This is a genomic window from Stenotrophomonas sp. YJH_SMC_138 (assembly GCF_059369855.1).
This window is the reverse complement of record NZ_JCAFTB010000001.1, coordinates 1,014,289-1,069,520: the sequence shown is the minus strand read 5'-3', so window position 1 is coordinate 1,069,520 and position 55,232 is coordinate 1,014,289. Positions and strand designations below refer to the sequence as shown.

The following is a 55,232-nucleotide window of genomic DNA, read 5'->3' as shown; positions in this document are numbered from 1 at the left end:
CAAGGTGGAAAGCCGCCTGGCGCTGGCCGATGTCGAGTGGCCGGTCATGCCCGATCCCGCCGCGTTGGCCGGGCAGGGCCGCGAGATGCAGGTCAGCACGCTGGCCGATGGGCAACGACAGGTACAGATCCGCACGCCGGACAGCAGCGACCAGCAGACCTACACCTTCGCGCAGTCGCCCTGCTGGACGCTGGTCAAGCGCGAGGATGAGTCGATCTGATGCCTGTCCCGGCACAGGCGCGGCCGGGCGGGGGCTGCTAGGCTCGGAGCCTGATCCAGGCAGGGAGACGCCGATGCGGGTTCGCAGGATGTGCACCATCACCGCCACCATGACTGTCATGCTGGCAATGGCACCCTTCACCGGCGTCCAGGCGCAGTCGCTGCCGGCCGACGATAGCGCCTACTTCGCCAGTGCGGCAGCCGAACAGGCCGCGCGCGGCGAGCTGGGCAAGCGTGTCGAGGCCCTGCAGCAGGCTTCCGCGCTTGCACCTGCGCAACGCTTCCATCAGGCCGAGGCATTGCAGGCGCAGTGCCTGCGCCATCACAGCTATCTGCATCTGCAGGCCGCACGCAATGCCCGTGACCATCGCCCGACGCAGGCGCTGGACCAGGTGATGGGGCTGTGCAGCCGCATCGCCCACACCGGCCGCGCGGCGCTGCGCGAAGCGCCCGCAGACGCGGCGTGGGCAGCACCGTATGCCTTCCTGCGCGCGCGTGCGCTGAAGGACGCTGCAGCACCGGCCAGTACCGCACTGGATGAGGCCGTGGAGGCCCTGGCCGATCCGGCGCTGGACAGTTTCGCACGGCTGCGTGGGCAGATCCTGCGCAGTGCCGAGTACCCGCAGATCGAGCGTGATGGTCGGCACTGGGACACCGGGCACGACAAGCAGGCACTGGCCCAGCAGCAGGACCGCGCGTTGCGGGAAGCGGGCTGGAAGGGTTACTGGCAGGGCCTGCACTCGCGCCGCGAGCCGATGGCCTCGGTGCTGCTGGGCCTGGTGCAGGTGAACGATGCCGCCGCGCGCCTGCAGGGCGATGGTTCTGCACCGGCGCGGGGCTACCAGCGCATGGGCCTGGATGCATCGGCGGTGGATGCTACGCTGCAGGCGATCGGACGCCATGCAGGGGACCGTCGCGCCTACCAGGACATGCTGCTGCGCCACGCCGCACGCTCAGGCATCGATGCGCCGCAGCTCTGGGATACCACGTTGCCCGATGCCGGCTATATGCCGCCGGTACTGACGCTGGCGCAGCTGCGCGACAATGCCGCCGATGCCATGCAGCACCTGGGGCCGGCATACGTCAGTGAGCTGCGTGCGCTGCTCGATCCGGCCAACCGGCGCATGGATCTGGCCACCGAACGTGGTGACCGCAGCCAGGACGCGTTCTCGGTAAGCGCTCCCGGCGTGCCGGCAATGCTGTTCGTTGGCGTGCGCCGTGGTGATCTGGAAAGCGATGTCGAGATCGCCCATGAAGCCGGTCATGCCATGCACGGTGAGTGGATGCAGCGCGGCCATGCCTCGCCGCTGCAGCGCAATGGCAGCCAGTGGCTGACCGAGGCCTTTGCCATCTACAACGAACTGCGCTTCCGCGACCAGCTGTACCAGCAGGCAGAGGACCCGCGGGCCAAGGCCTATTACCTGAAGTCACTGCTGGACGATATGGTGCTGCAGCTGTTCACGTCTTCCGAAGAGGCGCAGCTGGAGCAGTCGATCTACGAGGGCGTGGCGGACAACACGCTGGGTACCGCCGATGACCTGGACGCGTTGACCGGCCGGGTGCTGGCGCGCTTCGGTCAGGACCCGGAGCGCTATCCGCAGCTGTGCAACGGCTGGATCGGCAAGCGCCTGATGTATGACGACCCCAACTATCTGGTGAACTACCTCTATGCAGGGCTGCTGGCCGTGCAGCTGTTCGTGCAGGATCAACGCGACCCGGCAGGGTTCCGTGAACGCTATCTCGCGGTGCTGGGTGAAGGCTTTGATCGTGCGCCGACCGAGCAGGTGGCGCAGTTGCTGGGGCACGCGCCCGATTGGCCGGCGCTGGTTGATGCTGATCTGCAGGTGTTCAACCAGACGGTCGCGCAGCTGCAGGCGCTGCATGCGCGGATCGAGGCAGGGCAGGGCACGTGAAGATGCTGCGCAGGATGACGTGCACCCGGGTCACGGCATGGCTGTTGATGCTGTTGTGCCTGTTGCCGATGGTGGTGATGGCCGGTGCTGCGGTCCCTGCGCTGGATGACCCGGTGGTGGACGCCGCCAACGCACTTTCGGCGGATACCCGCGACATACTGCGCACGCAGGCCCTCAAGTTGCAGGCGCGCACCGGCGCGCAGCTGCAGGTGCTGGTGGTCGACCATGCTGGCGACGAGGGCATCGAGGCCTACGCGCAGCGGGTGTTCGACCAGTGGCAGTTGGGCCGCGAAGGCGTTGACGATGGCGTGCTGCTGCTCGTGGCCGTGCAGGACCGCCGTGTACGCATCCAGACCGGTTACGGTCTGGAGGGCGCGATTCCAGATGCCTATGCCGCCCGCATCATCGACAAGGCGATCGTGCCGCGTTTCCGCGATGGCGACCTTGACCAGGGCCTGCTGGATGGAACGAAGGTCGTGGTCGCGCTGATCGATGGCGAGGACCTGCCGGCCTGGGAAGCGCCATCGATGCGCGACGTGCTGCCGGCCGGTTGGCGCAGCGCGGACTCCGTGGTTGCACTGACGCTGCTGGCCGGCTTCCTTGCGGGTCTGTGGCGCTCACCGCCCTCGGCGCCCGCGGCCAGGATGCCGGACGACCTCGCACGCAGGCATCGCGAGCGCCAGCGTGGAGCGCCACGCGAGGTCACCACGCCGCAGGCGCGCCCGAAGCGATTGCCGGCCTGGGGTCGCCCGCTGCTGGTGACGGCTGTGGTAGCCGCGGGTCTGCTGTCGGCGGCTATGTGGGCGCCACGCCAGGCATTGGCAGCGGTCTGCCTCGTATTGGCGTTGTGCGTACCGGTGGCGAGCCTGCTTGGCTGGTGCTGGCGCCGCAGCCGAGGTGTGCGCGTGGTGCTGCTCGGCATGCTCGGGGTCAGTTCGGGGTTCTTGGTGGTGATGATGCTGCGTGGCCAGTTGCCGCCCAGTCTGGCCCTGCACACGTTGCTGGACCTGGCGGCAGGCATCGTAGCCATGCTGCTGTTCTTCCTCGTGCAGGCGTGCCGCGCGCGCTGGCACAAGGACCGCAGCAGCTTCGGGGTGAGGTTCGCAGTGCTCTTGCTGCTGACCGCTGGCTACGCGCTCTTCGCACTGCTGGCCATTGATCGCGCCGACCCGGTGGCACGCCTTGCCGCGACGATCGGGTGGAGTGCCGGCACGGTCGTGCTGTACTTCGCCTGGATTTTCACCATGCTGCCCGGTGAGAAGGCACGCGGCAGCCGCAGATCATCCGTCGGCCACCGCAGTGCGTCCAGCAGCCCGTCGTCAAGTTCGTCTGCGAGCAGCTCCAGCAGCTGGTCCGGAGGCGGCGGCCGCAGCGGCGGAGGTGGTGCGTCGGGCAGCTGGTAGTTCAGGCTGCCTGTACCCGCCAGCCGAGCACAACGTCCTCCACGACACCGGGGCCAGCCACGTCGCCGACCTGCAGCAACAGCCCCTGCGCATTGGGCAGGTCCTTCTGCTCGGGAAACCACCGTCGATCGGCCGCGACCACGATCAGCAGGCCCTCGTCGTCGCCCATCGGTGCGAACTGCGGCGAAGCCGGGCTGATCGGCTGCAGGCCGAAACGTTGGTTGGACAGTTCGCGTACGGCCTCGACATCGCGGCTGGGCAGGCCGACTTCGCTCAGGCAGGTCAGCTCGCTGCCATGGAACACGCCTTCGCGAGCGCTGGCCGGCAGGCGGCGGCGGCCGATCAGTTCAAGGATCAGGCCGTCCGGGCCGGTGAAGTACACCGACTGCGACTGCCAGCTGCTCTCCAGCGCGAAGTAGTCCAGCCCCGCCGGATTGCGCTGCAGCGGCGTGCGCTCACGCAACCACGTCATTGCCTCGCTGAAGCGGTTGTCCGGCACGTTGAAGGCCAGATGCACGCCACCCACCGGACGCCCCGCCGCAGGCTGAAGTTCGAGGGTGCTCCAGCCGATGTGCACATGGTTGCCGACCACGCGCTGCTGCAGCACATCGTGGAAATATGTGGCCACGGAAGCGACGTCGGATACCGGCAGAGTGAGGTGCAGCAGGCGCATGATCGATTCTCCGTGGACGCGCCCACTGTAGCGCCGGGCGATGCCCGGCGGCCACTAGCGCAGCGAATGGTTGAAGAACCGTATTGCCGCGTCCGCTGCCTGCGCGTGGGTCTGCGCCTTCGGCACCGATGTGCTGCACAGGTCCTGCAGCCTCTGTTGTCCGGCCGGGGTGCATGCGGCGAGGAAATCGTAATGGCCGACACCTGGCAGCACCTGCAGTGCAGCGGCCGCAATCACCGCACGCGCAGCCTCGCCATTGGTCTGTGGTGGCGCGATCGTGTCCGCCTGGCCCAGTACGATCGACACCGGCTGTTTCAGCGAGGAGAGCTGCTCGGGCGCAAAGGCCTGCACGATTGCCGGCGCCAGCAGGAACACCGCGCGCACGCCGGGAATGGCGCGTGCGTCGTTGGCGTGGGACATCCATGGTGACAGCTCGGGCGACGCCGCAGCGGCAACGCGCGCCTCCATCGTGTGCGTTGCCGCCTCCTGTTGGGGCCGGCAGACGCCGTCATCCGGATGTGCGGTGCAGAAGTCCCGCAATCGCTGCAGGTCCGGTCGCGCACCGGCTGCCAGCAGCGCGGTGTAGCCACCGGCCGAGAAGCCGGCGACCCCCAGGCGCTCAGGATCGACATGCGGGCCCAGCACCGGATCAGCTTGCACGGCCGCCAGTGCGGCACGCAGGTCATCGGCGCGCAACCAGGTCAGAAGGCTGCCGGGCAGGGTCATGGTGTCAACGCCGTTGTTGCCTGGATGATCCACCGCAATCACCAGATATCCGGCCCGCGCCAGCGCCGTGCCCAGCCAACCCATCATGCGCGCGCTGCCGCCGTTGCCATGCGAGAGCAGCAGGGTCGGCAGGCGATCACCCGCGACCGGCGCATCCTTGGCCGACCGGCCGGCGTCGAACAGCGGCGCGTCGGGTGGACCGATGGTCAGCGCGTTTTCGCGGCTGCCGGCCTGTGCCGGATACCAGACCGTGTAGCGCAGCGCGTCGCGGTGCCCTGCGTCGCGCACGGCGGCGCTGGCCAGCGTCGTCGTGCCGTGGCGCTCGCCGGCGACGCCGCTTTCGCGCGCGGCGCCGACGCTCGCGAACGCCAGCAGCATTCCTCCCAGCACAGCAGCGGTCATGCGCATCTTCAACTCCTTGTCAGTGGGGACGTTCTTCCACCGGCAGCCAGATCTCCACGCCGCCGTTGCCGCTGTGCTCGTCGAACCGGGCGTCGTAGCGCTCCAGGTCCGGCGCATCGGCAAGGCTCAGGTTGGACGCAGGGAGATAATGATCCAGCAACCAGAACCAGGTCGAGCGGATGGCCGAGATGTGTCCGCCGTGCCAAGCCACCAGGTAGCGGCGCGCCGGGATGTCCACGCGTCGCCAGTGCGCAGGCACGCTCGGCACCGTGCTTGCCGGTAGTGCCGCAATGTAGTCGAAGCCACCATCGTCATCACTGTTGCAGCACACGCCGAAGCTGACCGGTGCCGGCGTCGGCCACTCGCGGTTGAGCTGGGCCCATTGGCCCGGAATCGCGCCGCTGCTGTCGCGGGTGTGCCGCATGCCGACGCCTGCCAGCTGGAACGCGGGCGTATCGAGCAGCCGGGGGGCTTCAATGCAGGCTGACGGGGCCTCGTCCAGGCGGATCGCCTGCACCAGCGTCAGCCCATCGGTGCCCTGTTCGCGTACCCGTTCCGGTGTCTGCCCGAACTGTTCGCTGAAGGCGCGGGTGAAGGCAGCATGGGTGGTGTAGCCGGCCCCCAGCGCCACCTGCAGGATGTCGCCCGCGCCGTTGGCCAACCGCTGCGCGGCAGCGGTCAGGCGGCGCCCGCGCAGGTAGCGCACCACCGAGGTGCCGGTGCGGGCCTGGAACAGGCGTGACAGATGAAACGGCGACAGGCCGGCCGCAGCGGCGATATCGGCCAGCGCCAATGGCTGGTCCGCATGGGTTTCGATGTACCACAACGCCTTGCCTGCCGCGCTCATCCTGCCGTTCCCCGCATCCAATGCCGGCACAGTAGCGGATCGGCAGGCGCGGCGTTTAGCAGTTCTTGCGCTGCCGGGCTTTGCGTCTGCCTGCGTACCGGCAACAATGCGTGCTTCATGGACGTGATGGGGGGCAGGGGAGATGCGATCGACGACGGGGGATGCCAGGCCAGCGGAGCCCGGCCGATGATCGAGATGATCGAAATGCTGCTTGCCCTCTGGGTACTTCCCAGTCTGTTGACCCTGGCGCTGATGCTGCTGATGTTGTTCGGCGCGCCACGGTGGCGCGGCAACCCCTGGGTGTACCGTGTCGGCTTCGCGTTGCTGGGCGGGTTTCTGACACCGACGTTGTTGGGGGCCGGTCACGGTGGGTTGCCGTGCGCGACTATCGGCGGGCTGGTGATGATACTGACGCAGCTGCAATGGATCGGCGATCTGCAGGTCGACTTCATGGGGATCGGGATTCGCAACAGGGGCATCTGGATCATGTCCACCCCCGCCTTGGTGGTGTTCGCCGCCATGATGTTCGTTCCGCTGCGAACGGCACGGCCGGCCCGTTTCGGCTTTGGCGACGACGCCAACGGCTAGCCGCTGTGTGCGGGGATGGGGCGTGGGTCTGCATTGCCACCCATGCATGGCGTGGATCTACGGATGAGCCCTGGCAGGGGCCAACCTTGGTTGGCGCATCAAGCTGTCGTACTGACGTCATGCCTCCTTCACACATCGCGCCGAGACTGCGCGCCTTGTCCAGGCCTGTTGTGTGCGCACAGGTGCTGGCCCTGTCGCGTCCTCCCGGAGCCCTGCCGTGCATCGTTCGAAGCTTTCGCGTTCCATCCTCCTTGCCCTTTCCATGGCCAGCGCAGGAGGCGCGATCGCAGCGGAGGCCGATGCGGTCGATGCCGCCGGCGGCAGCCGCGCCGCGCCCACCCAGCTCGACGCGATGCTGGTCACCGGTACCCGCGCGTCCAACCGCACCCAGTTCGAAACGCTGGTGCCGGTGGACGTGTTCAGCAAGGAAGACATCAGGTCCGTCGAATCCACCGACCTGAAGGACGTGCTGGCCCAGCTGGTGCCGTCGTTCGTGGTGCAGCGCCTGCCGATGGCGGACGGCCAGGTGTTCGTGCGTCCGGCGACGCTGCGTGGCCTGTCGCCGGACCAGACCCTGGTGCTGGTCAACGGCCGCCGCTTCCACCGCAGCGCGCTGCTCGGCAACCGTGGTGCACAGGCCGCTGACCTGGCACAGATTCCAACCAGCGCGATCAAGCGCATCGAGGTGCTGCGTGATGGCGCGTCGGCGCAGTACGGCTCGGACGCCATCGCCGGCGTCATCAACATCATCCTGGAGGATGGGCCGGGTAGCGAGATCACCGCCGGCTACTCGCAGTACGCGCAGGGCGACGGTGCTTCGCGCGATTTCAGTGCACGCACCGGCTGGTCGCTGGGCGACTATGGCAGCCTGGTGCTGTTCGCCGAATCGTCCACCTCCGACGCCACCTCGCGCACCCGCCAGCGCCCCGATGCCATCGCCTTCCAGGCCGCGCATCCGGAGCTGGAGGTGCCCAACCCGGTGCAGCGCTGGGGCCAGCCGGAACTGGAAAGCCGCCGCGTCGGCTTCAACGTAAAGGCCAACGCCAGCGATACGCTGGAGCTCTATACCTTTGGCCTGTACAGCCACAGCGATGGCGTCAGCGATTTCAACTGGCGCAACCCGGACACCACCACCGGCGCGTACCGCACCACCGCCATCTTCCCGGGCTGGAACCTGCGCTCGCTGTATCCGGTCGGCTTCAGCCCGCAGTACGGCAACGTGCAGAACGACCTGCAGCTGGTCGGTGGCCTGCGCGGCGAGATCACGCCGAAGCTGCGCTGGGATGTCAGCGCCTCGTATGGCCGCAACGCCATCGACTATCGCCTGAAGAACTCGATCAATGCCTCGCTCGGTCCGGCCAGCCCGACCGACTTCGATCTCGGCCGCCTCACCCAGACCGAGAAGAACGCCAACGCCGACTTCAACTACGAATGGGACGTGGCTGCGCTGTCCAAGCCGATCAACGTCGCCTTCGGTGGCGAGTTCCGCCAGGAAACCTACCAGGTGCGCGCCGGTGATCCGGCCTCGTACGCGGTGGGTCCGGGCGCGGCCGCGGGCCTGGAGGCCAACTCCAATGGCGCGCCGGGCTTCTCGGCCAGCCAGGCCGGGCAGTGGAGCCAGCGCAGCAAGGCCGCCTACGTGGACATGGAAGTGCCGCTGGGCGAGCGCTGGAGCATCGGTGCAGCCAGCCGCTATGAGGACTTCTCCAGCTTCGGCAGCACACTGGACGGCAAACTGTCGGCGCGCTTCGCGATCACCCCGGACGTCGCCCTGCGCGGCACCGTGTCCACCGGCTTCCGCGCGCCGACGCCGGCGCAGCTCAACACCACCAGCACCACCCAGGGGTTGGATACGCGCACGCTGCAGATCTTCACCAGCGGCCGCCTGTCGCCGAACGATCCGCTGGCGCAGCTGCTCGGTGCCAGGCCGTTGAAGCCGGAAGAATCGCGTACCGCATCGCTGGGCCTGACCTGGCGCACCGACCTGGGCCTGTCCGGCTCGGTGGATGTCTACCAGATCAAGCTCACCGACCGCTTCAGCCAGTCGGCCAGTTTCGCCATTCCGGCCGGTACGCCCAATCCGCTGGGCTATACCTCGGTGAACTACTTCACCAACGACTTCGACACCACCACCACCGGCGTGGACGTGGTCGGCAACTACCTGCGCGACCTCGGCGCGGGCCGCATGACGCTGACCCTGGCCTACAACTACAACCGCACCCGCGTGGACAACGGCAGCACCTCGGTGGCCACCAACGAGACCCAGCGCGTGCTGTTCGAAGATCGCCTGCCCGAGCACAAGGGCAGCTTGACCGGCAGCTGGGACATCGGTGCCTGGTCGCTGATGGCGCGCATGCGCTACTACGGTGCCTGGACCGATTCCAGCGGCAATGCGGTGGGCGATATCTACCAGCGCTTTGGTGCGATGAGCTTCCTCGACCTGGCCGTCGGCTATCGCATCAACGAACATCACAGCCTGCGCGTGGGTGCCGACAACGTGTTCGACCGCTATCCGGACGAAGCCACCTTCCAGGCCAGTCGCGGCCTGGTCTACTCGCGCAACGCGCCGTACGACACCGACGGTGCCAACCTGTACGCACAGTACCGGCTGAGCTTCTGATGGACCGCAACCGCCGCGTCCTGTTGCGTGCCGGTGCACTGCTGCCGGCTGCAGCTGCGCTGTCTTCACTGCCCGCCATGGCTGCCGCGGGTTACGCTGCGTCCATGCAGATTCCCGCAACGACCGTAGCGCCGGACGCGCTGGCCCGCGATGAAGGCTACTGGGCCGCCGTGGCCAGCCACTTCGACATCACCGATGAAGTGAACCACCTGGAGAACGGCTACTGGGGCGCGATGGGCCGCGAGACGCTGGCCAGCTACCAGCGCCACACCGCCGAGGTGAACCGTGGTAACGCCTGGTACGGCCGTCATGAGTTCCCGGTGCAGTACATGGCGGTGCAGCGGCAGGTGGCCGAACTGCTGGGCGTGGGCGCCGACGAGATCGCACTGACCCGTGGCGCCACCGAAGCGATGCTGGCGCTGATCGGTGGCTACAACCGCCTGCGGCCCGGCGACCAGGTGCTGTACGCCGACATCGACTACGACAGCATGATCGGTGCGATGCGTTGGCTGCAGCAGCGCCGTGGCGTGCAGGTCGAGCGCATCACGCTGCCGGTGGTGCCCGACCATGCGCAGATCCTGCAGGCCTACGAGGCCGCGTTCGCGCGGCTGCCACGCCTGAAGCTGGTGCTGCTGACCCAGGTCAGCCATCGCCATGGGCTGGTGCTGCCGGTGGCCGAGATCGCCGAGCGTGCACGCGCACGCGGTATCGACGTGATCGTCGATGCGGCGCACGGGTTCGGCCAGATCGACTACGCGGTGCCGCAGCTCAAGGCCGATTTCGTCGGCATCAACCTGCACAAGTGGATCGGCGCACCGGTCGGTGTCGGCGCGATGTACGTGCGCAGGGGCCGCGTTGCGGACCTCGACCCGTACATGGGCGAGACCGACGACGGCCGCGTGGGCAGCCGCGTACATACCGGCACGGTCAACTTCGCCGCTTACCTGGCACTTCCGGAGGCGATTGCCCTGCACCAGCGCATCGGTGCGGACAACAAGCAGGCGCGCCTGCGTTACCTGCGCGAGCGCTGGACGCTGCCGGCGCGGCAGATGGCGCACATCGAAGTGCTGTCTTCGCCGGATCCGGCGTTGGCGAGTGCATTGGCCAGCTTCCGCCTGCGCGGGCGCACCAGCGTGGCTGACAACATCGCGCTGCAGAAGCGCCTGTTGGATGAGCATCGCGTGTTCACCACCCATCGCGACGGCTTGGACTCCGGCGCCTGCGTGCGGGTGACGCCGTCGGTGTTCACCCGGCCGCAGCAGATGGATGCGCTGGTGAAGGCGCTCTCCGCCTTGGCCTGACCCTGCTTTGGTGGGTGCCAACCTTGGTTGGCACATTCCAACCGTGCCGGGGAATCTTCCGCCGGCCAGCGGCCGGCGCTACCGATCGGGTGGGTGCCAACCTTGGTTGGCACATTCCAACCGTACCGGGGAATCTTCCGCCGGCCAGCGGCCGGCACTACCGGTCGGGTGGGTGCCAACTGTTGGTTGGCACATTCCAACCGTGCTGAGGAATCTTCCGCCGGCCAGCGGCCGGCACTATCGGTCGGGTGGGTGCCGACCGTTGGTCGGCACATTCCAACCGTGCTGAGGAATCTTCCGCCGGCCAGCGGCCGGCACTACCGGTCGGGTGGGTGCCGACCGTTGGTCGGCACATCCCATTCCAGGGCTACCGCTCGATCGCCGGCAACGCGTCCGACAACAACAACCGGTCAATCCGTTGCAGCGCACTTTCCAGCTGCCGGCGATCGGCCGCCAGCCCCAGCGACAGCCGCACGCCGTTCTGATGCTGCACCCCCGGCGGGCAGAACGCCGATGAGGGCGCGATCGCCAGCCCCTGCAGCTGTGCGGTACGCACCAGGGTGGCGTCAGTCCATGGCGCTGGTACCCGGCACCAGGCATGCAGGCCTTCGGCGCGCAGCAGCAGCGAAGGCGCCAGCAGGTAGCGCGCCATGCGCATGCGCTCGTGCGCTTCGCTGCGCACCTGCGCCAGCAGCGATTGCGCCGAACCATCCAGCAGCAGCTGGCTGGCCAGCGCCGCCACCAGCGGATGCCCCATCAACCGGGTGGCGCGCAAGGCCGAAGCCATCGCCTCGGCGTGCGCAGCGCTTGGGCACTGCACGAACGCAGTGCGCAGGCCGGGGCTGATCACCTTCGACAGCGTCGCCACGTAGAACACATGGCGCGGTGCCAGCGCCGCCAGCGGTGTCTGTGCATCCTCGGCGAGGTGCCAGTAAGGATCGTCTTCGATCGCCAGCAGGCCTTCCCTCTCCAGAACACGCGCCAGCGCTTCGCGCCGCTGCAGCGGCAGGCTCAGCGCGGTCGGGTTCTGGCAGGTGGGGTTGAGATAGACCAACCGCGCGCCGCTTTCGCGTGCCAGCCGGGCCAGCGCATCGGGGCACATGCCGTGTTCGTCGCTGTCCACCGGCAGCAGCCGCCGGCCCAGTGCGGCGGCGGCCTGCAGCAGGCCCGGATAGACCAGCGCATCGCAGAGGATCGCATCATCGTCGCGGCCCTGGCTGACCAGGATCGCGGCAAGCGCCACCTGCGCGCCTTCGGTCAGCAACAGGCTGGCATCCTCCACCGCGCCCAGCATCGGTTGCAGCCAGCGCGCTGCCGCGTGGCGGTCGGTGGGATTGCCGCCGCCCAGGTGGTAGGTCATCAGGTTCGGCGCGTTGCTGCGCGCAAGCACGGCGGCGGCACCGCGGCGCAGGGTTTCGGCCAGCGCATCGGCATCGGGCACCGGCGGCACGTTCATGCTCAGGTCCACCACCTGGTCGAAGCCGGCCTTGGGTGGTGCGATGAAACTGCCTTGTGGCCCGCGCGCCTCGATCAGGCCGCGCTTGCGCGCTTCGTCGAACGCCCGCGTTACCGTGGTCAGGTCGACGCCGAGCTGCTGCGCCAACGCACGCTGCGAGGGCAGGCGTTGTCCTGGTGCAAGCCCACCGCGACGCACCGTGCGCTCCAGCGAATTGACGATGCGCAGGTAGATCGGCCCGTTGTGCGCGAGCACGTCCTGCACCCATTCGCGGGCTGCGACATCCGGTCGCGGCATGTACGGAGCATGTCGGGGCGTATCGTTGCTTCCAACGGCGGGAGCCTGTCCATAACCATCGGTCGGTTCGGACAGGTGACCGCCGTTGTTGCTTGTGGCGGCCACAGCGGCCAGCGTCAGTGGTGTCATTGCGCGTCCTCAGCGCTTGGCCTGCCAGGGGCAGTAGCAGCCCACGGCAAGCAGTCCTTTCGGGCGCACGGTTTCGCCGCGCACCAGTCTGTCCAGCAGTGGTTCGACGAAGCTGTTGGCCGAGTTGCAGACCATGCCGATGCTGTACGGGCCGGCATAGGCGAGGTGGCCCTGCCGGTCCCAGATCGCCACGGCAGGGCTGGCCGGGATGTGTTCGATGCCGTCGATGGTCGGCAGGTTGATCACCTTGTTGCGCAGCGGCTCAGGCAGTTCGCCCTGGGTACCGGGGCGGCGGATCGCATAGAAGTCGATGCCGGCGCGGCGGTACATGCTGATCAGGTAGCTCAGGTGTGCGCCGGTTTCGCGGTTGCAGACGGCACACGCCGGGTCCCAGAAGTGCACCACGCGGATGCGGCCGGTATCACCGGCCAGATCGGACGGCAGGCGCAGCTGCGAGTCGTCGAAGACGATGGCCTGTTCGGTGAACGTCGACTGCGCGCTGTAGCCGAAGTACTGCCACAGCGCAGCCGCCACGCCGGCCATGAACAGGCAGGCGAGGGCGATCATCGTCGGCAGCAGCCAGCGGCGGCGTGGCGCGGCTGCGCCCATCAGGACGCGTCCCCGCCGAACTTGTGCACGTACTGCTTGCGCATCTCGCGGCAGGAGTCGGCCTGCGCGCGACGCTGGATCTCGCTACGCGACGGATCCTCGCTGCGCTGCACGCATTGCTCGATGGCGTGGCGCTCGGCGGCCTGCACATCCACGGTCTGCGGCTGCAGGCAGACCCAGGCCAGCGCGGCCAGCATCAACACCACAAAGCCACCACAGCCGGCCATTACCAGGTGGAACTTCAGTCTCTCGGCGCGCATCGACGCACGTCCCTTCATCCATACATTGCATACAAAATATCATCTTGTATGGATGAGGCGCCATGCGCCCGGTTCAGACGATGGCGTTGTGCCGGGCCCCGGGGGCCTCAGACAGGATCTCGTTCAGTTTGGCCAGCGCCCCGGCCAGCGCATCCTGGTCAACTGCGCCGCCCAGCGACAGGCGGATGGCGTTGCCCGGTGGCGGTTCCTCCACGCTGAAGGCGTCCGAGCTGGCGATGCCCAGACCCTGTTCCTGTGCGGCCTGGATCAGCCGGTACTGGTCCAGCCGCGGCGGTAGCGGCAGCCATACGTGCAGGCCGGCCGGGTGCGCCCGCGCGCGGGACGGCAGGTACTGCGCGGCAATCGCCTGGCGCTCGCGCAGCTCCTGCTGGAAGCGCTGCACCATGTCCTGGGCCTGGCCGCTGCGGATCCACTGCGACGCCACCGCCACCATCGACTGGGTCGGCATCAGCGCGATCGCACGCAGGGCGTCCAGCACCGGTTCCATCGGTTCGCCGCCCGGCACCACCAGGTAGGCGGTGCGCAGGCCCGGTGCCAGGCACTTGGACAGGGTGGAGATGTAATACACCGGGCAGCCGGCGTCGCGGTGGGCGGCCAGCGGCGGTGCGGCGTCCCCGGCCAGCAACCAGTAGGGATCGTCTTCGATCACGGTCAGATCGTGGCGCTTGGCAACCGCCAGCAGGGCCTGCCGGCGTTGTGCCGACATCGTCGCCGTGGTCGGGTTCTGGATGGTCGGTACCAGGTACAGCAGGCGCGGGCGGCGCAGCTGGCAGGCCTCTTCCAGCGCTTCGGGCAGCATGCCTTCGGCGTCCATCGCCACCGGCACCACACCCCGCTGCAGCACGCGCGCGGCGGCCAGCAGGCCCGGGTAGGTCAGCTGCTCGGCAGCGATCAGCTCGCCCGGCTGGGTGCGGGCCAGGATCAGTGCGCACAGTGCGGTCTGCGCGCCGGGGCAGATCACCACCTGGTCGGCACCCACCGTGCCCAGCACCGGTGACAGCCACTGCACGGCGGCGGCGCGGTCCTCGCGGGTGCCGGCGCCGACGTGGTAGCTCATCAGTTCGCCCTGGCCCAGCTGCTGGCCCACGTGCTGGAAACCGGCCTCCATGCACTGTGCGAACGGCGCGCTGCCCAGCAGCGGCGGGATGTTCATGCTCAGGTCCACCGAGGTGCTGCGGTTGCCGGCCGACAGCGCGATGAAGGTGCCGCCGGCGCCCTGCGCATCCAGCAGGCCAGCCTGGCGCAGCTCGGCAAAGGCCCGGGTGACCGTGGTCAGGTCCACGCCCACCTGCTGGGCCAGGTCGCGCTGCGGCGGCAGCCGGTCGCCCGGACGCAGCACGCCGTCATCCACTGCCTCGCGCACCTGCTGGGCGATCTGCAGGTACAGCGGGCCAGCGCCCTCGCGGAAGGGGCGAACCCAGGTGCGATTGGGGTGTTTCAGGCGGCGGCCGGCGGCAGGTGGCGTCATCGGTCAGTTTTTCCATACGTGCAGATGCACAAGTCCATACAATGATGTATCTTGTATGGGCTTGATTGGAGTGGATCGCTCTCTTGTAGGCGATCTCGTACCCACAGTGTAGCCGCTCCACGCCCGGGCGCTGCGCGCAGGCGAGCCGGTCAAGCGCGCTTCTTCAACAGGGTTGACCTCCAATGAATATCTGCTGGAACCGCATCCGCCTGGCGCTGGTCGCCCTGGCCTGCGTCGGCCTGTCGGGCTGTGACTGGGTGCTGCTGGATTCGAAGGGCATGGTCGGGCTCGCCCAGCGCGACCTGATCCTGATCTGCATCGGCCTGATGCTGATCGTGGTGATACCGGCCATCGTGCTGACCTTCGTATTCGCCTGGCGCTTCCGCGCCGGCAACACCAAGGCGAAATACACGCCGGACTGGTCGCATTCCACCAAGGTGGAGATCGTGGTCTGGGGCGTGCCGCTGCTGATCATTGCCGGCCTGGCCGTGATCGTGTGGAAGTCGACCCACGAACTGGACCCGTACAAGCCGCTGGACGTGGCCGGTGAGCCGCTGCACGTGGACGTGATCGCCACCGACTGGAAATGGGTGTTCGTCTATCCGGACCTGGGCATCGCCACGGTCAACCAGCTCAACTTCCCGGCCAACCGCCCGCTGGCGTTCAACATCACCTCCAACTCGACGATGAATACCTTCTTCATCCCGCAGCTGGGTGGGCAGATCTACGCGATGGCCGGCATGCGCACGCAGCTGCACCTGATCGCCAACGAGCCCGGCCAGTTCCGTGGCATGTCCGGCAACTACAGCGGGCATGGCTTCTCGAACATGAAGTTCATTGCCACCGCCAGCAGCAACGAGGAGTTCGAGCGCTGGGTGGCCGAGGTACGCAGCGCACCACAGGCGCTGGACTTCAACCAGTTCAAGGCGCTGGCCGCACCGTCGAAGAACGCGCCGGTGCAGCACTTCTCCAGCGTCGAACCGCTGCTGTTCAAGAAGGTCATCGACCAGTTCATCGGCGTCGGTGAGAACACCGCTGCTGCGTCCCCGGCGGGTGCTGCCGGTGGTGCCCAGGTTTCCCAGGAGTAACGAACATGTTGGGTAAATTGACGTGGGAGGCCGTGCCGCTGCACGAGCCGATCGTCGTGGTCACGCTGGCGGCCATGGTGCTGGGTGGCCTCGCGCTGCTTGGCGCGGTGACGTACTTCAAGCTATGGGGCGTGCTCTGGCGCGACTGGTTCACCACCGTGGACCACAAGAAGATCGGCATCATGTACGTGGTAGTGGCGCTGGTCATGCTGGTGCGTGGCTTCGCCGACGCGCTGATGATGCGCGCGCAGTTGGCCGCGGCCGGGCCAGGCAGTGATGGCTTCCTGCCACCGGAGCACTACGACCAGATCTTCACCGCGCATGGCGTGATCATGATCTTCTTCGTGGCCACCCCGTTCGTGGTCGGCCTGATGAACATCATCGTGCCGCTGCAGATCGGCGCACGCGACATGGCGTTCCCGTTCCTCAACGCCTTCAGCTTCTGGATCTTCGTGGTTGGCGCTGCGCTGATGATGATCTCGCTGGGCGTTGGCGAGTTCGCCATGACCGGCTGGGTGGCCTATCCGCCGCTGTCGGGCATCGAGTTCAGTCCGGGCGTAGGCGTGGACTACTACATCTGGGCGTTGCAGGCCTCGGGCATCGGCACATTGCTGACCGGCGTCAACCTGTTCATCACCATCCTGCGCATGCGTGCGCCGGGCATGACCCTGATGAAGATGCCGGTGTTCACCTGGACGGTGCTGGTCACCAGCGTGATCATCATCGCCGCCTTCCCGATCCTGACCGTGGCGCTGGGTGCGCTCACCCTGGACCGCTACCTGGACTTCAACTTCTACACCAACACGTTGGGTGGCAACCCGATGATGTACGTGAACCTGGTGTGGGCCTGGGGCCACCCGGAGGTGTACATCCTGGTGCTGCCGGCGTTCGGCATCTTCTCTGAAGTCACCGCCACGTTCGCGCGCAAGAAGCTGTTCGGCTACAAGTCGATGGTGGGCGCCACGCTGGCGATCGGCATCCTGTCGTTCATCGTCTGGCTGCACCACTTCTTCACCATGGGCTCGGGTGCCAGCGTCAATGCCTTCTTCGGCATCATGACGATGATCATCGCCATCCCCACCGGGGTGAAGATCTTTACCTGGCTGTTCACCATGTACGGCGGCCGCGTCGAGTTCAGCGTACCGATGCTGTGGACCATCGCCTTCCTGGTCACCTTCACCATCGGTGGCATGACCGGCGTGCTGCTGGCCATCCCGGGCGCGGACTTCCTGCTGCACAACAGCCTGTTCCTGGTCGCCCACTTCCATAACACCATCATCGGCGGCGCGCTGTTCGGCTACCTGGCCGGCTTCGCCTACTGGTTCCCGAAGGTGTTCGGCTTCACCCTCAACGAGCGCCTGGGCAAGTGGTCGTTCGCCTGCTGGGTGATCGGCTTCTACCTGGCCTTCATGCCGCTGTACATGCTGGGCTTCATGGGCATGACCCGCCGCATGAACCAGTACGACAACCCGGCGTGGACGCCGTACCTGATCGCCGCCTTCATCGGTGCACTGTTCGTGTTCGCGGGCATCATCCTGATGCTGGTGCAGATCTACGTGAGCGTGCGCGACCGCAAGCGCAACCTGGACCTGACCGGCGACCCGTGGAACGCACGCACGCTGGAATGGGCCACGCCGTCGCCGCCGCCGTTCTACAACTTCGCCGTGGTGCCCAAGGCCGATGAGCTGGATGCCTTCCACGAAGCGAAGAAGCGCGGCCTGCCGCCGCCGCCGAAGACGTACGCCCCGATCCACATGCCGAAGAACACCGGCGTGCCGCTGATCCTCAACATCTGGATCCTGGTGCTGTGCTTCGCCCTGGTCTGGCACATCTGGTGGATGGCCGCAGCCAGCTTCATCGCGATGATCGTGACCCTGATCGTGCGGTCCTACGATGAGGACGTGGATTACTACGTCAGTTCCGAAGAGGTGGCGCGCACCGAAGCGGCCAACCTTGCCAAGCTGAAGGAGGTACGCGCATGAACCTGTTGACCCGCCCGGAGCTGGCCAGCGACACGCAGGCGCACGAGGACCACCACGAGCACGACCATGGCCACGAACAGGGCGGCATGAAGGTGTTCGGCATGTGGGTCTATCTCATGTCCGACCTGGTGCTGTTCGGTTCCCTGTTCGCCTCGTACGCGGTGCTCAGCACCGCCTACGCCGGCGGCCCCACCGGCAAGGACCTGTTCTCGTTGCCGTTCGTGATGGCCGAGACCTTCCTGCTGCTGGTCTCCAGCATCACCTACGGCCAGGCCGTTCTGGCCATGCATCGCCACGATGCCTCGGCGGTGCTGCGCTGGCTGGGCGTGACTTTCGTGCTCGGTGCCTCGTTCATCGGCATGGAGATCTACGAGTTCTCGCACCTGATCCACGAAGGCGCGGGCCCGAGCACCAGTGCCTACCTGTCGGCGTTCTTCGCGCTGGTCGCCACCCACGGCCTGCACGTGGCCAGCGGCCTGATCTGGATGGCGGTGGTCATGCACCAGGTCTACCGCCGTGGCCTGACCCCGACCAACATCACCCGCGTGTCGTGCCTGAGCCTGTTCTGGCACTTCCTGGACCTGGTGTGGATCTGCGTCTTCACCTTCGTCTACCTGATCGGAGCCTTCTGACATGGCCCACGTCGAAACCTCGCGCGCCGGCAATGCGCACGGCTCCACCAAGTCCTACCTGATCGGTTTCGTGCTGTGCGCGCTGCTGACCGTGGTGCCGTTCGCACTGGTGATGAATCCGGTGCTGTCGCGGCCGCTCACGCTGTTCCTGCTGGTCGGCTTCGCAGTGGCGCAGATCCTGGTGCAGCTGGTCTATTTCCTGCACATGGACCGCAAGTCCGAAGGTGGCTGGAACCTGGCCAGCTTCGTGTTCACCCTGGTGATCCTGTTCATCGTCGTCGCGTTGTCGGTCTGGATCATCTGGAGCATGCACTACCACATGATGATCAACTGAGCTGGCGAACCGTGAAAGGCATTGCGTTCCCCCATCGTGGCCTGCGCCTGGCCGCAGGCCTGCTGCTCGGCCTGCTGGCCGGCTGCAGCGCGCAGTCGCGCATGGACTTCTATGCGAAGGACATCGCCTGCGAAGAACTTGGCCAGCATTGGTCGATGCCCGACAGCCACGGCACCGTGCGCGGCCCGAAGGACCTGCAGGGGCAGGTGACCTACCTGTTCTTCGGCTTCACCAGCTGCCCGGACGTGTGCCCGACCACGATGGTCGAGCTGAGCCAGGTCAAGCACCTGATGGGCAAGGATGCCGATCAGCTGCAGGTGGTGTTCGTCAGCGTCGACCCGGCCCGCGACACGCCCGAGGTCGCGCGCACCTATGTGGAAGCGTTCGATCCTAAGGCAATCGCGCTGGTTGGCAACGATGCGCAGCTGGCCGCGATGGCCAGCGACTTCAAGGCGTTCTACGAAAAGGAACCCGGTCAGGTACCGGATACCTACACCATGAGCCACATTGCCGGCGGCTACGTGTTCGACCGCCAGGGCCGCCTGCGCCTGTTCGCGCCGTACGGCATGCCGGTGGAAAAGCTGTTCTCGGACGTGCAGCGCCTGCTGCTCGAGCCCGGCCACCCGGCCGCCGGCAACGACGCGCTGGCCAGCTGCCACCTCAAGCACAGCGGCACACTGGCCGCGCGGTAACGCCGGTGGGTGCCAACCTTGGTTGGCACGTCCGAATCTGCTCCTGGTAGATGCCAACCTTGGTTGGCACAGCTGTAGAGCCGAGCCCATGCTCGGCGCCGCGCGCACCGCGCCTGCGGCACCCCGTAGACAGCAGCCGAGCATCGGCTCGGCTCTACACGCGCGCGGCCCCGGCAGGTGCCGACCGTTGGTCGGCACACCCCCACACCAATCCCCGGCCGGCCAGGAGAGCCAGCCGGCCGGGGTACCGCTCAACGCCTTACTTGGTCTCTTCCCACTGCACCACGTCCGGCTCTGTGGCGCGGATACCGGCGGTGGACAGCAACCTGGTGGTCGCATCCAGTGCCGCGTCCACCGACGGGTACTCCACGATGGCCTGGCCCGAAGCCTTCGACACCTTCACCACGGTGCCACCGGTGGCCGTAGCCGCGCGCTGGGCCGATGCTGCATCGGTGAAGAACACCTTGACCCGCGAGGTCGCCACCACCGGCGCTCCGTCACGGGAGACCGCCGCCGCGAACTTGCCGGCACCGGCATCAGCAGGCGCCGCCGCGGCGCCATCCAGCGAACGCTTGGTACGCGAGCTGGTGGTCGCCGCCGCCTGCGGGGTGATCGTGAACTGGCCGCCGCTGGCCTGCTTTACCGTTGCCGAGGGCGACAGCTGGAAACGCGTGCCGCCCACATCGAACGAGCGGCCGGTAGCGGACGCCTTCAGTTCCTGAGCATCCACGGTCGACAGGGTCTTGGCCGGAGGGGTCTGTCCCGAGCTCTGTGCCCAGGCAGGGGAGGTCATCGCCGCGAAGGCGAGCGTGCTCAACAGAATGGTGGTCTTCATCATCAGTGCCCCAGAACGCGGATCTTGAAGAATTCGAGGTTGCCACGCGATGCAGCGGTCGCGGCCTGCCCCATGTCGGTCACTTCCAGCGTCCAGGTGCCCGTGGCGTTCTCATCCAGGAAGGCATTGCTGGACAGCAGGTCCCAGCTGGTGAAGTTGCTCTGCGCGCCACCCGTGCCCGAACCGATCGCGGTGAACGCCGGTTGCACCACGCTGCGGGTACCGCTGGGTGACACCAGCACGAACTGCAGCTGGCGCGTATTGCGGTGGTTGACCCGGAAGCCCAGCTGCACGCTTTCGATGTTGCGCGCGCCGTTGGCCAACTGGAAGGTCAGGCGTGCGGCGGCGGCCGAGGTGTTGCCGATGGCCACGGTACGCGTGGTGTTGCGCCAGCCGCTGTCGACCAGCGCACCGAGCGACTGGAAGTTCTCGGCCACCTGCACCGCGCGTGCAGCGTTGACCACGCCGAAGCCATACCAGTTGCTGTAGGCACGGCCGGCAGCATTCACCGTCCAGCCTGGCACCAGCGTGCGCCCGTCGGCCAGCGTCACCGCCGGCTGGTTCGGGTGGTTGCGGGTGGCGGTGGTGGCCAGGATGTACTTCACATCGCGATAGGACAGGTTCGGATTGGCTTCCAGCACCAGTGCCGCCACGCCCGAGACCATCGGCGCTGACGCCGAGGTGCCGTTCATCTTGGCGGTGTAGTTGCAGGTGCTGTCGATGGCCGACAGGTTGCTGTCCAGCGTGTTCTGGCGGTTGGTGTTCTTGTTGCTGCCCTGCGCGCACCCGGTCACGTCGGTGGTGACGATGGCCGGGTCGTAGGCGCGTGCCACCAGGCCGGGGGCGTACTGGGCCTGCAGGCCGTATTCGCCGCCGAAGGCCGACACCCACAGCGCCGAGCCGGTGGAGGAATACGACGAGCGCACGCCATCGGCACGCACCGCGCCTACCGTGATCACGTTGAACAGGTTGTTGCGCGGATCGCGTCCGGCCGGCACGCAGCCGGTGTTGCGGTTCTTGGTGTCGGTGGTGCAGACATCCTGGGTCTGGCTGATCGAGGCATTGTTGAAGTTGTTGCCCGCCGACTTCACGTAGATGCCGCCGCGGCCACCGCGCGTACCCGACAGTGCCTGCTCGTACGAACGAATCGTGTTTTCGCTGTACGCCAGCGGCAGGTTCGGATTGCCCGGGCCGGCGCCCCAGCTGTTGTTGAACACCTGCACGTCGGCCGACTCCGCGCCGTCCCACCAGGCGTACTCGATGTTGCTCTGCTGGTTGCCCAGGGCTGAGCGCGAAATCGGGTTGAAGCCCTTCAGCGTCGCCGCCGGCGCCACACCACGTACGCCCAGGTTGTTGGCGCCCACCGCGCCAGCAATGCCGCCGACCATGGTGCCGTGGTTGTCGACATCCGGGTTGGTCGGGGTGGGGTTGTTCGAGCCGTTGATGAAGTTCTTGCCGGCCACCGCGGCCACGTTGGCGGCCAGGTCCGGGTGCGCGATCTGCAGGCCATCGTCGACGATGGCGATGGTGACGCCCTGGCCGCGGATGCCGTTGCGGAACAGGCCATCCACGTTCAGGTCGTTGCCGGCCACCGGCAGGGTGTCAGCCGGGACGGTCTGCCCGGTGTTGAGCAGGTGCCACTGGATACCCGCCAGCGGATCGGCCTGTTGGGCCTGCGCGGTGACGGCCAGGCTGCCCAGTACCAGCGCAGTGGCGAGGGCCAGGCGCGCGGAGCGCGGTGGCGCGGAGCGTTGCGTGTGTCGCTTCATACACGAATCCTTCTGTTGTGAATCGGCATGGCAGGACGGCGGGGCGGAACTGCCCCATCGCAACGAGCCAAACGCGACACAACGGAGAACCCCCTACCTCTTCACATCCGCAATGTACGAATATGCAAATTGCGTCACAAACACTTAGTACGTCAGGTTATGACAGGGCGCGCGAATGCCTTCACGCCATCTTCGCGCGCTTGCTTCGGGTGCGGGAAACTCGGGTAACCACATGCAGGTGAAGACACATGAAGAAGGAACGCCAGCGTGCACGTGCGCGCGCAGACCAGACCCCGCTCTCGGTTGCCGCCATCCGCAAGGTGGTGCTGTCGATGTACCACCGTCGCCATGATTACTGGACCGATGCGGATATCGCCGAGCTGCTGCCGGCGCTCGCCACATTCAATATCACGACGATCAAACAGTTGCGCTTGCTGATGAAGCGGCACCGACGCGCGCTGCTGCAGGAGGAAAGAGTGAAGATGCGTAGGGCGCAGACACTGCACCTGCTGGCTGAGGATGGTCCCTGTGGCATCGATGTACACGCCAATACCAGCTACTACGCCATCGGCGGCCTGGTCCGCACCAGCATGGAACACGAATTCGGCTTCGAGACGATGCTGCCCTTCCACGAGGTGCGCGAGGACGAACCCACGTAGTGCGGTGCCTGCCCGGTGGGTGTGGCAGCGCCGCCGGGGCATCATCGCGCGCCCTCACATCGCGCTGTGCTACTACAGTCCGTGCACCCTTCCGCACGGAGCACGATGATGGTCAATCCGCTCGCCCAGGCCCATCGCGGCCTCGGCACCACGCTGTTCAGCCTGTTGAACCCGATACCCTTCGGCTTCTTCGTCGGTGCACTGATCTTCGACGCGATCTATCTCAACAGCGCCGAGGTGATGTGGGGCAAGGCCGCCGCTTGGCTGATCACGTTCGGCCTGCTGATCGCCATCGTGCCGCGCCTGATCAACCTGTTCGCGGTCTGGCGCCGCAACGGCACGGCCACCCGCATCGACCGCATCGACTTCTTCCTCAACCTGGTCGCGGTGGTGCTGGCCATCTGGAACGCCTTCGTGCACAGCCGCGATGCGTATGCCGTTGCTGTGCCGGGCACGATCCTGTCGGCGCTGACCGTGGCCCTGATCGCCCTGGGCCTGATCCTGTTGTCATTGCAGCCGCCGGTGCTGCAGGGAGGTCGTCATGGCTAAGCACATCCTGCCCACCGTGGCCGCGCTGGCACTGGCCGTCACCCTGTCGGCCTGCGCCGGCAAGGCCGAATACCATCCGGCCGACCAGTCGGGACCGCAGCCGCCACTGCCCAAGCCGGCCAACTTCCTGATGCCGCCGATGCAGGTGCCCAAGGGCGTGGGCTGGGCCGACGGCCAGGCCCCCACGGTGGCCGAAGGCCTGAAGATCGAGCGCATCGCCGCCAACCTGCAGCACCCGCGCCGGCTGCTGACCCTGCCCAACGGCGATGTACTGGTGGTGGAAGGCAATGGCCCCGGCGAAGAGCCGGTCACCACACCCAAGCAGTGGATCGCCGGCAAGGTGAAGGCGCGCTCGGGCAAGGCCGGCAAGGGCGGCAACCGCGTCACCCTGCTGCGCCGCTCGCCGGGCACCAACACCTGGACCCAGCACGTCTACATCGAGGGCCTGCATTCGCCGTTCGGCATCCAGCTGATCGGTGAGACGCTGTATGTGGCCAACACCGGCAACATCATGCAGTACCACTACGTGCCCGGCGAAACCCGCATGTCCGACAAGGGCCGCGAGTTCACCGACCTGCCCAGCACCATCAACCACCACTGGACCAAGGAACTGCTGGCCAGCCGCGATGGCAGCAAGCTGTACGTGGGCGTCGGCTCCAACAGCAACATTACTGAAAATGGCCTGGCCGTCGAATACCGCCGCGCGGTCGTGCTGGAGGTGGACGTAGCCACCCGTGGCAGCCGCATCTTTGCGTCGGGCATCCGCAACCCGACCGGGCTGGACTGGGAGCCGAGCACTGGCCAGCTGTGGGCCGTGGCCAACGAGCGTGATGAGATCGGTGCCGACCTGGTGCCGGATTACCTCACCTCGGTGAAGGAAGATGGCTTCTACGGCTGGCCCTACAGCTACTACGGCCAGCACGTGGACGAGCGCGTGCAGCCGCAGCGGCCGGACCTGGTGGCCAAGGCGATCGTGCCGGACTATGCCATCGGCTCGCACGTGGCACCGCTGGGCCTGCTGTTCTACACCGGCCAGGCACTGCCGGCGCAGTACCACGGCGGCGCCTTCATCGGCGAGCACGGCAGCTGGGACCGCTCGCCACTGAGTGGCTACGAAGTGGTCTACGTACCGTTCAAGGACGGCAAGCCGACCGGGCGGCCGCAGACCGTGGTCAGTGGCTTCACCTCGAAGGACGAGAAGACCCTGATGGGTGCGCCGGTGGGCATGGCGATGGATGCCGAGGGCGCACTGCTGGTGGCCGACGACGTGGGCGACGTAGTGTGGCGGGTGTCGGCGAAATAGCTGTGTAGCGTCGAGCCACGCTCGACTGCTGTGGATCCGGCCTTTGTAGAGCCGAGCCCATGCTCGGCTTACGCGCGCAGCGCGCGGGTTTCCGTGCACGGAGCGAACAGCAGCCGAGCATGGGCTCGGCTCTACAGTTCGGCGGTACTGCTGCGGAACCCGCTGAACACCGATTCCGCAGCAAACCCCACGCCACCCAGCAGCACGCCGAAGTACACCACCGTGGCCACCACGAAGCCGTAGCCGGCTGCCACCGCCGCACCATCGCGCTGGATGAAGCCAATCGCAAACGACATCAGCGCCAGCGCCGGCAGCGTGTTGCTGAAGGGAATCGGCCCGGCCGGCGCCATCAGCAGCAGGGTCGCAAACACCAGCATCAGGTTGTTCAGGCGCATCATCTTCTTTGAGCGCACCATCACCGCCAGCCGCATCGGCCGCGACAGCCGCTCCATGCGGTGCACCCATTTCAGCGCACGGCCCAGGTTGGCCTTCAGCCTTTCGGTGGCGATCCCGCGGCGCGCCAGCTTCTGCGGCACCCACAGCGGGCGGTTGCGCACCCGGCTCAGGCCGATCAGCAGGATCGAGGCGCCAAACACCGTGCTCAGCCCGGGAATCGACACCGGAATGATGAAGATGGCCGAGAGCAGGATCACGATCAGCAGCAGGCCCTCATCGCCCAGCGCGCTGAGCAGGGTGCCGACGCTCACCTGGTCGCCGGGCAGCTCGTCGATCATCTGCTCGATCTGCTGGGCCAGGGGCGCACTGTCGTTGGTTTCGGGGGCACGGTAGGTCATGCGTCGCAAGGTTCTCCAGGGAAGGGCGGTCAGCGGGCCGTCCTGCGGTGGGGGACGCACAGGCTCCTGCAGTATCCCGGCCAACGTGGGCAAAGAGGTGAACCGGGCATGAGGGGGTAAACTGGCGTGCCCCGCACGAGTTGAACGCAATGGACATGGGCCGCAGGCAATCGACCATCGAACTGGTCGCCATCGACATGGATGGCACGCTGCTGGACCCGTCGCACCAGCTCACCCCCCGCGCCAGGAAGGCCATCGCGCAGGCGCGCGCACTGGGCGTGCACATCGTGCTGACCAGTGGCCGCCCGGTTCCCGGCCTGGCGCCGTACCTGCACGAGCTCGGCATCACCGGCAACGACGACTACTGCATCGCCTGCAATGGCGGCCTGGTGCAGCGCATCGGCACGCGCGAAACCGTGGTCGAGTATCCGCTCAGCTTCGACGACTTCCTGTTCTGCGAGCAGGTCGCCCGCGACCTGGGCGTGCACTTCCAGGCGCTGGACAGCCAGCGCATGTACACGCCCAACCAGGACATCAGCTACTACACCGTGGCCGACTCGCATCTTTCGCGGATGCCGCTGTCGTATCGCCGCGTGGAAGACATGGACCCATCGATGTCCTTCATCAAGCTGATGATGATCGACGAACCCGAGGTGCTGGACGCTGCCATCGCGCGCCTGCCCGGCGCGCTGACCGAGCGCTTCGCGGTATTGAAAAGCGCACCGTTCTTCCTGGAAGTGTTCGACCACCGCGCGGGCAAGGGGCCGAGCCTGCAAAGACTGGCCGAGCACCTGGGCATCGACCGCGCCAACGTGATGGCCATCGGCGACCAGGAGAACGACCTGACCATGCTGCAGTATGCCGGCACCAGCGTGGCGATGGGCAATGCCATCGACGCGGTGAAGGCGGTGGCGCGGTTTGAGACCAGCAGCAATGCCGACGAAGGCGTGGCGCGCGCGATCGAGCGTTTCGTCCTGCAGTAACCGCGCGTCCCTACGCTCTGGTAGCTGCCAACCTTGGTTGGCACACACAATCGGCAAGCGCCGACCAAGGTCGGCCTCTACCAGGCCCCATTCGCCCCGGCAGGTGCCAACCTTGGTTGGCACACGCAGGCGGCCAGCGCCGACCAAGGTCGGCCTCTACCAGGCCCCATTCGCCCCGGCAGGTGCCAACCTTGGTTGGCACACGCAGGCGGCCAGCGCCGACCAGGGTTGGCCTCTACCAAGCCCCATTCGCCCCGGTAGGTGCCAACCTTGGTTGGCACACGAGCACCGACCAAGGTCGGCCCCCACCACGCCGGGGCTATACCCACGTATAGCCCACCCATCCCCACCGCCATCGGCGCTGTACCACCGCGCAATGGCGGATGCGGCAGCGCGATGCAAGAATTCCGCACGTCGAAATCACGCCATCGAATCCTGCGGCAGATGATCGTCTGCCTCTGCTGACCGGCGCGCACCCCGCCGTCACCCCTCAACGCAATCGCACCGCCAGCCAGGGCGCCGACACCGGCGCTGCAACGCGCTGGGCGTGCGCCTGCGCGGCTCTCTCCCTGCACCCTGGATCTACTGCCATGAACACCCCACCCACGACGCGCCTCGCCCTGGCCATCATCGCGGCCATCACCGCACCTGCGTACGCTGCAGAAACGCAGGACGCCGCGCTCGACACGCCCACCACGCTCAACGCCCTGCAGGTCATCGCCACGCCGCGCGGTGCGGCCGTGGCACCGACCCAGGTGGTCGGTCCCAACCGCTACATCATCAAGGCCGAAGACCTCGACGCGATGGTCACCGGCAACAATGGCCTGGCCATGCTGAAGCAGGTGCCGGGCGCGAGCTATACCGCCACCGATGGGCTGGGCCTGGATATCTCCGCCACCAGCCTGTTCGTGCGCGGCTTCCGCATGAACGAAATGGGCATCACCTTCGAAGGCGTGCCGCTGAACGACAACGGCTTCCTCTCGCTCACCGGCACCAGCGTGGTGAACGTGGGCGTGCCCGATGGCATCGGCGCGATCACGGTCAGCCCCGGTGGCGCACCGGTCAGCGTGTTCTCCAGCAGCGTCAACGGCGGCAGCCTGGAATACCGCCTGCGCGACCTGCACGACACGCCCAGCCTGCGCGTGAAGCAGGGCGTGGGCAGCAACAGCACGCTGGTCACCACCGTATCCGGGCAGACCGGCCAGCTCGGTGAGCATGGCCCGAAAGTGCTGGTCGACCTGCAGCGCGTGTCCGCCGACAAGTACCAGGGCGAGGGCACGCAGAACTTCCTGCGCGGCGACCTGAAGCTGCAGCAGGACGTCGCCTGGGGCGATGTCACCGTGTTCCTGTCCGACAGCAAGGCCAAGGTCTGGGGTTACAACAACATTTCCTTCGACATGATCAGCAAGCTGGGCTGGAAGGCCGACATCTTCTACCCGGACTACGCCTGGGCGTACTACGTGGCCTCGCCGGAGAACGCAGACAAATCCTGCGGCGCCTATACCTGTGGTGAACTGTCCGGGCTGATTCCCTACGACACCGGCCAGAGCACGCGTGACCGCGTGTCCTCGATCAACCACCGCTTCCAGATCAGTCCGGCGCTGAGCGGCAACGTGCAGCTGTACAACGCCAACAGCCACACCCAGGCCACGCTGACCGACCCGAACGTGCCGTCGCCCAACGGCGCGCCGTTCTCCGAACAGGTGCAGACCCCGCGCCTCAACCGGCTGGGCGGCATGCTCAATCTGCAGTTCGAGACCGGCGCGCACACCGTCACCGCCGGTTTCTGGCAGGAGAAGAGCAAGGCCGCCGCCAAGACCGAGTGGTACCAGCAGCCGCTGCTGGGGGAGGGTCCGCCGCTGAAGGCCACCGGCCCGTTCGATGTGTACGGCCCCGCGTTCAAGACCGACAACGCATCGAGCTGGGTGACCCGCTCGCGTCAGTTCTACCTGCAGGACGACATCGTGCTGAACGACACACTGAAGCTGGGTGTCGGCTTCAAGGCCGTGGACTTCCGCACCAGCGGCGGCGGCCTCGGTGACGCCAAGGACCGGCCGGTGAACGGCACGCTGCGCGCGAAGAGCAACTTCCTGCCGCATGTCTCGCTGTTCTGGAGCCCGACCGAATCCACCGATGCCTTCATCGACCTGGCCAATACCATGAACGGCTACCGCGTGGCCCAGCGCGGCAACATCGGCTACACCGCCTCGGCGTGGACCATCACCGACCAGGAGGAGTTCGACCGCGTGGCGGGTACGCTGCGGCCGGAGAAGAACTGGAACCTCACCGTGGGCGCATCGCATCGTTTCGACCGGCTGACGATCACCGGCGACGTGTTCTACAACGACATCCGCAACCGCTTGCTGTCGGCCGCCATCGGTACCCAGTTCGCGCAGATCAACACCGTGCGGCTGATGCCGAAGATGCACGTGATCGGCGCCGACCTTGGCATCACCGCCGACCTGAGCGACCACCTGCAGTTCTACCAGGGCGTGGCCGTGGCCCGTTCGTACTACGACAGCGATTTCGTGGTGGGCGACACGGTGTACCCGATCAAGGGCAACGCGCAGCCGGGCTACCCGCAGATCTCGCTGGTCAGCGACCTGTCAGCGCATTTCGGTGACTGGCGTTTTGGCGCCACCAGCACCTCCTACCTGCGCCAGCCCTTCACCTACGAGAACGACATCCGCGTGCCGACGTTCTGGCAGTTCAACACCTATGCCGCCTACCGCTTCGGTGCCGACAGCGCGGTGCCCGGCCTGGAGCTGCGGCTGGACGTGAGCAACCTGTTCAACCGCCACAACATCGGCACCGCCACCATTGCCGGCTCGTCGTTCTCGGGGGATTACCAGACCCTGCAGCGCAGCGCGCCACGGCAGCTGATGTTCAGTACCTCGATGGCGTTCTGAGGCGATGAGGGTGGGGTCAGAGCCCTTTGCTGCGCAAAGGGATCCGACCCCGCAGCCACCCCGTGATCGGGGCCAGACCCCTTTGCGCAGCAAAGGGCTCTGACCCCCAAAACCCGCCTAGAAACCCGCCTTGCGCAAACAACAGGGGTTTTCTGGCGGCGACGCAAGGTTCCCACAATGTTGCTGGGTCATCCTGTTGGCATGGCACAGCACAACCCGCGAACCCCGTTGTTCGGCATCCGGGGCCCAGGACGGCCCCGGCAGGCGCTGTCCGTGGCGCCGGCGATCGATCTGCAGGGCGAGTACCAGTTCTGGCAGGTCTACGAACGCGTGGTCCGCCCGCTGCCCGGCGGTGGGCTGCGCCGGGCCTGGCTGGTGTGCCAGAAGGTGTACCGGGACCGCCTGCGGTTCCCGCATGACACCCGTGAAGCCGCGCTGGCGCGTGTGCTTTTCGGCAGCAACAGCACGCCCGAGCGCGCAGCCGAACTGCAGGACCTCTTCGGCCTTGTCAGCCGCCGCATGGCGTCCGTTGCCGTCCGGCGACAGGCGCCCATCCCGGGAAAGTGAATCACTGGCCAGGAATCGACACGCGTTGATGGCTTTCTCTTGGTCCGCCTGCTTTTGGCCTATTCTGGGGCGGGCTGGTAAGGACGGGAAACGATGGAAATCAGACGATCTGCACGCCTTGTGATCGTTGCTGAGGATGCGGTGTTGCTGTTCCGGTATCACGATGAACACCACGCTCCCTTCTGGGCTACACCGGGCGGGGAGCTTCTGCCCGGGGAGGGATATGCGGACGCCGCACGGCGTGAGCTCAGGGAGGAGACCGGATTGGATCTGCCGATAGGCGTGCGGCTGGAAAAGCGCGATGCCATCTACGCGGTCGCCCGATCAACGCCCGCGCGATGGCTGGAAGAATATTTTCTGGTCCGCAGCCCCAACCAGCCCGACATCCAGCGTGACGGGTGGACGGAGGAGGAAAATGCCACGATCAGGGCGTGGAAATGGTGGCGCGTAGAAGAGATGAGAGAACAGCCTGCTTCCCTGTTCAAGCCGGAATGGCTGCCGGATCTTTTTGAACGTGTGCCCGCATGACGCGGCCTGATTCTGCCCGCTGCGATTACGTGCTCGCCTTCCCCCGGTCCAGCTGCCGGTAGCCAATGGCCTCGGCCAGATGCGCCGTCTGGATCGTTTCGCAACCCGCCAGATCGGCAATCGTGCGCGCCACCCGCAGAATCCGGTGCATCGCCCGCGCCGACAGCTGCAGGCGCTCGATGGCCTGTTCCAGCATGTCCTGATCTGCCTCGCTCAGTCGGGTACAGGCCCGCAGTGCCGCCGGCGGCAGATGCGCGTTGAGCCCGCCACGCACCTGCTGCTTGGCATGGGCGGCTTCCACCCGTGCACGTACCGCCGCACTGGGCTCCCCCAGCGGCGTGCTCTCCCGCAACTCCACTGCGTCCATACGGGCCACACTGATATGCAGGTCGATACGGTCCAGCAACGGGCCGGACACGCGCGCACGGTAGCGGTTGATGCGCTCATCACTGCACAGGCAGCGGTTGCTGCGGTCGCCAGCCCAGCCGCAGGGGCAGGGATTCATGTGTTCCGGGTGGGTCCTAACAGTTATGAGTGATTTTACGCTGCTGTTTCAATGGGTTGCCGCAACTAACTGTTTCCTGACCCGCAGGAGCGGCTATGTAGCGCCCTTGGGCCTGATATCGACGACCTTCGAATCGCGCTGCTTGGCTTCAAGGACGCGGTTCTCCGCCTGCAGGACCTCATTGATGGACGCCAACCGAGCCAACTGGGATCGAAGCGCCTGATTCTCTGCCCGGAGGGCCCGGTTCCTCTCACGTTCGGCCAGCAACTGCTCATGCTTCACATCCCGCTGCGCCCGGCTCGACCGGCCTTGGGCCTCGCGGATCGCTTCGGCGATGTCTGGATAATGGTTGTGGATCAAAGCGGGGGTGACGCCAGCCTCATGCGCCACGGAGGTTATGCTGAGCTTCTTAGCTTCTGTTCGTGCTCGCCCCCTTTGAATTCGCGAGACTGCAAGCTCAAGTTCCTTGCGCCTGGCATCGCCGGGCTTTCGTTTCGTAGTCATTGGGCGTGAGCATCCGGATCGTGTCCCAGGGAAAGCAATACGTTGCGACAGCGCTCAAGGTCGCGAAGTACACGCAATCGCCCACCTTGTCCAATGTCTTCGCACTTGGCGACATCCTTGAGATCGCTATAGAGACGCTGGTAGAGATGAGCATGAACGCTACCAATGACCGCATTGTCGCAACCACTGCAGCGCGTCTTCTCGAAAGTGTTTCCAATACACCGATTGTCGTCTGCAGTACACCATGCGTGCCCGTTGCTACGGATTGCATGGCTCTCCGCCACTGACCGAACCATTGTTGCCCGATCCTTGAAAAGAACGATGTTCTCGTTCTGGCTCCGCCAGAAGGTGAGTCTGCCCCCATAGCCGCCGGCTAGTGGTTCAGCAGGACTCAACCATTGGTCGGCAACCCCTTGCTTGATCGCAGCTAGCTCTTCCAGGATCTCCCCATACAACTCAATCTCCTGCGACTCATTGAGTGCATACGCATCATTGGTCATGTCCTGCGACCAGTGCTTGAAATGCTCGCGCAAATACCGCAGGTCACCGAAACGGCTGCGTGCAGCGTAGTTGGCAAACTTCCGACGGAACTGATGCGTACTAAGAACCCAGTTCAGACCGATACCCCGTGCGAAAGACGTGAGAGCGATGTTCCACGCGCTGTCGGTCAGTATCCGTACCCGGCCCGATCGATCTTTGTCAGCGCCGATGAACACCGCGCCGACATGTCGTTGTGCCTCGGCAATTTCGGGATCAAGTGGATTCGCCTCAGTCATCCGTTGGATTTCTAACACCAACTCTTCCTGTAGCGGTATCGCCCACCGGTCCATGACCGCTAGTGCCTGCACCGCAGCCGTTGGTATCATCCATTCGGTGTCGCCGACTGCGGTCTTATCGCTCCGCCCCCGCATCCACCAATAGACCTCACCTTCTTCGCCTCGCGTGCTGTAGCAGGCCGAGGACCGGAGATGCGCCAACTCATGGTTCCGACACCCAGAGAGGCTGGCGACCACAATGTAGCAAGCCGTGCGAAGCCTATTCAGCTCTACTCCGAAGCTTCGAACGCCTCTATCCCAGCCTAGCAATTTGAGCTGACGGTTCTTGGCTCGATTGGCACCAGAGCTGGATAAGGCTACTGAGGTATCCGGAAATCCCTCAAGAGTGTCACGTAGGTCAAGTAGGGCAGAACCTCTCTGAACAAGCGACCATGCCTCATGAAACAATGCACTGAAGACATCGTCAGGAATTAGTGGTGTTTTGCTTCGCTTACTCGAACCGGTGAGCCCTGCGAGATGCTTGGCCGAGCTTTCTGGCCACGGGTGCGAGGGCATCGGGTCGTTCGTAAGCAAGCTCATCTCGTACAGAACTTCGACGGCAGAGAACCGCCCTCCCAAGGCCTCCGCAGACAGAGGCTTGCCGTCACCCTTGCGAACTATACGCTCTGCCTTGCAGGCGGCGACATACGTAGCGCATACCATTGGACTGACATCGCAGAGCGCCTCTACCTTGATCGACACAAGATAGCGGAAGAACTGCACGGACTGATCGAACACTCCCACAAGCGTGGTGGCCGCGGCCTTACCGGACCCCTCTCGACCACGAAAATGGTACAGGTACATCAGCTCCTTGGCTGCGGCACGAAACTCCTCGGGCACCCTTGAGAAGTCAATCCTTGCATGGCCCTTCGCCACGTTGGGCGGGGCACCATTCAGCAACCAGGTGCCATCCCCATACAAGCTTCTGGTGACCAAGGTGCCATTGACCTTGGCCGAGCTAATGACAAGGCGATCTCGCTCATTCGCGTTCAGTGAAACGGAACTGAAGGTCTGAGATGGAACATCTGAGTCCACCTGGTGCAACGCTGTTGCGTTCATGCAGTCTCTTCCAATGGCTGGCGGAAATCGTCAAGTGACGCAATAGAATCAAACCTCCAGAAGGCGTGAGGGTCGTGGCGAGCACGCTCACGAGCTGCATCGACGTCCGCCGGCTTGAAGACCTTCCTCTGTAACCCCGTCGCGATGACATCACGCTCTATAAGTCGAGGAATGTGGGCATAGTGTCTCTCCCAAATGCGGGCATCCATTCGATCCCGCTCACGGAGAACTCGCCAGTAGAAGCTGAAGAGTCGATAGAGATCCTCACCAGTCACCACATAGTTGCGGCAGCGCAGGCAGTCGAGAAAGGAAAAGCACACGGCGCCGTCGGCTGTCGTGGAGGAATACGTGGTATTGCTTGGATCGGTGCAGCGGCCGGTTGGCGTCCGCTCAGTCGCCCCGATCGTTCGGCTGAGAAGTTCTTGGGTAAGCACCTCGCCCATGAACTGCCAGTTGCGACTGGACCGTTCTCCCGGCCTCATGTAGTTGCGTCCGGCTACCCTCGGTGTGCTGCCAAGTGCGACAGCAGTGCTGCCTAGGTCACCATCAAGCAACTCGAAGATGCGATTGGCGAACGTCTTCCGCAGGCGGGAGACGTTTATCCTCAGTGGCTTTCCATCCGCGCCGACTAGCTCCGCATCAGCGACGAGGGTCTGAATCGCGTTGGAGACCGTGGAGTCGTTCAGCGCAGTGACATACCCACTTCTGCCTCGCTGGCGGCTGCGATAGAGCCAGATCCTACCGGCATGATGTGCTTCTGCTTCGGCCTGCAGGGGCTTGGAAAGTTCTATCACTCGCCGGATCAGGCGAACGATAGGCACCTTGACGCCCGGCATTGACTCAATCGTGCGATCGTCTTGTCCATCTGCACGAAGTGCTACTTTGCTGGAGTTGTAGCCCCTTCTCTTCCAGAGGACGAGGAACTCTGTGTTCTCTTTGGGGTGGGGGCGTAGGCAATCAGCACCCATTTCAAGAAGAGGAGTGGTGTTGCGTCCAGTGTGGAGTGCAATGATCAGAAGTGCGTATGACAGCAGTTCACTAGTAACACTTACGTCCTCCCGGAAGATCGGCATCACTGCCGTCTTAACTGCCGCGGCGAACGCTTGGCGCTCTTTTCGCAGTAGTGGCGTCTCGCCCTTGACCTGTCTAGCACTGTTCGGAAAGGGGTTCGCCGGAAAGGTTCGCTCAGTCCCTGCATCGAATAAATGGATAAGCCCGCGGCGACCAAGCGCTTGGATCACCGCCTTCGTTTTGTCGTATCGCATCTTCTGCGCTGAGCGGGTGGCACCTGAATCCGCAAGATGTCGGAGGTAGCCATCTATCACGTCGCGATCTATGTCGGCTAGGGTCAAGGCGCGCCGGAGAGCGGCTGCGCGCAGAGCCAGGTAGGGAAGAAAGGTGTCTAGCCCAGAGCGTGCATAGCCGGCGATCGTGCTTACCTCTAACTCTGCGTCCTGCTTGCACAGGAAGCGCTCTATTTGACGCTGACAGGCGCTGGTGATTTCGTCTATTCCCACCGCGTAGTGTCTGGCGAAGTCGTAGGTCCGCGCACCGACGGCATTAAAACCGAAGTTCACCAGCGTCGCCGCAGGCGGCTTCCTGTCATCATCGCCCGATTTCAGGAGACCACCTTCGTGGTGCTGTGCTATCCGAGGCTGATGAAGATCAGTCCTGATGTGGACCTTGCGCTTTCCTGTCATGAGAGCGTATCAACCAGGTCATTCAGCTCTTCGTCGTAAGCAAGGACGGCATCATCGACCAGGGAGTTGACAAGGTGAAGGTAGATCATGGTTGTCTCGATGGAGACATGCCCAAGCTGGCGCTGAACAAACACGAGCGGCTCTACCGCTTGTGCTGCTCTGTCCCTCTGAAGAGCTAAAAGCATATGAGTGGCGTAGGTGTGCCGCAACATGTGCGGATGCGTTCGGAACCCTGCCTTCAGCCCGTTCTTCCGTACGATGACTTCGATGTGCTTTCCATGATTCGCATAAGGTCTACCATCCTGCGTCAGGAAGAGTGTGGGATGGGCCTTATCGCTCAGGGACGCTAGTTCGCCGCGGACAAGGACGCTGTAGCGATAGAGATCGCTCATAAGACGCCTCGAAATCCAAATATCTCGAGGCTTGCCGCCCTTGGTCATCATGCCCTCTCCGTCGGAGGGATCGAGGGCCACCATGACGTTCCTCGCACTACCGTGCCTGGCGTCTGGGTTGAAGACATAGGCTAGCGGGAACGTAGCGATCTCCTCACGACGCAAGCCGGTCTGGAGTCCCAGCCGGGTCATCATCCTGTGATGCGGATTCTCAGTGCATGCGAGTAGTGCGTGAGCCTGTTCTCGGGTCAGGAATTTGGGCAACTGCCTGTGGTTTCGAGGCATCACATCGCGAACCTTAATTGTGTTCCCAGACTTATCGGTGTGCGCCAAGAAGCCTGCGTTCTCGCGACGGACAGTGCGATCTTCGATACCAAACGGAAGTCGGTCAATCCAGGTCTGCTTCTGGGAGTACTCGTAGAAGTCGCAAACGTAGTGCAGCCGCTGGCGAACCGTACGTCGGGCAAGCTTCACTTGCTCCAGGCAATAGTCCCGATAAGCGGCAACAAGCGATTTCTCCTCGCCACGGTCTACATCAGCCCAATGCAGGTCATGAGCCTCGAGGAAGCCAAAGTAGTCATAGAGCGCTCGACCTGTGCTTGGCCAGGACCCTCGTGAACCAATCACTCCGCGTAGAAGATAGTGTCGGAGGAATTGATTTACCTCCACGGCTGACTCCATCGAGTCATAGAGCACGATGGGGAAGCCTGGGTAAGGCTGCCCGCGAATCGTGAAGTCGGAGGTGGCCCATATTAGGTGCACGAGCGAGTTCCCGGTTGGCTCCGAGTGCGCTCAGTGTTTGCTGAGGCGCCATCAGGTAGCTGATTTGCTTATTCTTGATATGACTTTTCACTTAGGCATCCCCCGCGGTCGGCGTGGCCACCTTCCCGGCGAGCCGGATGAGTGAAGGCCGGCACTTCGGGATGCGCAAGTACGATCGTGGAAATTGGTGCGCGGCCCTCGAGCAGAACCTCAAGTGTTGCCATAGGTTTCACCTAACGCACCAAGCTCCACTGCCGTTCCCCGTGCTGTGCCTGAGCAGGCCCAAGATCAATCAAGACCACACCATTTCGGCTGCTAGTCAGGGATCCGGCAGGGGACACCCTGCACATCGTTGATAGTTCTAACCCAATGATCTCAGTGTACTGAACTTCTAACGATCGCACAGACCCGGATCATCGCCGCCACCAGCTGGAATCGCGCTGGATACTGCACGCTGCGTGCCGCGCGGGCGATGCGGATGTGGCCGGATTCCAGCGGCTCTCGCAGGGTCTCCAACGCACTGCGGTTCCACTCCGGAAGCTCATCCAGGAACAGCACGCCGTGATGGGCCAGCGAGATTTCGCCAGGGCAGGGCGGGTTGCCGCCGCCCACCAGCGCCGCCGCGCTCGCACTGTGGTGCGGCGCCCGGAAGGGACGCTGCCGCCAACGGCTTGGGTCCAGCCCTTCACCGCTCACGGAGGCAATCGCGGCCAGCTGCAACGCCTCGGCTTCCTCGGTGTCCGGCAACAGGCTGGGCAGGCGCGAAGCCAAGAGCGTCTTGCCGCAGCCAGGGCTGCCGATCAGCAACAGATGGTGCCCACCGGCGGCCGCCACTTCCAACGCGCGCCGTGCATGCGCCTGCCCCCGCACGTCGGCCAGATCGGGCAGGGGCAACGGTGTCGTGTCCACGCGCTCCACGGGCGGCAGCAGGCGCGGATTGCCCAGACCGGCACAGCACTCCAGTAGCGTGCGCGCCACGCGCACATCCGCGTGCTCGGCCAGCGCCGCCTCGGCGGCATTGCCGGGCGGCACCACCAGGATGCGGCCGGCATCAGCCGCCGCGATCGCCGCCGGCAGCGCTCCGGCCACCGGCCGCAGCTCGCCAGTCAGCCCCAGCTCGCCCAGGAACTCATACTGCAGCAGCGACTGCGGATCGACCTGGCCACTGGCTGCCAGAATGCCCAGCGCGATGGCCAGGTCGTAGCGCCCACCTTCCTTGGGCAGGTCGGCAGGCGCGAGGTTGAGCGTGATGCGCCGCTGCGGAAAGTCGAAGCGTGCACAGAGCAGCGCGGCACGCACGCGCTCGCGGGATTCGCGCACGCTGGTCTCGGCCAGGCCGACAATCTGGGTGGCGGGCAGGCCGCCAGAGAGGTGCACTTCCACCCGCACCAGCGGGGCATCGACCCCGGCGCGGGCACGGCTGTGGACCAGCGCCAGGCTCATGTGTGGATTCCTGCAGAGGGACGCTTGATGGTGCTGCAGGTGTGTTGTGGCGAACCATCGGGAATTGTGGGTGAAGCGGCTAGGGGGATTCCCAATGGGGTCTTTGACGGTGTCCTTCCGGCTGGCGATCTGGGTCCATCCCGAGGCTGCGGGAACTGCATTTGCTCGAGCTGTCGGTGGAAAGTGATAGAGTGCCGGAAGGCGGATGAGGGGATGAGTATCCATCCCCTCGCCCTGGTACGATAGCCACGTAGTCAGATGACGATGATGCAACGCCTAGCGGTCGCTTGCGGTAACCCCACACCGCTTCAGCTCATCGTATGTCGACCGATCCAGCACCAGGTTGAACCCGGCGGTTGTCGGCACCAGCACACGCGTGGCGCCAGAAGATATTGCAAAAGTCTTCCGCCCGCTTGGATCCTGGAACCAGCCTGCATTGATTCCTTGCGAGCTCATGCCGTTGGTGCGTTTGCGCAAGGAAGCACCAATCTGGTCGGTTGCCTGGATATCAATCAGTGAGCCACGTTGGAGATGAGCGCTCCAGAAGCCTGCATGCAGGTTGACACCACTTCTGTCGACCACCACCTTCGAGCGCACGGCCAGCATGACCGTCGAGGCTGACATCGCCAAGCCGATAGCGCAAAGGACGGCAATTCCGAATGCCTTCTTCCTGGGTTCCAGGCCGCCGTAGAATGCCAAGCCTACTGCGCAGATAAAGAGGAAAGCGGCGGGAACAAGTTCCTGAAAGAGCACGCCGCGGGTGAACAATGAGATGGGAATCGTACATTGCATCGGTTCGGATCTCCTAGCTAACGCCCCACTGACTTTTCGGTATGGAGCAGCGTTGCTTCAACCAGATCAGGCAATTCTCCGTCGTCGTAGTCGAGCAGATGCTGTTCCTTCATCGCGGCAAAGAACGCACTAAGTTCGGCTCTGGCCAAGTCGTCCTTGGTCAATTCGTATATCCCTGCCGAACCAGTAAGCCGCGCCAAGCGGCCGCGACCTCGAGGTTCTGCCGGGCTCCCGGATCCGTGCGTTGCAGGAGCTCGCCGTACGGGCGAGCCGTCCTGCTCTCCTCGTTATCCTCGCCGCCACCGTTGACCAACACGCTGGATACGATGGCCGCAAGCGTGAACGCCACAACAGCTGAATGGACACCCACGGCGGCGACGACGGCAGCGACGACCACGGCGAAAGCGCCGAGAACCTCGGGCGTGCTGCTGCTGTCACTGAGAGAGGCCAGCGCAGCAGTGTCCAATGGCGTGGCGCCGCCTCCCGAGGTGGCCAGCAACGTCCTGTAGGTCTTCAGATCCAGCTTGGCGCCTGGTGTCAGTTCCAGCTCGTTTGCAATCGAATCCCTATTCCGCTGAATGATCTGACCGACCCTCTGTGTCAGTGCATCAGTGGACACAGGGGAGAACGTCCCGGCTGCCTGAAGATAGGAAACTACTGCGCGATAGTCCCTATCTTGGACCGCTTGCTTGACTTCAGATTGAGACATCGCGACCAACAGCGCCACGTTGACATCACTCTTCACCAGCTCTGAGCCATCCATTCCTCGAGTCTTCAGGAACGCAGAAGGATCTCGGTTGAAGTCGGCACTGGCCGTGCGATCCAGAAGCAGATCTTCAATGAGCGCGCTGAATCGAGCGTACTCAAGCCAACCCTCAGCTGGAACTCCAGCCCGCGAAATGGGCAGCAAAAGCCGGGCCGCTCCGTGGGACCCACCTGTCAGGCTCCCGGGTTTTCCATAGAGCCGCTTGCCGGCGCTGGACACAGTTGCTCCGGCTGTAGCGGGTGCCACTGTCGCGGCAACGAGGGCGGACTGGATGAAACGACGACGCTTCATTGCAATGCCTCCTTGGCAGGTTCGCTTGTGGTGAGTTTCAGGCCGGCCGCATCAACGGCTTTGGCCAGGAAGAAGCGGGTCATCACTGAGGACATGAATTTCCTGTGCCCTTCCCGCAGACATGCGCGCACGTTCTCGTTCTTGTGGAGGATCACGCAGGCCTGGCAGATATGTACAACATCCTTCAGAAGATTCCCTACGGTGTCGCCGGGAAGAAGCTGCTCGACAATCCGGTACGGACCGTCCACATGAATCCAGTACTTGAGAAAATCGCCTGTCTGTCGCCGATAGATCTCCGAGGCCGACGCGTGCTGGACGTTGCCAAGCTTCATTTCGGGAATGTGCTCCAGTGCCAGACCACAGCATGCAGAGACCTCTCCATAGGGCGTAACAACGATGTTGTCGAAGATCTGATCGCATCCTTTGCGCAGCGCTTGCTTCGCGACTGTGCCGACGCGTACGTCACTGTTTTCCTGGAATGGCATCCATGAGTTGGACTGAATGACGATCCTCCTGTCCCGAACCAGCGCTTGAACCTCCTTCTGCTCCACCACCGCGCGGAAGTGTGGGTTCCCCTCAACATCTGCTTCGATAGTGATCAGGCAGAACAGTCCATGCTCGGCGGCGGCAACGGCGCGATGCATGATGCTCTTGGCTGAAACCCACTCCTGGTGGTCCTTGCCCGTGCTCAGATTCAGCTCTCTAAGCCCAGCACGTGCCAGTTCGGCGATCATTCTGCGTGCGCCTGCGAGCGTCTTTCCCCACGAACCGTTACTGACGATTCTGGTGGAGAGGCCCTCCTGGGTTGCATGCGCGATGGCGGCCGTCAGATCCGCTTTGAGCATCGTAGCCTCGCCGCCGCTGAACACAGCCATGAGCAGGGATGGAAAGCTCCGTTTGGCGTCAGATATGGCCTGCGTCATCGCCTCAAGAGATAGGCGGCCTTTGACTCGTGGGCTGGACTCGAAGCAGCATTGGCGACACTCAGCGGTGCAGCCATAGGTCGTGATCATCGTGATGGTGCGGGGAGAAAGATGCTGATCGAGTAACACGTCATAGCCTCCTTTTCGGACAGAAAGTACGCAGTTCAAGGGAGTGCAGAAGCATTGGTTCGTCTCTACTACGGTCGACTACTTCAGCACCGTCAGCGCGGCGTTCTGCACGATCCAGGTGCCTGTTCCATAGAGGGGTGCAGGAGAGGGGGACAGGTCTGACCGGCCTACGGATCGGATGGCTTGATCGGGAAAGGCTTGACCGTTCGCGCTGGACGGGGCGTGGCTCGAAGACTAGACAAAGCCGGCGGGCATGAGGCCCCCACGCCGCGCCCGCCATAGCCGCCTGGCAAGCGCAAACTTACGTCTAGCAATCCGGTTTTTGAGTTCCAACCACCGATGCACGGTGGCCCAGTAACGATTACCTGCTGTTATGCGGAATGCCAAGGGGTAGGGGTCAATGCCGCCAAAACCCAAGACGTTCTCGGTATTGGCGCATCGCACTGGAAGAGGCGAGAGCCTTGGCATGCCTGGCGGAACGGCACTTCTGGAACGGATTCGTCAGAACGTTTAGTCAGAGATGTAAGGCGCGGCAAATGCGACAGCACTCGCCCATCGGGCATGCGTGATCGCTCATGCAACCGAACCGCTGCGACACCCGCTGGATGGTTTAAATGACTTCTTGCCTATTGAACCTACCGAGTGCCGCGCGCAATCTGACTACTGTTGTAGTCACTCACGATCGTCCTGCCCGCAGTAGGAAGGTTCTGCAGCGTTCGTCTGGATTCCACCCACTGGCGCAGGCCAAACAAGGACCACTGTACGTGTCACGCCGCAGCCGACTGCTTCTCTGCGCGGGTCTGCTCCCGCTTCCGTGGTTCCTGTTCTGGACCAGCGTTGCTGCCCTGTTCGCGCCGGGCTACAACCCGCTTGCGCAGCACGCCAGCGAGCTGCTGCAGGCGCCCACGCTTGCAAGCATCTGCGGCAGGATCGCCGCCCTCGGCTCCGGCGTGGGCTTCGTGGCGTTTGCCATCGGGATATGGCGGGAGTCCGGCCGGCGGATTGCCGTAGGTGCAGTCTGCTGGTTGGTCTTTGGCATTTCCATGCTGAGCAACGGGCTCTGGCCCATGGGCCATCCGATGCACGGCTTCTACACCATCGGTATCGCAAACATCATTGCACCGGCGATGTCGCACATCGAATTGAGCGCATGGTCTGCCAACCGAAGGGCTTATGCTGTGACCGCGTTGGTGAGCATCGCGAGCATCGTCTATCTCTGGTTGAACGTGGTGGGCGTGGACCCGGAGGGCTACCGGGGGCTGACACAGCGCGTGTTCTCGTCGATCAACTCGCTGTGGCCGTTCCTGGTTGGGCTGTACCTGCTGCGCAGGGATTCAAGCGCGCTGAAGGCGCAGGCTGCGCATTGATGGGGGCGCGCGACAGGAACATAGAGGGCCGAACAAGGACTTCTCGATTCTCCGGCCCCAGCTCAAGGTGATCTTCTCGGGATTCATGCCAGTGTGCTCGCTGTTCAAGCCGTGGGTGCTCTTCAACCATCTGTTCCTTGATGCTGGCACCACGGGTGGCAAGAGGGGGAAGGTCGTGCGCGCCTTCTGCTATAAGTAGCGCAACCGCGCCCAGTGAAGGCTCTTGCGATTGATGCCCGCTCTTGGCTGAATGCAAACGTGCCGGCGCCAGACAACGCGACCCGGAATGCTAGAGGCCGCTCTCGATCCGAAGCGGACGTTCGTCCCCTTCAGCCCTACGCGACACCTGCCAGTCCAGTGATTCGTCTACCTGAGGTTCTTGGTTCTCAATGATCGATCTGCCTTGTCCATCGTGTGGCTTCCTGACCCTGGAAGACGTCTACGGGTCCCATGCCATATGTCCGATCTGCAACTGGGAGGATGACGGAGTGCAACTTGCCAACCCCACATCCACCGGCGGAGCCAACGGCGAGTCTCTGGCGCAAGCGCAGCAGAATGCTCTTTCCAGTTTCCCCCTTGGCGTCGAGGTCGCAAGCGGCTTTCGCCGCGGATCTGGCTGGCGCCCTTTGTCCAGCACGGAGATCGGGCACTACGAAGCTCTAAGGGGCGGCAATCACTGGCACAGCAAGAGTGTCTCGTACGAGAAGGAGGCTTACTGGTCGATGCTGGGCGTTCTTTCGATCTGAAGCACTTCGCGGCTCAACTCATGGCGTTCGCGAATGTCCACCACTGGCCGAGAGCGGACATTGGCTCGCGCAGGGTATTTCCTGTGGATCACTGACCAGCCAGCGACCCGTAGCGGACATGGCCCAGGTGTCTTGAACGTGGATTTGGCGGGGCTTCTGATCCTATGCCTGGATCTGGCCATGCGCCGGCTTGATGGCCGAACCCAGCCGCCCTAGGATCGCGCTGTATCAGGGGAAAGTACGCCACATGGTGCTTTGTGGGCAGGTCGTATGACCGGACCCAAGTGTCCATCCATCCACCAGGGAGTCAGGTCCCATGAGAAACATGGCAGTGCTCCTACTCGTGCTTGCGCTTGCCAGTCCAGCTGCAGTCGCAGCGGATAGCCCTTCGGCACAGGCCGTGCTCAATCGCGTTGCCAACGAAGGGGGGCGCAAGGTGCTTTGGGACCTGTGGCAGCACGAGCGGGAGTTTGGGCAGGTCACCGCTGGCATCGAGTCAGGCGATCCTGCATGGCTTGAGGTTGCGGCTGCGCTAAAGCCGTTTTCAGATGCGGGCGCCTCGCTATCCATCAATTACGCGGTAGCCCGTGCATTGCCCAAAGCGCCTGAGCGGGTCTTGGCATTGACCACCCAGGGATTCAAGCTCGAGGACATCTGCACATCGCCGTTCATCGAGCCAGATCCGGGAGTCGCGGAGGCGTATGAACGACGTACGCTTGCGGCACTTTCACGACTGAAGGGCACATCGGTTGCGTCCGTTGCGGCAGAATGCGCGGCGCAGGTCCGCCTTCCGGATGGGGCTTGATGATTTTTACGGCTGGGCTTTTTGGACATGTTCAAGTAGGGACCGGCCAGCTCTCCGTTTGAGCCCAAGCCGATTCCCCCGGTTCGGCCTATTCTGAAGCTGCTGTCGTTCGGTTCCGGCCGGAATCTGACATCAACGAGGCCTACGCACTGGAATACGTTCCGAAAAGGACAACTGAATTCCGATGGCAGCATTCGATCATTCCCTGGTGACCCTCCGATTCTTCGGCGACGACCTCCTGCCCGAAGAAGTCAGTGCCTTGCTCGGAGCGACTCCAACCGCATCGCATCACAAGGGGCAGGAACTCAGAGGCAACCAATCAGGCACCGTGCGTATCGCCAGGACTGGAAGCTGGCAACTTGATGCGGCGCGTCGTGAGCCTGAAGATCTGGAAGCGCAGATCTTCGAGATCCTCGATCAACTCACCGGCGATCTCGCCGTATGGCAGGCTCTGGCACGCTTCCGACCTGATCTGTTCTGTGGCCTTTTCATGGGCAGCAGCAATGATGGTGTCTCGCTTTCGCCTCGCGCGCTGCTCGCCTTGGGTGAGCGCGGCATTGAGCTCGGGCTGGACATCTATGAAGCCGATGAAGAAGTGCGCAACGCCCAGCGCCAGCAGGCCATCAGTTGATGATCTCCCCACTCCCCGAAGCAACAAACGCCTTCAACTGCCGAACGAACTCCGCGTCATAGGCTTCCCACTCCACAATCTCCCCAACCACCCGCAACGGCTGCGCACTCCGATACGACCGCGTCGGGTTCCCGGGAAACTTCTTGTTGGTCACGTTCGGGTCGTCTTCAAACGGCCCGGTCGGCTCCACCACATACACGCGCGGCCGCCCTTCACCCCGGGCCATCTCCGCAGCCAGCCCGGCGCCCTTGGCAATGGTGGTGAAGTAGATGTGGTTCATCACCACGCTGTCGCGATAGTTGGAGCGGAAGCCTGCGCTCAGCAACTCGCCCACCGCCAGGTCAGCGCGGGTGCCGTGATAGAACGGCCCAGCCACCTGGTCGCAGGTGTCATGCGAAACGGGTGTCCATTCGGTGTCCTGTGCCATTGCTGCTGCCCCTCTCTGTGCTGCCGGATCGACAGGCCGGCGAGTCTAGGGCGCCCGGTGGGTCTTGCTGCAAGGCCCCATCCGGGAAATAATCTGTAAACGGGAGGCGCAGTGCGCCTCCTTTTCTCATTCTGCGCCGCCGCGCCCTTCCAGCTCGCGCACGGCGGTTTCCAGCGCGTCCAGCTTCTGGCGGGTCTTCAGCAGCACGGCGCGCTGCACTTCGAACTCCTCGCGGGTGACCAGGTCGAGCTTGGCCAGGCCGGCCTGCAGCGCGCTCTTGAAGGTGGCCTGCAGTTCCTCGCGCGATTCGCGCAGGCCCGGCGGCACCAGGTCGCTGAGGCGACGGGCGAGGTCATCGATTTGATTCAGGTCGATCATGGGGTGCTCCGTGGGGGTGGGCCCGTGCATCCGGCGCGGGCAGGCCATTCGGGCACAAGGATACTGCTGGCACCCACTGCCCGGACAGGCGGCAGCGGCTTCGCACGGGCCGCGTTCAGGCGCTATCCTCCACGCCGGAAGACAGGAGATAGACGATGAAGATGGTCATGGCGGTGATCAAGCCGTTCAAGCTCGACGACGTGCGCGAAGCGCTGGCCGAGCGTGGGGTTACCGGCATCACGGTGACGGAAGTGAAGGGCTTTGGTCGCCAGAAGGGCCACACCGAGCTGTACCGTGGCGCGGAGTATGTGGTCGATTTCCTGCCGAAGGTGAAGCTGGAAGTGGCGGTGACCGATGACCAGGTGGAGGCGGTGGTTGAGGCCATCGTGAAGGCCGCCGGCACCGGCAAGATTGGTGACGGCAAGGTGTTCGTGTACGACCTGGGCAGCGTGGTGCGTATCCGTACCGGCGAGTTGGACGCGGACGCGTTGTAACCCGCTCGGCGGGATGTTGTAGAGCCGAGCCCATGCTCGGCTGCATTTCGCGCGATGCAGGAACAGCAGCCGAGCGCGCGCTCGGCTCTACAAAGAGCGGTAAAGCGGTCGAGCGAGCTCGACCCCTACCGGCGCTTGGCCCACTTGTAGAACCGCTTCCAGCCCTGGCGCACGGCGGCGACCCAGCCCGGGTCGGCCACCAGTGCGGCCTGCGCGGCACTCGGCGCCTGGCCGGTCACGCGCTGCCGGATCTTCAGCAGGTTCTTCATGTCGCTGCGGCGCATCTGCCGGCTCAGCGGGCCGCGGCGCAGCCAGCGGGGTACGCGCCAGGCGGAGGTGAAATCCAGTAGCACCGGCACGCCGCCACTGACCACCACGTTGGTGCCATGCAGGTCGTTGTGGGTAATGCCGGCGGCATGCAGGCGGCTGAGCGCGTGTTGCAGCTGCTCGAACACGTCATTGCCGACGGCCTGCGCGGTGCTCAGGGTCTGGCCGGGGATGAACTCCATGCCCAGCGCCAGGCCGCCCAGGGTGCCGAGCAGCGCGGGGGCATGCTTCCAGCCGCCGAGGCGCTGCAGCATGCGTGCTTCACGGCGCACCATCAGCCGCGCGATCAGCGAAACGGGGGTGCCGCGGTAGCGGGAGTAGTCCTTGATGACTGCCTCGCGCCCGTCCAGGCAGGTGCGGTAGACATCGGGGGCCAGGAAGCGCTCGCCGCGCTTGAGCAGCAGCGGGGAGGCGGCATCATTGCCGCAGGAGGAGGGGGGAAGAGCAGGAAGATGCATGTCGGGGTCTCGGACGACCCGGTGGGTGGCGCAAAGCGTCAAGCGAACCGGTGTTACAGGGAGTTACTAAGTTTTCGTTAATTTTAGTACTCGCCAGTTCGCTATTCCACGATTTGTCGGAGAAATGTCGGGGTCGTGGCTGGAACAGTTCGTCACGCAGAATCGGACAATTCCGTCTCACTTATAAGGATTGCCCCGCTGGATCAATGAGTTGGGCGCGCTTCCAGCCCATTCATCGGCGGCGCGCTGAACGCCACGCACGTCCAGCTTGACCCCGGCGCACGCCCTGCCGACCATAAGCTGTTAACCCGCGACATCGGCGGCCGCCCCCCTCCGGCACGTCCCCGTCCCCTGCCGCGTTCCGAACCGGTGCTGGCCGCCTGGCCGTGCATCGCCCCGTTTCCCGTTCCGGCCGCGGCTGGAGGAAAGTGCTTTGATCATCAAAATCGTCATTGCAGCGCTGTTCGTGGCCTGCGTGCTGTACATCCACTTCCGTGGCAAGGTCCGCGCGCGCTGGTCGCGCCAGCTGCTGGACCACTCCAGTTTCATGGCCCCGATCAACGTGGTCATGTACATGTTCTCGAAGGTGCCGACCACGCCGTTCCTGGACCCGGGCAAGGAGTTCCCGCAGCTGGAGCCGCTGCGCCAGAACTGGCAGATGATCCGCGACGAGGCGCTGGCGCTGCGCGACGCGCAGAAGATCGCTGCCTCCAGCACGTTCAACGATGCCGGCTTCAATTCGTTCTTCCGTCGTGGCTGGAAGCGCTTCTACCTGAAGTGGTACGGCCCGTCGCACCCGTCGGCGAAGACGCTGTGCCCGAAGACCACGGCGCTGATCGAGTCGATCCCGGACGTGCGTGCGGCGATGTTCGCGCAGCTGCCACCGGGCAGTGAGCTGCGCCCGCACCGCGACCCGTTCGCTGGCTCGCTGCGCCTGCACCTGGGCCTGAGCACGCCCAACGACGATGCCTGCTACATCGAAGTGGACGGCATCAAGAAGAGCTGGCGCGACGGCGAGTGGATGATGTTCGACGAGACCTACATCCACCATGCGCACAACGAGACGCAGCAGGACCGGGTGATCCTGTTCTGCGACATCGCCCGCCCGCTGCGCTTCGGCCTGCCGGGCCTGTTCAACCGCGCGGTGGCGGCCACGCTGCTGGCCGGTGGTGCATCGCCGAACCTGCCGGGTGACCCGACCGGTGGCGTCAACAAGGCGTTCGGCAGTGTCTACAAGGTGCGCCTGAAGGCCAAGGCGCTGCGCGAGCGCAGCGTGGTGGCCTACCAGCTGATCAAGTGGGGCCTGGTGGTGGCGGTGATCGCCGGTATCTGGGCGCTTTGACTGTAGAGCCGAGCCCATGCTCGGCTGGGTTTACCGCAACCTGTCCGAAGAGCAGCCGAGCGTGGGCTCGGCTCTACAGAAAGCAGAAAACCCGCGCTGTCGCCAGCGCGGGTTTTTGTTTGGATCAACCCTTCAGTGCCGCCTGCACGAACGGCGGGGTCACCAGCACGCCGGTGTGCAGCGCGGCGGTGTAGTACAGGGTGTTGAAGGTCTTGGCGGCCGAGTCGGCCTGGCGGAAGTCGAAGCTGCTGTCGCCCTTGCGCGCCATGGTCACGCTCCACCAGCCGGTGGGGTAGCACGGCTGCGGGAACGGCAGGGTCTTGAACGAACCGAAGCCGGCCTTGCCCATCTCGGTGCGCATTTCGTTGATCAGGTCCAGCTGCATCAGCGGCGATTCGGACTGCTGCACCAGGATGCCGTCGTCCTTCAGGGCCTTGAAGCAGCTCTCGTAGAAGGCCTTGTTGAACAGGCCTTCGCCGGGGCCGACCGGGTCGGTCGAATCGACGATCACCACGTCCACGCTGCCGGCCGGGCAGTTGGCCATGTAGGCCACGCCGTCGTCGAACAGCAGCTCGGCGCGGGCGTCGTCGTTGGAGTCGCACAGTTCCGGGAAGTGCTTGCGCGCCATCACGGTGACCTGCTCGTCGATGTCGCACTGGGTCACGCTCTCCACGCCCTTGTGCTTGAGCACTTCGCGCAGGGTGCCGCAGTCGCCGCCACCGATGATCACCACGCGCTTGGGCGCAGCGTGGGTGAACAGCACCGGGTGGCTGATCATCTCGTGGTAGAAGAAGTTGTCCTTGCTGGTCAGCATGATGGCCCCGTCGATGGTCATCAGGTTGCCCCAGTCGGTGGTCTGGAAGATCTCGATCTTCTGGAACGGCGACTGCACCTCGTCCAGCTTGCCGGTGATGCGGTAGCCGATGGCCGAGCCGGTGCGCTCGAAGTGTTCGATGTACCAGTTGTTGCTGTCAGTCATTGGAAAACAGTCCTGTTCGGAGGGGTGGAGCCGGGCTGGCGGGCGGGGCCGCGTGGCACAGATGCCACATCCGGACGGATCGGCCCGTTCAGGTTGGAACCTGTCACGGGCGCGGGCGCGCATGATAACGAACCTGTGGGCATATAGGCGTTATCATGCCCCCCCTTTTATTGCCAACAAGGCCGACTGAAATGACCGATTGGTCCCTCGACCAAGCCCGCAAGACCTACTCGATCCCGCATTGGGCGGACGGTTACTTCGACGTGGATCAGGCCGGGCACATGGTGGTGAGACCGACCGGGGCGGACGGCCCGGTGGTATCGCTGCCCAAGGTGGTGGACGCTGCGCGCGCGGCCGGTGCCAAGCTGCCGCTGCTGGTGCGCTTCCCGGACATCCTCGGCCAGCGCCTGGGCAAGCTGCAGGCGGCCTTCGCCCAGGCCCAGCAGGACTGGGAGTACAGCGGCGGTTACACCGCCGTGTACCCGATCAAGGTCAACCAGACCCGCGGCGTGGCCGGCACCCTGGCCAGCCACCACGGCGAAGGCTTCGGCCTGGAAGCGGGCAGCAAGCCCGAGCTGATGGCCGTGCTGGCGCTGTCCCGCCCGGGTGGCCTGATCGTCTGCAACGGCTACAAGGACCGCGAGTACATCCGCCTGGCCCTGATCGGCCGCAAGCTGGGCCTGCAGACCTTCATCGTCATCGAGAAGCCGTCCGAGCTGAAGCTGGTGCTGGAAGAGTCCAAGGCGCTGGACGTGAAGCCGGGCCTGGGCGTGCGCATGCGCCTGGCCTCGCTGGGCGCCGGCAAGTGGCAGAACAGCGGTGGCGACAAGGCCAAGTTCGGCCTGTCGCCGCGCCAGCTGCTGGACCTGTGGAAGTCGCTGCGTGACACCGAGTACGCCGACTGCCTGAACCTGCTGCACTTCCACATGGGCTCGCAGATCTCCAACGTGCGCGACATCGCCAACGGCATGCGCGAAGCCACCCGCTACTTCGTGGAGCTGTCGCGCCTGGGCGCGAAGATCACCCACGTCGACGTGGGGGGTGGCCTGGGCGTGGATTACGAAGGCACCCGTTCGCGCAGCTTCTGCTCGATCAACTACGGCCTGCATTCCTACGCCAGCAACATCGTGCAGCCGCTGGCCAATGCCTGCGAAGAGTTCGGCCTGACCCCGCCGCGCATCGTCACCGAGTGCGGCCGCGCAATGACCGCGCACCACGCGGTGCTGATCGCCAACGTCTCGGAAGTGGAAGAGGCACAGGAAGGCCGCGTGCCGGACCAGCACGACGACGAGCCGGCAGCGATCCGCCACCTGCGCGAGATCCACGACGAGCTGGACGTGCGCCCGGCGGTGGAACTGTTCCAGGAAGCGCAGCATTTCCATGCCGAAGGCCTGGCCAGCTACGCGCTGGGCCAGATCGATCTGCCGCAGCGTGCGCGCATCGACGACCTGTTCTACGCCATCGCCCACGGCGTGCGCGCGCGCCTGAGCTACGACGAGAAGAGCCATCGCCCGGTGCTGGACGAACTGAACGAGCGCCTGGTCGACAAGTACTTCGTCAACTTCAGCGTGTTCGAATCGATCCCGGACGTGTGGGCGATCGACCAGGTGTTCCCGATCGTGCCGATCGAGCGCCTGGATGAAACCCCGGACCGCCGCGGCATCATCGCCGACATGACCTGCGACTCGGACGGCATGGTGGAAACCTATGTCGAGAACGAGAGCCTGGACAGCTCGCTGCCGCTGCACAAGATGAGGCCGGGCGAGAGCTATCGCATCGGCTTCTTCATGGTCGGCGCCTACCAGGAAATCCTGGGCGACATCCACAACCTGTTCGGCGATACCGACGCGGTGGAAGTGCTGGCCGATGCCGATGGCTACGCCATCACCCAGCAGCGCCGCGGCGACACCACCGACGTGATGCTGGATTACGTGGGTTACCGCCTGGACGAACTGCGTGCGACCTATGCGCAGCGCGTGGCTGCGGCGCAGCTGTCGCCGGAACGCGCGCAGGAACTGTCGGACGCGCTGGAAGCCGGCCTGACCGGTTACACCTACCTGTCCGACGAGCCGCTGGTGTGATGGACGGCACCGGGCCCGCCCGGTGCCACCGTTGCCGATGAGCGCGCGCGCGATCTTCCACCTGTTCCTGCATGCCGCCGTGCCAGCGTTGCTGGCATGGCTGTTCTGGCGCAAGCGCTTTGCCTCGGCGTGGCTGCTGATGCTGCTGGGCTGGATCATCGACCTGGACCATCTGCTGGCCGACCCGATCTATGCACCGAACCGCTGCAGCATCGGGTTCCACCCGCTGCACACCGCACCGGCCATCGCAGTCTATGCCGGGCTGTGCGTGCCGAAGAAAACGCGGTTGTTCGGCATCGGTTTGATCATCCACATATTGCTGGACGCGATTGATTGCTGGTGGATGCATCACCGTTGATGCTTGGTGCGTGTCGACCAAGGTCGACACCTACCGGGTGCACGGCGACCGGTCGGATTGGCGCTCGGTAGAGCCGGCCGCTGGCCGGCTTCCGCTGGGTGTGCCCGGTGATCACGTGGCTGCCGGCCAGCGGCCGGCACTACCCACCGTTGGGTTGGCCGCGTCACGCCACCGGCAACCACAACGTCGCACGAAGGCCCGGCTGCGCATTCTCCAGCTGCAACCGCCCGCCATAGCTGGCAGCGATATCGCCCACGATCGCCAGGCCCAACCCGCTGCTGCCTTCGCGCTCGTCCAGCCGCACACCACGCTGGGTGACCCGTTCCAGCGCGTCTGCGGCCAGGCCGGGGCCATCGTCGCGCACTTCGACGCGTAGCTGCCCTTCGCTGGTTTCCGCTTCGACAGTGACCTGCTGTTGCGCCCAGCGCCCGGCGTTGTCCAGCAGGTTGCCCAGCATCTCCTCCAGATCCGCACTGGCGCCGGCGAACTGCAGCGCCGGATCGATGCCTGCCGCCGTGAACGCAATGCCACGTTCGCCATGCACGCGTGCCATCAGCCGGCACATCGCCTGTGCGACGGCCGCCACGTCGGTGCGCTGGCGATGGTCGGCAGCCAGTCCTGCAGCCAGGTAACGGTCAACACTGGCCTGCATGCGCGCACTCTGCTCGCGCACGGTGGCACGCCAATGCGTGCCGTCGCTGTCAGCTTCGGTGGCCAATACGCTCAGTGGAGTCTTCAGCGCGTGCGCCAGATCCTGTGCACTGGTGCGCGCGCGCGCGACCATGCGTTGCTGGTGGTCCAGCAGCGCGTTGAGTTCCTCACCCAGTGGTGCGACTTCCGCGCCCAGTCCCTGTGTGTCGATGCGCTGCGCATCGCCGCGACGTACCCGTTCCAGCTGCGCACCGAGGCGATGCAGCGGGCGCAGGCCGAAGTGCACCTGGCTGGCCAGCACCGCCAGCCACGCCGCGACCAGCACGCCCAGTGCGATGGCGGTGCGCTTGCGGAACGCGGCAACATCGGCATCCAGCGCGCTGCGGTCGGTGGCGACCACGGCCACGAACGGTTCGCTGGCGCGTGGCAGGCGCACCTGCTGCACGCGTGCACGCAGGAATTGTTGCAGCGGCCCGGGCAGATTGCGCGTGGCCGGCCCGGCGGCCTTCGCCGGCAGGGTTTCATCCCACAGCGAGCGCGACTGCAGCAGCACGCGGCCATCGGCACCGGCGATCTGCCAATAGGCACCGGAAAACACGCGCTGGAAGCGCGCATCATTGGGTTCCTGGCGCAGGCGCAACTGCCCGTCCGGGTCCACTTCGGCCTGTGACAGCAGGGTCAGCATGTCCTGCTGCAGTTCGTGGTCGAGGCGGTCGCGCGCGCTGCGCTTGAACAGCTCGCCCAGCAGCGCGCTGGCCAGCAGCGAGACCAGCAGCAGCCCGACGCCGCCGGCCAGCAGCAGGCGCCGCCGCAGCGACGGTTGCCGGTTCATGGCTCGGCCAGCCGCCAGCCCTGGCCGCGCACGGTCTGGATCAGGTCGATGCCGAGCTTGCGGCGCACGCGTCCGAGCAGCACGTCCAGTGCGTTGGAGTCCGGGTCGTGGCCGCCGTCGAACACCTGTTCGCCCAACCGGTCGCGGCTGATCACCTGTCCGCTGTGGTGGATGAAGTAGCTGAGGAGGCGGAATTCCTGCGGACTCAGTGGCAGCGCCTGTCCATCCAGCTCGAAGCGGCCGGCATTGACGTCCAGCTGCAGCGGGCCGCAGTGCAGGCGCGGGCTGGCGTGGCCATGGCTGCGACGGATCAGGGCGCGCAGGCGCAGCACCAGTTCGTCGGCCTGGAACGGTTTGGTCAGGTAATCGTCGGCGCCGGCATCGAAGCCGGCCAGCTTGTCGTGCCAGCGCCCGCGCGCGGTCAGCACCAGCACCGGAAACCCCCGGCCGTTGCCGCGCCAGCGCTCGATCACGCTCAGTCCATCCAGCCCGGGCAGGCCGAGGTCGACGATGGCGGCCTGCAGGTCTTCGATCTGGCCGATTTCTTCGGCCTGGCGACCGTCGGCGACCACCGCCACCACATAGCCGGCCTGTTCCAGCAGGGGCACCAGGCGCTGTGCCAGTGCGGCATCGTCTTCGGCCAACAGGATGCGCATCAGTCGTCGAGCTCCGTCTTCAGCAGCTTTCCGCTGCGCGCATCATAGTCCAGCTCCACCACCACGCCGTCGCCGCGCAGGATCTCCACTTCGTAGACGCCGTCGTCCAGCTCCACTTCCAGCAGCTGGCCGGGGTAGCGCTTGAGCGCATCGCGCACCACGCTCTCCAGCGGCATGTAGCGGCCCTGCTGCACGGCGCGACGCGCGACCTGCTGCGCCGGGTCCTGCAGGGGCGCGGCGGCGGTCGGGGCGTTGGCCAGGGCCAGCAGCAGGGGCAGGGTGGCGAGCATGCGGGTAAGGAAAGAGAGAGGGGTACAGGTGCGAGTGTGGCGGGGATGACTAACAGCCGGCTAACAGCCACGGCTAAGGCGCTGTTAACCGGGCCATGCATCGTGGCGTTGCCGGGATGGTCCGGCCACGAACAGGAGAACCCCCATGTTGAAGTCGCTCACCCTCGCCACTGTTGCCCTGCTTGCCGTCGCGCCGGCCGTACAGGCCGCGCCGCTGGGCATGGCCCAGGTTGAACAGACCCTGCGCAAGGCCGGCTACACCCAGATCCACGAGATCGAACGCGATGATGGCCTGTGGGAGGCTGACGTGAGCCGCGCCGATGGCCGCTTCAGCGAGGTCTACGTGGACCCGAAGACCGGCGAGATCTTCGATGAGCACAGCGGCCGCGCGCTGCTGACTACCGAGCAGGTGCTGGCACGGGCGCAGTCGCATGGCCTGCGCGAGATCCATTCGCTGGAACGCGATGGTGCGACCTGGTCGCTGGAAGCCCGCAATGCCCGCAACCAGAAGGTAGAGGTGCGCCTGAGCGGCTATGACGGCCGCATCCTGCACAGCGAGCGCGATGGCTGGCTGGATTGACGTTGGCCTCTGTAGAGCCGAGCCCATGCTCGGCTTTGCGGCCAACCGTAGCCGAGCATGGGCTCGGCTCTACAGGGGCTGGCTTACCAGCCGTACGGCGGCGGGTAATCCCAGCCCGGCCCGCGGCCGTAGTAGCCGCCATACGGGCCGAAGAAGCCCGGGCCCTTGCCCTCACTCACGTGGATGTTGAGGTTGACCCCATGGGTCTTGCCTTCATCGGTGGTGTAGTTCTTGCTCAGGTTCAGCGTGGCCGCGTTGTAGTGGCTGTTGCCGCCGTTCTTCGAATAGCCGATGCCGGTGGTGAAGCTGCCGGACACCTTGACCTTGTCGTCGGTCACGTCGGCGATCTTCGCATCGTCGTGCACGCGCGGGCCGCTCTTGTCACCGTAATAGGTGCCGGGCGGGTCCTGCTGCAGGGCCGGGTCGTTGAGGTAGCGCATCGGCGCCTGCGGCAGGGTCAAGTCCAGGCCGGCAGCCTGCGGCGCAGTGGCGCCAGCGGCGGACTGGGCCAGCACGGTTCCCGGCAGGGCCAGGCACAGCAGCAGGGTCAGGGGGCGGATCATGACGGCGCTCCAGCGGACAGGTGGCCGCGCAACTCGCGGCGGTACAGGCCGACGCTAGCAGGGGTTGCTTGAATGATGCCTGTCGGCGCCCGCTTGCGGTAGAGCCAGGTCATGCCTGGCTGCACGCTACAACCGTTCGAACCCGAACAGCCTTTCCAGCGCATGCCTGCGGCGCTCGATCCGGGCCCGCAGCAGCTGGGCGCCGATCATCGAATAAGTGATGCCGTTGCCGCCGTAGGCCATGGCGAAATGGACCCGCGGCCCCCACTGCGCGTGCGGGCCGAAGAAGGGCAGGCCGTCGGCGGTTTCGGCGAAGGTGCCGGCCCAGGAAAAGGCGGGTATCGGATCCAGTCGCGGGAACCAGTGCCGCAGCTGCTTCATCAGCTTGCCGGCCTTGCCATCAACGCGCCGGTCGCGCCGGGCGGGGATATCGATGGCGTCGTCCAGCCCACCCACCAGCAGGCGGCGGTCGCCGGTGGCGCGCAGGTACAGGTACGGGCGGGCGCTTTCCCACACCATCGTGTTGCGCAGCCTGCCGAGCACGTCCGCTTCGATGGGATCGGTGATGAAGGCATAGCTGCTGCGGTTGCGCGCAACCCGCTGTTCCAGCCACGTCTGGTTGGCATAGCC

The 55,232-nt window shown here is 65.1% G+C and carries 54 protein-coding genes and 2 pseudogenes (2 of these 56 only partly in view); 27 read left to right on the top strand and 29 right to left on the bottom strand.

Features of this window, described 5'->3' with window-relative positions:
• The 3 genes from AC5P7I_RS04800 to AC5P7I_RS04790 all read left to right on the top strand — a co-directional run.
• Positions 1 to 220, top strand: the final stretch of a protein-coding gene (locus tag AC5P7I_RS04800; protein WP_032958753.1) for a hypothetical protein. 293 nt of this gene lie to the left of the window's left edge; only the last 220 of its 513 coding nucleotides appear in the window; its start codon lies beyond the left edge, outside the window; the stop codon is at positions 218 to 220.
• 88 nt (positions 221 to 308) lie between these two features.
• The gene (locus AC5P7I_RS04795; protein WP_425604955.1) at positions 309 to 2,132 is read left to right on the top strand and encodes a M3 family metallopeptidase; all 1,824 of its coding nucleotides are present in this window, start codon (positions 309 to 311) and stop codon (positions 2,130 to 2,132) included.
• A gap of 2 nt (positions 2,133 to 2,134) precedes the next feature.
• Entirely contained in the window at positions 2,135 to 3,535 is a 1,401-nt protein-coding gene (locus AC5P7I_RS04790) for a TPM domain-containing protein (protein WP_321212201.1), read from the top strand.
• Between the two features lies 1 nt (position 3,536).
• Here AC5P7I_RS04790 and AC5P7I_RS04785 read toward each other — a convergent pair whose 3' ends face one another.
• Genes AC5P7I_RS04785 through AC5P7I_RS04775 form a run of 3 tightly spaced genes read right to left on the bottom strand, consistent with a single transcriptional unit; the run spans position 3,537 to position 6,183 of the window.
• Complete coding sequence (locus AC5P7I_RS04785) at positions 3,537 to 4,208, bottom strand: VOC family protein (protein WP_197556612.1); 672 nt, start codon at positions 4,206 to 4,208, stop codon at positions 3,537 to 3,539.
• A gap of 54 nt (positions 4,209 to 4,262) precedes the next feature.
• Positions 4,263 to 5,342, bottom strand: a complete 1,080-nt coding sequence (locus AC5P7I_RS04780) for an alpha/beta hydrolase family protein (RefSeq protein ID WP_075076236.1) — start codon at positions 5,340 to 5,342, stop codon at positions 4,263 to 4,265.
• A 13-nt stretch (positions 5,343 to 5,355) separates the two neighbouring features.
• Positions 5,356 to 6,183 carry an AraC family transcriptional regulator gene (locus AC5P7I_RS04775; protein ID WP_069117691.1) on the bottom strand — a complete coding sequence of 276 codons (828 nt, stop codon included), beginning with the start codon at positions 6,181 to 6,183 and terminating at the stop codon, positions 5,356 to 5,358.
• 186 nt (positions 6,184 to 6,369) lie between these two features.
• On the opposite strand from AC5P7I_RS04775, the gene AC5P7I_RS04770 reads away from it, so the two are divergent.
• The 3 genes from AC5P7I_RS04770 (at position 6,370) to AC5P7I_RS04760 (ending at position 10,692) form a co-directional block, all read left to right on the top strand.
• A complete protein-coding gene (locus AC5P7I_RS04770) occupies positions 6,370 to 6,771 on the top strand; it encodes a hypothetical protein (protein WP_014648738.1) in 402 nt (133 codons plus the stop codon).
• A gap of 217 nt (positions 6,772 to 6,988) precedes the next feature.
• On the top strand, positions 6,989 to 9,391 hold the full coding sequence (locus tag AC5P7I_RS04765) for a TonB-dependent receptor plug domain-containing protein (protein ID WP_262087792.1): 2,403 nt from the start codon (positions 6,989 to 6,991) through the stop codon (positions 9,389 to 9,391).
• Complete coding sequence (locus AC5P7I_RS04760; protein ID WP_262087793.1) at positions 9,391 to 10,692, top strand: aminotransferase class V-fold PLP-dependent enzyme; 1,302 nt, start codon at positions 9,391 to 9,393, stop codon at positions 10,690 to 10,692. The genes AC5P7I_RS04765 and AC5P7I_RS04760 overlap by 1 nt, the downstream gene beginning before the upstream one ends.
• 367 nt (positions 10,693 to 11,059) lie before the next feature.
• Here the strand turns inward: AC5P7I_RS04760 and AC5P7I_RS04755 are convergent, their stop codons facing one another.
• From AC5P7I_RS04755 to AC5P7I_RS04740, 4 genes are read right to left on the bottom strand one after another with little or no spacing between them, the layout of a single operon-like run.
• Positions 11,060 to 12,574, bottom strand: a complete 1,515-nt coding sequence (locus tag AC5P7I_RS04755) for an aminotransferase-like domain-containing protein (protein ID WP_014648735.1) — start codon at positions 12,572 to 12,574, stop codon at positions 11,060 to 11,062.
• A 9-nt stretch (positions 12,575 to 12,583) separates the two neighbouring features.
• Complete coding sequence (locus AC5P7I_RS04750) at positions 12,584 to 13,183, bottom strand: DUF6436 domain-containing protein (protein WP_046432980.1); 600 nt, start codon at positions 13,181 to 13,183, stop codon at positions 12,584 to 12,586.
• Positions 13,183 to 13,461, bottom strand: a complete 279-nt coding sequence (locus tag AC5P7I_RS04745; RefSeq protein ID WP_169411283.1) for a hypothetical protein — start codon at positions 13,459 to 13,461, stop codon at positions 13,183 to 13,185. Before AC5P7I_RS04745 ends, AC5P7I_RS04750 begins: the two co-directional genes overlap by 1 nt.
• 55 nt (positions 13,462 to 13,516) lie before the next feature.
• Complete coding sequence (locus AC5P7I_RS04740; RefSeq protein WP_046432979.1) at positions 13,517 to 14,932, bottom strand: aminotransferase-like domain-containing protein; 1,416 nt, start codon at positions 14,930 to 14,932, stop codon at positions 13,517 to 13,519.
• 182 nt (positions 14,933 to 15,114) lie between these two features.
• Between AC5P7I_RS04740 and cyoA the strand changes: the two genes are divergently transcribed.
• The 5 genes from cyoA to AC5P7I_RS04715 are packed head-to-tail and all read left to right on the top strand — an operon-like array spanning position 15,115 to position 19,660.
• Positions 15,115 to 16,020 (top strand): ubiquinol oxidase subunit II, encoded by a 906-nt coding sequence (gene cyoA / locus AC5P7I_RS04735; RefSeq protein ID WP_014648731.1) that lies wholly within the window; start codon positions 15,115 to 15,117, stop codon positions 16,018 to 16,020.
• Between the two features lie 5 nt (positions 16,021 to 16,025).
• A complete protein-coding gene (gene cyoB / locus AC5P7I_RS04730) occupies positions 16,026 to 18,002 on the top strand; it encodes a cytochrome o ubiquinol oxidase subunit I (RefSeq protein ID WP_032958781.1) in 1,977 nt (658 codons plus the stop codon).
• Positions 17,999 to 18,634, top strand: coding sequence for a cytochrome o ubiquinol oxidase subunit III (gene cyoC / locus AC5P7I_RS04725; protein WP_014648729.1), 636 nt, complete (start codon positions 17,999 to 18,001; stop codon positions 18,632 to 18,634). The genes cyoB and cyoC overlap by 4 nt, the downstream gene beginning before the upstream one ends.
• A 1-nt stretch (position 18,635) precedes the next feature.
• Entirely contained in the window at positions 18,636 to 18,968 is a 333-nt protein-coding gene (gene cyoD, locus AC5P7I_RS04720; protein WP_006399830.1) for a cytochrome o ubiquinol oxidase subunit IV, read from the top strand.
• Positions 18,969 to 18,979: 11 nt separating this feature from the next.
• Positions 18,980 to 19,660: an SCO family protein gene (locus tag AC5P7I_RS04715; protein WP_046432977.1), complete on the top strand. Its 681-nt coding sequence runs from the start codon at positions 18,980 to 18,982 to the stop codon at positions 19,658 to 19,660.
• Positions 19,661 to 19,919: 259 nt separating this feature from the next.
• Here the strand turns inward: AC5P7I_RS04715 and AC5P7I_RS04710 are convergent, their stop codons facing one another.
• Both AC5P7I_RS04710 and AC5P7I_RS04705 read right to left on the bottom strand, forming a co-directional pair.
• Positions 19,920 to 20,498, bottom strand: coding sequence for a DNA breaking-rejoining protein (locus AC5P7I_RS04710; RefSeq protein WP_321212200.1), 579 nt, complete (start codon positions 20,496 to 20,498; stop codon positions 19,920 to 19,922).
• On the bottom strand, positions 20,498 to 22,264 hold the full coding sequence (locus AC5P7I_RS04705) for a S8 family serine peptidase (RefSeq protein WP_014648725.1): 1,767 nt from the start codon (positions 22,262 to 22,264) through the stop codon (positions 20,498 to 20,500). Before AC5P7I_RS04705 ends, AC5P7I_RS04710 begins: the two co-directional genes overlap by 1 nt.
• 248 nt (positions 22,265 to 22,512) lie before the next feature.
• Between AC5P7I_RS04705 and AC5P7I_RS04700 the strand changes: the two genes are divergently transcribed.
• The 3 genes from AC5P7I_RS04700 (at position 22,513) to AC5P7I_RS04690 (ending at position 24,775) form a co-directional block, all read left to right on the top strand.
• On the top strand, positions 22,513 to 22,923 hold the full coding sequence (locus AC5P7I_RS04700) for a hypothetical protein (RefSeq protein ID WP_075076244.1): 411 nt from the start codon (positions 22,513 to 22,515) through the stop codon (positions 22,921 to 22,923).
• Between the two features lie 108 nt (positions 22,924 to 23,031).
• Complete coding sequence (locus tag AC5P7I_RS04695; RefSeq protein WP_041863928.1) at positions 23,032 to 23,472, top strand: DUF2231 domain-containing protein; 441 nt, start codon at positions 23,032 to 23,034, stop codon at positions 23,470 to 23,472.
• Positions 23,465 to 24,775 carry a PQQ-dependent sugar dehydrogenase gene (locus tag AC5P7I_RS04690; protein WP_262087796.1) on the top strand — a complete coding sequence of 437 codons (1,311 nt, stop codon included), beginning with the start codon at positions 23,465 to 23,467 and terminating at the stop codon, positions 24,773 to 24,775. Before AC5P7I_RS04695 ends, AC5P7I_RS04690 begins: the two co-directional genes overlap by 8 nt.
• Before the next feature lie 131 nt (positions 24,776 to 24,906).
• On the opposite strand, the gene AC5P7I_RS04685 is transcribed toward AC5P7I_RS04690, so the two are convergent.
• On the bottom strand, positions 24,907 to 25,569 hold the full coding sequence (locus AC5P7I_RS04685) for an exopolysaccharide biosynthesis protein (protein WP_262087797.1): 663 nt from the start codon (positions 25,567 to 25,569) through the stop codon (positions 24,907 to 24,909).
• A gap of 149 nt (positions 25,570 to 25,718) precedes the next feature.
• Between AC5P7I_RS04685 and yidA the strand changes: the two genes are divergently transcribed.
• The 4 genes from yidA to AC5P7I_RS04665 all read left to right on the top strand — a co-directional run bounded on the left by yidA (position 25,719) and on the right by AC5P7I_RS04665 (position 30,556).
• Positions 25,719 to 26,552: a sugar-phosphatase gene (gene yidA / locus AC5P7I_RS04680; protein WP_014648720.1), complete on the top strand. Its 834-nt coding sequence runs from the start codon at positions 25,719 to 25,721 to the stop codon at positions 26,550 to 26,552.
• A 590-nt stretch (positions 26,553 to 27,142) separates the two neighbouring features.
• Positions 27,143 to 29,461 (top strand): TonB-dependent receptor, encoded by a 2,319-nt coding sequence (locus AC5P7I_RS04675; protein WP_262087798.1) that lies wholly within the window; start codon positions 27,143 to 27,145, stop codon positions 29,459 to 29,461.
• Between the two features lie 177 nt (positions 29,462 to 29,638).
• Complete coding sequence (locus AC5P7I_RS04670; RefSeq protein WP_049408008.1) at positions 29,639 to 30,028, top strand: hypothetical protein; 390 nt, start codon at positions 29,639 to 29,641, stop codon at positions 30,026 to 30,028.
• Between the two features lie 93 nt (positions 30,029 to 30,121).
• On the top strand, positions 30,122 to 30,556 hold the full coding sequence (locus AC5P7I_RS04665; RefSeq protein WP_049408006.1) for an NUDIX hydrolase: 435 nt from the start codon (positions 30,122 to 30,124) through the stop codon (positions 30,554 to 30,556).
• Positions 30,557 to 30,581: 25 nt separating this feature from the next.
• On the opposite strand, the pseudogene AC5P7I_RS04660 reads toward AC5P7I_RS04665, so the two are convergent.
• The 10 genes and pseudogenes from AC5P7I_RS04660 to AC5P7I_RS04615 form a co-directional block, all read right to left on the bottom strand.
• Positions 30,582 to 31,061, bottom strand: a pseudogene (locus AC5P7I_RS04660) (magnesium chelatase subunit ChlI family protein); the annotation flags it as partial.
• Between the two features lie 93 nt (positions 31,062 to 31,154).
• The gene (locus tag AC5P7I_RS04655) at positions 31,155 to 31,565 is read right to left on the bottom strand and encodes a TetR family transcriptional regulator (RefSeq protein ID WP_075076583.1); all 411 of its coding nucleotides are present in this window, start codon (positions 31,563 to 31,565) and stop codon (positions 31,155 to 31,157) included.
• Entirely contained in the window at positions 31,562 to 33,439 is a 1,878-nt protein-coding gene (locus tag AC5P7I_RS04650; RefSeq protein ID WP_075076582.1) for a site-specific integrase, read from the bottom strand. Before AC5P7I_RS04650 ends, AC5P7I_RS04655 begins: the two co-directional genes overlap by 4 nt.
• On the bottom strand, positions 33,436 to 35,139 hold the full coding sequence (locus AC5P7I_RS04645) for a hypothetical protein (RefSeq protein WP_075076581.1): 1,704 nt from the start codon (positions 35,137 to 35,139) through the stop codon (positions 33,436 to 33,438). The genes AC5P7I_RS04650 and AC5P7I_RS04645 overlap by 4 nt, the downstream gene beginning before the upstream one ends.
• Positions 35,136 to 36,227 (bottom strand): tyrosine-type recombinase/integrase, encoded by a 1,092-nt coding sequence (locus AC5P7I_RS04640; RefSeq protein WP_197599548.1) that lies wholly within the window; start codon positions 36,225 to 36,227, stop codon positions 35,136 to 35,138. Before AC5P7I_RS04640 ends, AC5P7I_RS04645 begins: the two co-directional genes overlap by 4 nt.
• 480 nt (positions 36,228 to 36,707) lie before the next feature.
• Positions 36,708 to 37,736, bottom strand: a pseudogene (locus AC5P7I_RS04635) (YifB family Mg chelatase-like AAA ATPase); the annotation flags it as partial.
• Between the two features lie 276 nt (positions 37,737 to 38,012).
• Entirely contained in the window at positions 38,013 to 38,528 is a 516-nt protein-coding gene (locus AC5P7I_RS04630; RefSeq protein WP_262087799.1) for a hypothetical protein, read from the bottom strand.
• 17 nt (positions 38,529 to 38,545) lie between these two features.
• Positions 38,546 to 38,692 (bottom strand): hypothetical protein, encoded by a 147-nt coding sequence (locus AC5P7I_RS04625; RefSeq protein ID WP_262087800.1) that lies wholly within the window; start codon positions 38,690 to 38,692, stop codon positions 38,546 to 38,548.
• Positions 38,689 to 39,585, bottom strand: coding sequence for a hypothetical protein (locus AC5P7I_RS04620; protein ID WP_262087801.1), 897 nt, complete (start codon positions 39,583 to 39,585; stop codon positions 38,689 to 38,691). The genes AC5P7I_RS04625 and AC5P7I_RS04620 overlap by 4 nt, the downstream gene beginning before the upstream one ends.
• Complete coding sequence (locus AC5P7I_RS04615; RefSeq protein ID WP_262087802.1) at positions 39,582 to 40,637, bottom strand: radical SAM/SPASM domain-containing protein; 1,056 nt, start codon at positions 40,635 to 40,637, stop codon at positions 39,582 to 39,584. Before AC5P7I_RS04615 ends, AC5P7I_RS04620 begins: the two co-directional genes overlap by 4 nt.
• A 764-nt stretch (positions 40,638 to 41,401) precedes the next feature.
• On the opposite strand from AC5P7I_RS04615, the gene AC5P7I_RS04610 reads away from it, so the two are divergent.
• The 4 genes from AC5P7I_RS04610 (at position 41,402) to AC5P7I_RS04595 (ending at position 44,186) form a co-directional block, all read left to right on the top strand.
• On the top strand, positions 41,402 to 42,004 hold the full coding sequence (locus AC5P7I_RS04610) for a DUF998 domain-containing protein (RefSeq protein WP_262087803.1): 603 nt from the start codon (positions 41,402 to 41,404) through the stop codon (positions 42,002 to 42,004).
• Between the two features lie 389 nt (positions 42,005 to 42,393).
• On the top strand, positions 42,394 to 42,750 hold the full coding sequence (locus AC5P7I_RS04605; protein WP_032958808.1) for a CPCC family cysteine-rich protein: 357 nt from the start codon (positions 42,394 to 42,396) through the stop codon (positions 42,748 to 42,750).
• Positions 42,751 to 43,066: 316 nt separating this feature from the next.
• Entirely contained in the window at positions 43,067 to 43,555 is a 489-nt protein-coding gene (locus AC5P7I_RS04600; RefSeq protein ID WP_262087804.1) for a hypothetical protein, read from the top strand.
• Positions 43,556 to 43,739: 184 nt separating this feature from the next.
• Positions 43,740 to 44,186: a DUF4279 domain-containing protein gene (locus AC5P7I_RS04595; RefSeq protein WP_100450724.1), complete on the top strand. Its 447-nt coding sequence runs from the start codon at positions 43,740 to 43,742 to the stop codon at positions 44,184 to 44,186.
• On the opposite strand, the gene arr is transcribed toward AC5P7I_RS04595, so the two are convergent.
• Positions 44,179 to 44,613, bottom strand: a complete 435-nt coding sequence (arr, locus tag AC5P7I_RS04590) for an NAD(+)--rifampin ADP-ribosyltransferase (RefSeq protein ID WP_227853772.1) — start codon at positions 44,611 to 44,613, stop codon at positions 44,179 to 44,181. The two genes, AC5P7I_RS04595 and arr, sit on opposite strands and share 8 nt — an antisense overlap.
• 126 nt (positions 44,614 to 44,739) lie before the next feature.
• On the bottom strand, positions 44,740 to 44,991 hold the full coding sequence (gene ubiK / locus AC5P7I_RS04585; RefSeq protein WP_262087805.1) for a ubiquinone biosynthesis accessory factor UbiK: 252 nt from the start codon (positions 44,989 to 44,991) through the stop codon (positions 44,740 to 44,742).
• Positions 44,992 to 45,146: 155 nt separating this feature from the next.
• On the opposite strand from ubiK, the gene AC5P7I_RS04580 reads away from it, so the two are divergent.
• The gene (locus AC5P7I_RS04580) at positions 45,147 to 45,485 is read left to right on the top strand and encodes a P-II family nitrogen regulator (RefSeq protein WP_005411374.1); all 339 of its coding nucleotides are present in this window, start codon (positions 45,147 to 45,149) and stop codon (positions 45,483 to 45,485) included.
• A 125-nt stretch (positions 45,486 to 45,610) separates the two neighbouring features.
• Here the strand turns inward: AC5P7I_RS04580 and AC5P7I_RS04575 are convergent, their stop codons facing one another.
• Positions 45,611 to 46,270, bottom strand: a complete 660-nt coding sequence (locus tag AC5P7I_RS04575; RefSeq protein ID WP_032958814.1) for an RIO1 family regulatory kinase/ATPase domain-containing protein — start codon at positions 46,268 to 46,270, stop codon at positions 45,611 to 45,613.
• Between the two features lie 436 nt (positions 46,271 to 46,706).
• Here AC5P7I_RS04575 and AC5P7I_RS04570 point away from each other — a divergent pair, with 436 nt between their 5' ends.
• On the top strand, positions 46,707 to 47,612 hold the full coding sequence (locus tag AC5P7I_RS04570; protein ID WP_032954620.1) for an aspartyl/asparaginyl beta-hydroxylase domain-containing protein: 906 nt from the start codon (positions 46,707 to 46,709) through the stop codon (positions 47,610 to 47,612).
• 124 nt (positions 47,613 to 47,736) lie between these two features.
• Here AC5P7I_RS04570 and speE read toward each other — a convergent pair whose 3' ends face one another.
• Complete coding sequence (speE, locus tag AC5P7I_RS04565) at positions 47,737 to 48,591, bottom strand: polyamine aminopropyltransferase (RefSeq protein ID WP_008268330.1); 855 nt, start codon at positions 48,589 to 48,591, stop codon at positions 47,737 to 47,739.
• 191 nt (positions 48,592 to 48,782) lie between these two features.
• Here speE and speA point away from each other — a divergent pair, with 191 nt between their 5' ends.
• Positions 48,783 to 50,672 (top strand): arginine decarboxylase, encoded by a 1,890-nt coding sequence (speA, locus tag AC5P7I_RS04560; protein WP_014648708.1) that lies wholly within the window; start codon positions 48,783 to 48,785, stop codon positions 50,670 to 50,672.
• A gap of 37 nt (positions 50,673 to 50,709) precedes the next feature.
• Positions 50,710 to 51,030 carry a DUF6122 family protein gene (locus tag AC5P7I_RS04555; RefSeq protein WP_014648707.1) on the top strand — a complete coding sequence of 107 codons (321 nt, stop codon included), beginning with the start codon at positions 50,710 to 50,712 and terminating at the stop codon, positions 51,028 to 51,030.
• 163 nt (positions 51,031 to 51,193) lie between these two features.
• Here AC5P7I_RS04555 and AC5P7I_RS04550 read toward each other — a convergent pair whose 3' ends face one another.
• From AC5P7I_RS04550 to AC5P7I_RS04540, 3 genes are read right to left on the bottom strand one after another with little or no spacing between them, the layout of a single operon-like run.
• Entirely contained in the window at positions 51,194 to 52,513 is a 1,320-nt protein-coding gene (locus tag AC5P7I_RS04550; RefSeq protein ID WP_014648706.1) for a sensor histidine kinase, read from the bottom strand.
• Positions 52,510 to 53,169, bottom strand: coding sequence for a response regulator transcription factor (locus tag AC5P7I_RS04545; RefSeq protein ID WP_046432919.1), 660 nt, complete (start codon positions 53,167 to 53,169; stop codon positions 52,510 to 52,512). Before AC5P7I_RS04545 ends, AC5P7I_RS04550 begins: the two co-directional genes overlap by 4 nt.
• Positions 53,169 to 53,459 carry a PepSY domain-containing protein gene (locus AC5P7I_RS04540; protein ID WP_014648704.1) on the bottom strand — a complete coding sequence of 97 codons (291 nt, stop codon included), beginning with the start codon at positions 53,457 to 53,459 and terminating at the stop codon, positions 53,169 to 53,171. The genes AC5P7I_RS04545 and AC5P7I_RS04540 overlap by 1 nt, the downstream gene beginning before the upstream one ends.
• Before the next feature lie 145 nt (positions 53,460 to 53,604).
• Between AC5P7I_RS04540 and AC5P7I_RS04535 the strand changes: the two genes are divergently transcribed.
• A complete protein-coding gene (locus tag AC5P7I_RS04535) occupies positions 53,605 to 54,039 on the top strand; it encodes a PepSY domain-containing protein (RefSeq protein WP_065178854.1) in 435 nt (144 codons plus the stop codon).
• Positions 54,040 to 54,122: 83 nt separating this feature from the next.
• On the opposite strand, the gene AC5P7I_RS04530 is transcribed toward AC5P7I_RS04535, so the two are convergent.
• Both AC5P7I_RS04530 and AC5P7I_RS04525 read right to left on the bottom strand, forming a co-directional pair.
• Positions 54,123 to 54,602: a hypothetical protein gene (locus AC5P7I_RS04530; protein ID WP_014038776.1), complete on the bottom strand. Its 480-nt coding sequence runs from the start codon at positions 54,600 to 54,602 to the stop codon at positions 54,123 to 54,125.
• Between the two features lie 126 nt (positions 54,603 to 54,728).
• A protein-coding gene (locus AC5P7I_RS04525) for an NAD(P)/FAD-dependent oxidoreductase (RefSeq protein WP_262087806.1) crosses the window boundary here: on the bottom strand, positions 54,729 to 55,232 show its 3' end. The gene runs 705 nt beyond the window's last position; 504 of the gene's 1,209 nt are visible here — the last part of the coding sequence; its start codon lies off the right edge, out of view; it ends in the stop codon at positions 54,729 to 54,731.

Bases quoted from the DNA above. Each gene is read 5' to 3' on its own strand.
- AC5P7I_RS04575 (WP_032958814.1), bottom strand. From the start codon at position 46,270: ATGCATCTTCCTGCTCTTCCCCCCTCCTCCTGCGGCAATGATGCCGCC.
- AC5P7I_RS04650 (WP_075076582.1), bottom strand. From the start codon at position 33,439: ATGAACGCAACAGCGTTGCACCAGGTGGACTCAGATGTTCCATCTCAG.
- AC5P7I_RS04675 (WP_262087798.1), top strand. From the start codon at position 27,143: ATGAACACCCCACCCACGACGCGCCTCGCCCTGGCCATCATCGCGGCC.
- AC5P7I_RS04555 (WP_014648707.1), top strand. From the start codon at position 50,710: ATGAGCGCGCGCGCGATCTTCCACCTGTTCCTGCATGCCGCCGTGCCA.
- AC5P7I_RS04550 (WP_014648706.1), bottom strand. From the start codon at position 52,513: ATGAACCGGCAACCGTCGCTGCGGCGGCGCCTGCTGCTGGCCGGCGGC.
- AC5P7I_RS04595 (WP_100450724.1), top strand. From the start codon at position 43,740: ATGGCAGCATTCGATCATTCCCTGGTGACCCTCCGATTCTTCGGCGAC.
- cyoD (WP_006399830.1), top strand. From the start codon at position 18,636: ATGGCCCACGTCGAAACCTCGCGCGCCGGCAATGCGCACGGCTCCACC.
- AC5P7I_RS04690 (WP_262087796.1), top strand. From the start codon at position 23,465: ATGGCTAAGCACATCCTGCCCACCGTGGCCGCGCTGGCACTGGCCGTC.
- AC5P7I_RS04705 (WP_014648725.1), bottom strand. From the start codon at position 22,264: ATGAAGCGACACACGCAACGCTCCGCGCCACCGCGCTCCGCGCGCCTG.
- yidA (WP_014648720.1), top strand. From the start codon at position 25,719: ATGGACATGGGCCGCAGGCAATCGACCATCGAACTGGTCGCCATCGAC.
- ubiK (WP_262087805.1), bottom strand. From the start codon at position 44,991: ATGATCGACCTGAATCAAATCGATGACCTCGCCCGTCGCCTCAGCGAC.
- AC5P7I_RS04535 (WP_065178854.1), top strand. From the start codon at position 53,605: ATGTTGAAGTCGCTCACCCTCGCCACTGTTGCCCTGCTTGCCGTCGCG.
- AC5P7I_RS04770 (WP_014648738.1), top strand. From the start codon at position 6,370: ATGATCGAGATGATCGAAATGCTGCTTGCCCTCTGGGTACTTCCCAGT.
- AC5P7I_RS04530 (WP_014038776.1), bottom strand. From the start codon at position 54,602: ATGATCCGCCCCCTGACCCTGCTGCTGTGCCTGGCCCTGCCGGGAACC.
- AC5P7I_RS04700 (WP_075076244.1), top strand. From the start codon at position 22,513: ATGAAGAAGGAACGCCAGCGTGCACGTGCGCGCGCAGACCAGACCCCG.
- AC5P7I_RS04775 (WP_069117691.1), bottom strand. From the start codon at position 6,183: ATGAGCGCGGCAGGCAAGGCGTTGTGGTACATCGAAACCCATGCGGAC.
- AC5P7I_RS04545 (WP_046432919.1), bottom strand. From the start codon at position 53,169: ATGCGCATCCTGTTGGCCGAAGACGATGCCGCACTGGCACAGCGCCTG.
- AC5P7I_RS04600 (WP_262087804.1), top strand. From the start codon at position 43,067: ATGAGAAACATGGCAGTGCTCCTACTCGTGCTTGCGCTTGCCAGTCCA.
- AC5P7I_RS04745 (WP_169411283.1), bottom strand. From the start codon at position 13,461: ATGAAGGGACGTGCGTCGATGCGCGCCGAGAGACTGAAGTTCCACCTG.
- speE (WP_008268330.1), bottom strand. From the start codon at position 48,591: ATGACTGACAGCAACAACTGGTACATCGAACACTTCGAGCGCACCGGC.
- AC5P7I_RS04695 (WP_041863928.1), top strand. From the start codon at position 23,032: ATGGTCAATCCGCTCGCCCAGGCCCATCGCGGCCTCGGCACCACGCTG.
- arr (WP_227853772.1), bottom strand. From the start codon at position 44,613: ATGGCACAGGACACCGAATGGACACCCGTTTCGCATGACACCTGCGAC.
- AC5P7I_RS04750 (WP_046432980.1), bottom strand. From the start codon at position 13,183: ATGGGCGCAGCCGCGCCACGCCGCCGCTGGCTGCTGCCGACGATGATC.
- cyoA (WP_014648731.1), top strand. From the start codon at position 15,115: ATGAATATCTGCTGGAACCGCATCCGCCTGGCGCTGGTCGCCCTGGCC.
- cyoC (WP_014648729.1), top strand. From the start codon at position 17,999: ATGAACCTGTTGACCCGCCCGGAGCTGGCCAGCGACACGCAGGCGCAC.
- AC5P7I_RS04645 (WP_075076581.1), bottom strand. From the start codon at position 35,139: ATGACAGGAAAGCGCAAGGTCCACATCAGGACTGATCTTCATCAGCCT.
- AC5P7I_RS04790 (WP_321212201.1), top strand. From the start codon at position 2,135: ATGCTGCGCAGGATGACGTGCACCCGGGTCACGGCATGGCTGTTGATG.
- AC5P7I_RS04785 (WP_197556612.1), bottom strand. From the start codon at position 4,208: ATGCGCCTGCTGCACCTCACTCTGCCGGTATCCGACGTCGCTTCCGTG.
- AC5P7I_RS04795 (WP_425604955.1), top strand. From the start codon at position 309: ATGTGCACCATCACCGCCACCATGACTGTCATGCTGGCAATGGCACCC.
- AC5P7I_RS04620 (WP_262087801.1), bottom strand. From the start codon at position 39,585: ATGAAGCGTCGTCGTTTCATCCAGTCCGCCCTCGTTGCCGCGACAGTG.
- AC5P7I_RS04755 (WP_014648735.1), bottom strand. From the start codon at position 12,574: ATGACACCACTGACGCTGGCCGCTGTGGCCGCCACAAGCAACAACGGC.
- AC5P7I_RS04630 (WP_262087799.1), bottom strand. From the start codon at position 38,528: ATGCAATGTACGATTCCCATCTCATTGTTCACCCGCGGCGTGCTCTTT.
- AC5P7I_RS04670 (WP_049408008.1), top strand. From the start codon at position 29,639: ATGTTGCTGGGTCATCCTGTTGGCATGGCACAGCACAACCCGCGAACC.
- AC5P7I_RS04780 (WP_075076236.1), bottom strand. From the start codon at position 5,342: ATGCGCATGACCGCTGCTGTGCTGGGAGGAATGCTGCTGGCGTTCGCG.
- AC5P7I_RS04655 (WP_075076583.1), bottom strand. From the start codon at position 31,565: ATGACTACGAAACGAAAGCCCGGCGATGCCAGGCGCAAGGAACTTGAG.
- AC5P7I_RS04665 (WP_049408006.1), top strand. From the start codon at position 30,122: ATGGAAATCAGACGATCTGCACGCCTTGTGATCGTTGCTGAGGATGCG.
- cyoB (WP_032958781.1), top strand. From the start codon at position 16,026: ATGTTGGGTAAATTGACGTGGGAGGCCGTGCCGCTGCACGAGCCGATC.
- speA (WP_014648708.1), top strand. From the start codon at position 48,783: ATGACCGATTGGTCCCTCGACCAAGCCCGCAAGACCTACTCGATCCCG.
- AC5P7I_RS04580 (WP_005411374.1), top strand. From the start codon at position 45,147: ATGAAGATGGTCATGGCGGTGATCAAGCCGTTCAAGCTCGACGACGTG.
- AC5P7I_RS04540 (WP_014648704.1), bottom strand. From the start codon at position 53,459: ATGCTCGCCACCCTGCCCCTGCTGCTGGCCCTGGCCAACGCCCCGACC.
- AC5P7I_RS04710 (WP_321212200.1), bottom strand. From the start codon at position 20,498: ATGATGAAGACCACCATTCTGTTGAGCACGCTCGCCTTCGCGGCGATG.
- AC5P7I_RS04605 (WP_032958808.1), top strand. From the start codon at position 42,394: ATGATCGATCTGCCTTGTCCATCGTGTGGCTTCCTGACCCTGGAAGAC.
- AC5P7I_RS04760 (WP_262087793.1), top strand. From the start codon at position 9,391: ATGGACCGCAACCGCCGCGTCCTGTTGCGTGCCGGTGCACTGCTGCCG.
- AC5P7I_RS04740 (WP_046432979.1), bottom strand. From the start codon at position 14,932: ATGACGCCACCTGCCGCCGGCCGCCGCCTGAAACACCCCAATCGCACC.
- AC5P7I_RS04685 (WP_262087797.1), bottom strand. From the start codon at position 25,569: ATGACCTACCGTGCCCCCGAAACCAACGACAGTGCGCCCCTGGCCCAG.